This window comes from Streptomyces sp. NPDC002537 (assembly GCF_053594975.1).
Genome location: NZ_JBSFWT010000004.1, coordinates 1 through 57,671 on the forward strand (window position 1 = coordinate 1; position 57,671 = coordinate 57,671).

Here is a 57,671-nt window from a genome sequence, read left to right on the forward strand (position 1 = left end):
CACCAGTCGGCAGTCGCGCATGTTGCTGGCGCAGGGCCGTGCCGGTGCGTCGTGACCACGGCTTTTGTGGCTTGGAACCCGACGTCGTTGGGGCCAGCCCGTCCGGCGATTGAGGACCGGGCGTCAGCGAACCGGTGCCTTCACCCGTTCCACCCGCTGGCTGCCGGACAGCGTCCGGTACGAACGTGCCCACGACGACGCCGACTTCGGGTCGCGCTTGTCGGAGAGGACGTAGTAGTCCATCTGGGCCCGCTCGGGGGTGACGTCCAGGACGCCGTAGCCGTGGGAGTCCATGTCCACCCACTTCACATGCCGGTTGGCGGCCTTGAGCGCTGTCGCCGCGGGGAGGGACACCGTGTGCGGCAGCACGTGCAGCGTCTCGTCGAAGTTGTCGGCGGTCACCGAGGTCACCACGAACTCGGTGGCCAGGGACGGGGAGAGGGGATACGTCGCCGCCTGCTTGGGCACATCGTTGGCCCACGCCATGTGGATGTCACCGGTCAGGAAGACGGTGTTGCGGACGGCGCGGTCGGAGAGGTGCGCCAGCAGCTCCCGCCGGTCGTCCGTGTAGCCGTCCCACTGGTCGGTGTTGACGGCGATGCCGCCCGTGGGCAGGCCCAGCAGTTTGGCGAGCGGCTCCATGAGATGGGCCGGCAGGGCCCCGAAGGCGACCGGGGACATCATCACGGGGTTGCCGATGAGCCGCCACGTGGTGTCGGAGGACGCCAGCCCCGCCTTGAGCCAGTCGAGCTGGGCGCGGCCGGTGATCGTGCGCTCCGGGTCGTCGACCTTGCCGCTGCCCTTCCGTACCTGCTGCGAGCGGAACGACCGCAGGTCCAGCAGGTGCAGATCGGCGAGCTTGCCGAAGCGCAGCCTGCGGTAGGTGGTGCCCTCGACCGAGGGCCGTACGGGCATCCACTCGAAGTACGCCCGCTTCGCGGCGGTCATCCGCTCCGACCAGTCGCCCTCCGCGCCCGGGGTGTGGTTCACGGCGCCGCCCGACCAGGCGTCGTCGGCGAACTCGTGGTCGTCCCAGATGGCGACGACCGGGTGCGCGTGGTGCAGCGCCTGGAGGTCGGCGTCGGTCTTGTAGTGGCCGTGGCGGGTGCGGTAGTCGGCGAGTGTGACGATCTCGTGCGCCGGCCTGTGCGGACGCACGACGTACTTCGCGGCCGGATACTCGCCGGACCCGTACTCGTAGATGTAGTCACCGAGGTGCAGCACCGCGTCCAGGTCGCGGCGGGCGGCGAGGTGGCGGTATGCCGAGAAGTACCCCGACTCCCAGTTCGCGCAGGACACCACGCCGAAGCGGATGCCCGGGGCGGCCTCGTCCCGGCCGGGGGCCGTACGCGTACGGGCGGCGGGGGAGCGCACGCCGTCCGCGTGGAAGCGGAACCAGTACGCGGTGGCCGGACGCAGGCCGCGCACATCGGCCTTGACGGTGTGGTCGTTGTCGGCCGTCGCCGTGACGGTGCCCCGGGCGACGACCCTGCCGAACGACTCGTCCTCGGCGACCTCCCAGCCGACCTCGACGGCGGGCCCGAGGCCGGAGCCGGGGACGGCGTCCGGTGTGGGCGAGACACGCGTCCACAGCAAGATGCCGTCGGGGAGCGGGTCGCCCGAGGCGACGCCGTGCAGGAAGGCGGGGCCGCTGCCCGCGGCCCGTGCGGAGGGGCCCGTGGCGAAGGGGAGCAGGGCGGCGGTGGCGGCGACGGCCGTGACGGCGGTGCGGCGCGATATCCGGTCGTTATCGGTCACGGGCCATCACCTTACCTCCGGGTAACGGGAGGTGCGGACGAAAGCTGACGCTTCGTCCGCTTGCTGGGGCTCTGGACTGTTGGCGCCCGGTCCGCTACGACCATGGTGCGGGGCACCGTCCGGACCGCCCCGCGGAGGGAGGGCTCATGTCGAAGCGCACCCGCAAGCGCCGCTGGCGCCTCAAGAAGAACCGCGCCAACCACGGCCGCCGGCCCGCGTAGCGGTCCCGCCTTCCCCGGCCCCCGCCGCTGCGGCGGTGTCACCGAGCGGGGCCGGGGACACCCCCGCTATCCCTCCGGGGTCGGCCAGTGCGGCTCGGGCTCCGGGTCGCGGGGCCCGAACGCCGCCGTGAGACAGAGGTGCACCGCCATCGCGGCGAGGGGCCAGGCCAGCAGGACGCCCTTCGCCGCCAGCTTCAGCGGCGCGTCGAAGACCACGCCCTTGCCCACCGCCTTCGCGGACGCCACGACGTCGGAGCTCGGACCGAGCCAGGCCCCCAGCCGCCAGCCGACCAGCGTCGCGAGCAGCGAGCCCAGCGCCAGCCCCGCCACCAGCGGGATGCCGCCGCGGCGGCGGAACCAGAAGACCACCGCCGAGCTCACCGCGCCGAAGCCCAGCCCGAGCAGCGCGAACGTGCCGTCCGCGCCGATCGCCTGCTCGCCCTCGGAATTCTTCAGGTAGACGGCCCTGCCGTCCGAGACCAGCGGCACCCGCGGCGCCAGCCACAGCCACAGCAGCCCCAGCAGCACCCCGGACACCGTCACCGCGGCGGCGACGACCGCCGCCTGCCGCAGCTCGGCTCTCAGCCCGGGATCCGGCTCGCCGGCGGGCTCGGGCGGGGGCGGGGCGTCCGGCGTCAGGGGTGCGGTCACACCGCCATCGTGCCAGGTGGACGGCGTGCCCTCGGCCGCAGGACGGTCGTCGCGGCGCGTCATCGGACGGCCGCCCTGCGGTACGCCCACGTCGCGGCCGCCAGCGACACCACGCCCACCGCCGCGCACACGCCCAGGTCGGCGGCGACCGCCGGCCAGTCGGGCCGCGCGTCGAAGGTCCGCGCCAGCGCCTCCACCCCGTACGTGGACGGCAGCAGATCCCGCGCCCAGACGATCAGGGTGGGCATGTGCGTCGTCGGCAGCACCCCCAGCAGCAGCGCCGCCGACATGCCCAACTGCCCGCACAGCGTCGCCAGTTCCTGCCGGGGCGCGAGCAGCCCCAGCGCCGCGCCCAGCCCGGAGAGCGCCGCCCCGGACAGCGGCACCACGGCGGCGAGGATCCACAGATGCCCCAGCGGCAGCTTGAACAGCACGCTCCCCACCACGGCCGTCACGGCCGTACCGGGCACGGTGAACGACGCGTACGCGGCCGCCGCCCCCAGCACCACCGCGGCGGGCGGCACCGGCAGCGTCGCGTAGTGGTCGAGCCCGCCGCTCGCCCGCAGCTGCCCGAAGTACTGGGCGAGCAGGTTCAGCGCCACGAACGCGACGACCAGCACACTGGACCCGGCCACCACGGACCGCGCCTCGGCGCCCCCGTCCACCACCCCCCGCATCATGATCATGATGCCGACGGACTGGAACGTCGCCACGAACAGCAGCGGGATCCGCGCCACCCGGGCCCGCGACAGCTGCGCCCGGTAGACCGCGGCCAGCGACGGCAGCAGCCGCGCCCTCGGCGCGAGCGGCGCGGCCCCCTTGTCGTCCGGCTTGTCGTCCGACCGCGGCCGGACCAGCCCGCCGGTCCGGGCCTGTCCGGGTGCCGCCTCTGCGGATACAGCAGTCACGCCGCGATGCTCCTCTTCGGTACGGGCAGGCGCCGGGCCGCACGGGCGGTGCGGGCGCTCATGCCTTCACCAGCCCCTCCGCGCGGCCGCCGAGCGCCAGATAGACATCCTCCAGGCTCGGCGTGGCGAGGGTGAAGTCGTCCAGCGCGGCGAAGGCGGGGCCGCCGGTCACCGCGGCGACCGCCGCGCGCGCCTCGGCGGGGGCGAGCCGCAGCGACCAACGGCGGCCCGTGGCCGTGGCCGCACCGCGCAGCGCGGCCACCTCGGGGACGTGCAGCGGGGGCTCGGCGCGCCACACGAGCTCCACGCGCACCTCGTCCCCCACGAGTTCCTTGAGCCCGGTGGGCGTGTCGCAGGCGATGATCCGCCCCCGCTCCAGCACCGCCACCCGGTCGAGGACGGTCTCCGCCTCGATCACGTTGTGCGTCACGAGCAGGACGGTCGCGCCGCGTTCGGCGCGGCGGCGGTCCACGGCGGCCCACACGGCCCGGCGGGCCACGGGGTCCATGCCGGTGGTGGGCTCGTCCAGGACGAGCACCGGACGGTCGCCGACCAGCACCGCGGCGAAGCAGGCCAGCCTGCGCTGCCCGCCGGACAGCTTCTTCAACGGCCGCCCGGCGATGGGGCCGAGCCCGAGCTCCTCGATGACGGCGTCGCGCTCGGCACGCGCCTCGCGCAGCCCGAGGCCGCGCAGCCGGCCGGTGGTCTCGGCGGCGAGCGAGACCGTCAGCTCGTCCAGCGCCGACGACTCCTGGCCGAGGTAGCCGATGAGCCGGGAGGCGCGCTCGGGGTGCCGCACCAGGTCGTGGCCGAGGAGCTCGACGCTGCCCTCGTCGGGGCGGAGCAGCCCGGTGAGCTGGCGCACCAGCGTGGACTTCCCGGCGCCGTTGGGGCCGAGCAGCCCGAAGATCTCCCCGCGCAGGACGTCGAGGTCGATGCCGTCGCTGGCCCGCACGGCCGCCGTACCGGGCGCGCCGCGGCGGCCGCGCGCGGCGGGGTAGGTCTTCACCAGGCCGCGCACGGTGCACACCGCGCCGCCCGCCGCCTGTTCCACACCCGTCCTCACGAGCTATGAGGGTACGCGGTTGGCCGCACGGGCTCGCGCTTGGGGCGCCCGACCGCCCGGAGCGCCGTCCCCCGCCCCGGCGCCCCCTCAGTCGCCCGCGGGGGCGTGCTCCGCCGCCGTCCGCGCGTCGATCTCCCGCCAGAACCCGGCGCGGATCGCATAGCGGTCGTGCTCGTCGATCTGGTCGTCCTTGTGCGCCAGGAGCCCGAACCGCGCCGCGTACCGCAGCAGCTCGCCGTCGATGCGGTGCGGGATCCGCGGGTACTCGGTGGACAGCTGCTGGAGGTGGACCGCGTCCGTGAGGCGCTCGGTCCAGCGGCGGGCGAAGACCTGGCCCACCTCGAAGGGGTCGCCGCCGACCGTGGTGATGTCCTCCTCGCGGTCGGCCCAGCGCTGCTCGGCGCTGGTGAGCTGGGCGAGCATCGGCAGCGCGGCGGTTTCGGGCGGTTCGCCGATCCCGGCCGCGCCCCGGTCCACCCAGCCCTTGTCGGAGGACCAGCGCAGGGTCGCTCCCGCGGCGAGGCCGGATGGCGTCCCCTGGCCGGGCTGGGCCGCGCCGGAGGCGGCAGGCCCGGACCGGTCGGCGCCCCGGTCCTGGCCGGCCAGGCCGCCGCGGGCGAGGCCCGCGAGGTCCTTCGGGGTGGGCACGCCGCGGGACGCGGGGGGCTCGCCGTTCACCTGGCCGCGCTCGCCGGTGGTGCACGGCGCGGCGGTGGGAACGGGCCGGGAGCCGTTGCGCTCGGCGGGCCGCGGGTCCGCCGGGTGGCTCGCCGCCGCCGCGGCCGCCGCGGCGGCGGACTCCGGGAGCGGCGCGGAGAGGATCGCGGCGATCTCGGGGCGGGGCGCGGGGGTCGGCGCGCAGGCACCCGTGAGCTCCTTGGCCCGCACCGCCCGGGTGATCCAGGCACGGTCCAGGACGCGCCGCTCGTCCGCCTCGGCCACCAGGTCCTCGGACTGGTTGTAGTCGCCGTCGGCGGCCTGCACGGCCCAGAGGTGGACGGCGACGCCGTGTTCCTTGGCGGACATCAGACCGGGCAGCAGGTCGCCGTCGCCGGTCACGAGGACGATGTCCGAACAGGCGCGGTTGCGGGCGAGCTCGGTGAGCTCCGCGTGCATGGCGGCGTCCACGCCCTTCTGTGCCCAGCGGCCGTCGCTGCGGGTCAGGGCGCCGAGCCGGACGGTCACCCGGGGCATGACGCGCAGCCTCCGGTGCTCGGGCTGCGGCACCCGGTCCGGGGCCCCGTCGAACCAGTAGATCCGCAGCAGGGGCTGCTCCGTCTCCGCCTCGGCGCGCTCCCGGAGACCCTGGATCAGGATCGTGTGGTCCACGCTGATGCGGGACCGTGCGGGCTCCCCGGCCAGCAGGCTCGCGGCGGCGCCCAGCAGATAGCCGGCGTCCACCAGGACGACGCAGCGGTCCACGTTCCACCCTCTTTCTGTCAGTCCAGAAGTGCGGTCGCCCCCCGGCACGGTCGTGCCCTGGTCTTCGCTTGGCTTTCCTGGAGTCTGCCCGACCGTGCGGGGGTTATCAGTCCGAACTGGATCTTCGGCGTGGCGGATACGGGCTCACCTCGGTAAGTGCACCTATCACGCACGGTAATTACCCGAAATGCACGGTTCGCCGGTGCGTGCGAGTGTGTTCGGCGGGGGGTCACCCCGAGTGGAGGCACGAGCATGGCGAAGAACAAGAAGCAGGACCGGAGCCAGCAGCATGCCAGCCAGGCAGAGCGCGGTCAGCAGCAGGCGCAGAAGTCCTCGATCGAGTCCCTGGACGAGCAGCGGCAGTCCCAGGTGACGCCCGGAGACGTCGCCCGCAAGGGCAAGCAGAAGCGCTTCGGCCACAACTGAGGCCACGGCCGACCCGCAACCGACGGGCGCCGGGGTCGCGGAGGGCCCTGTGCCGGGCACGGTGTGGGCGCCTTGAAGTGCGCGTGGGGCGCGCCCTGTTGTTCCGGGCGCGCCCCACGTGGTGGCATGACGGGATTTGTCGGTCAGGCGAGGAATCAGCCCGCCAGGCAGGACGGGCCGAGCAGCACCTTCAGATCGCCGAAGAGCGCCGGGTCGGGGTTGACCCGGTGCCGGTCCAGCCGGAGCACGGTGGTCTTGCGCGGCCCCTGGAGCTTGATCCGCACCTCGGTGGCGCCCCGGTGGTGGGTGAGCACCTGACCGAGCCGCTCCACCAGCGGCGGGGTGACCTTCACCGTGGGGATGGTGATGATCACGGGGGCGTTGGTGCCCGCGTTGGAGAGGTCGGGGACCATCAGCTCCATGGCGACCAGGCGCGGGATGTCCTCGCGCTTGTCGAGGCGCCCCTTGACGAAGACGACCGCGTCCTCGACGAGCTGGGTGGACACCAACTGGTAGGTCGCCGGGAAGAACATGCAGTCGATGGAGCCCGCCAGGTCCTCCACGGTGGCGATGGCCCAGGCGTTGCCCTGCTTGGTCATCTTGCGCTGGAGGCCCGAGATGATGCCGCCGATGGTGACGATCGCGCCGTCCGCGTGCTCACCGCCGGTGAGCTGGGAGATGGCCGCGTCGGCCTTGTCGTTGAGAACGTGCTCGATGCCGAAGAGCGGGTGGTCGGACACATAGAGACCGAGCATCTCGCGCTCCTGCGCGAGCAGGTACGCCTTCTCCCACTCGACGTCGGAGAACTCCACGTCCAGCCCGAAGCCGGGCCCGTCGTCGGCGGTGTCGTCGCCCATCCCGCCGAAGAGGTCGAACTGCCCCTCCGCCTCCTTGCGCTTGACCGCCACCACGTTGTCGATCATCGGCTCGTAGTGCGCGGTGAGGCCCTTGCGGGTGTGGCCCATCTCGTCGAAGGCGCCGGCCTTGATCAGCGATTCGACGGTGCGCTTGTTGCAGACGACGGCCTCGACCTTGTCGAGGAAGTCGGGGAAGGAGCCGTACTTCCCCTTGGCCTTGCGGCTGCGGATGATCGAGTCCACCACGTTCTGGCCGACGTTGCGGACGGCGGTGAGGCCGAAGAGGATCACGTCGTCGCCCTGCGCCGCGAAGTTGGCCTCGGACTCGTTGACGTTCGGCGGGAGCACCTTGATGCCCATGCGGCGGCACTCGTTGAGGTAGATCGCCGACTTGTCCTTGTCGTCGCGCACGGAGGTGAGCAGCCCGGACATGTACTCGGCGGGGTAGTTGGCCTTGAGGTAGGCGGTCCAGTACGAGACCAGGCCGTACGCGGCGGAGTGGGCCTTGTTGAAGGCGTAGCCGGCGAAGGGGACCAGCACGTCCCACAGGGCCTGGATGGCCTCGTCGCTGTAGCCGTTCTTCCGGGCGCCGCCCTGGAAGATGGTGAAGTTCTTCGCCAGCTCGTCGGGCTTCTTCTTGCCCATCACGCGGCGGAGGATGTCGGCCTCGCCGAGCGAGTACCCGGCGATGATCTGGGCGGCCTTCTGCACCTGCTCCTGGTAGACGATCAGGCCGTAGGTGACCGCGAGGACCTCTTCGAGAGGCTCCTCCAGCTCCTTGTGGATCGGCGTGATGTCCTGCTGCTTGTTCTTGCGCAGCGCGTAGTTGGTGTGCGAGTTCATGCCCATCGGGCCCGGGCGGTAGAGCGCGGACACGGCGGAGATGTCTTCGAAGTTGTCGGGCTTCATCAGCCGCAGGAGCGAGCGCATGGGGCCGCCGTCGAACTGGAAGACACCGAGGGTGTCACCGCGCTGCAGCAGTTCGAAGGTCTTGGGGTCGTCGAGCGGCAGGGCCAGGAGATCGATGTCGATCCCCTTGTTGGCCTTCACCATCTTGACGGCGTCGTCCATGATCGTGAGGTTGCGCAGGCCCAGGAAGTCCATCTTCAGCAGGCCGAGCGACTCACAGCTCGGGTAGTCCCACTGCGTGATGGTGACGCCGTCGGAGTGCCGGACCCAGACGGGGACGTGGTCGGTGATGGTCTCGCTGGACATGATCACGCCGGCGGCGTGCACGCCCATCTGCCGCACCAGGCCCTCGACGCCCATCGCGGTGTCGATCACCTTCTTCACGTCCGGCTCGTTCTCGTACATCCCCCGGACCTCGCCCGCCTCGCTGTAGCGCGGGTGCTTGGGGTCGGTGATGCCGGAGAGCGGGATGCCCTTGCCGAGGACGTCGGCGGGCATGGCCTTGGTGATGCGGTCGCCCATGGCGTACGGATAGCCGAGGACGCGGGCGGAGTCCTTGATCGCGTTCTTGGCCTTGATGGTGCCGTAGGTGCCGATCATGGCGACCTTGTCGGCGCCGTACTTCTCGGTGACGTACCGGATCACCTCGGCGCGCCGGCGCTCGTCGAAGTCGATGTCGACATCGGGCATCGAGACGCGCTCGGGGTTGAGGAAGCGCTCGAAGATCAGGCCGTGCGGGATCGGGTCGAGGTCGGTGATGCCCATGGCGTACGCGACGATCGAACCGGCCGCGGAACCACGGCCGGGGCCGACCGCGATGCCGTTCTTCTTCGCCCACATGATGAAGTCGGCGACCACGAGGAAGTAGCCCGGGAACCCCATCTGGATGATGACGTCCATCTCGTACTCGGCCTGCTTCTGCCGGTCGTCCGGGACGCCGCCGGGGAAGCGGCGGGCCATGCCGAGCCTGACTTCCTCCTGGAACCAGGTGACCTCGGAGAAGCCCTCGGGGACCTCGAACTTCGGCATCAGGTCGCGCTTGTCGAACATCCCGGCGGGGTCGACCTGCTCGGCGACCAGGAGGGTGTTGCGGCAGCCCTCCTGCCAGGCGTCGGAGGAGTCGATGGCGTACATCTCGTCCGTCGACTTCAGGTAGTAGCCGGTGCCGTCGAACTTGAAGCGGTCCGGGTCGGAGAGGTTCTTGCCGGTCTGGATGCACAGCAGCGCGTCGTGCGCGGTCGCCTCGTGCGCGTAGGTGTAGTGCGAGTCGTTGGTGACCAGCGGCGGGATGCCGACCTTCTTGCCGATCTCCAGCAGGCCGTCGCGGACCCGGCGCTCGATCTCGATGCCGTGGTCCATCAGCTCCAGGAAGTACTTCCCCTCGCCGAAGATGTCCTTGTAGTCACTGGCGGCCTGCAGGGCCTCGTCGAACTGGCCGAGCCGCAGCCGGGTCTGCACCTCGCCGGACGGGCAGCCGGTGGAGGCGATCAGGCCCTCGGACCACTGGGCGATCGTCTCTTTGTCCATACGGGGCCACTTCGTCAGCCAGCCCTCGGCGTAGGCGTCGGAGGACAGCCGGAAGAGGTTGTGCAGACCGGTGCTGTTCGCCGCCCAGATCGTCTTGTGCGTATAACCACCGGAACCGGACACGTCGTCGCGCTTCTGGTGCGGCTGGCCCCACTGGATGCGCCGCTTGTTGCGCCGGGACTCCGGCGCGACATAGGCCTCGATGCCGATGATCGGCGTGACGCCCGCCTTCTTGGCCTGATGGAAGAAGTCGTACGCACCGTGCAGGTTGCCGTGGTCGGACATGGCGATGTGTGTCATGCCCATCTCATTGCAGGCATTGAACATGTCCTTGAGCCGCGCGGCACCGTCCAGCAGGGAGTACTGGGTGTGGACGTGCAGGTGCGTGAACGGCGGCTTGGACGAGGCTGACACGGTGAGAGACCTCCGGCGAACGGTCGGCGACAGCGGCCCCTCCCGGCCCTCGTGGCCCGGGAGGGAAGGGCAGCATCGAAGGTTACCGGGCGCCACTGACAGCCGGGCCCGGTTGCGGCCCGGCGCCGCCGGTTCGGGGGGCGTACGGCCGGATTCCCGGGGGCGTCCGCCGGGGTGGGGGCCGCGCTCGGTACGCGGCCGCGGGTCGTGTGCGGCTTGTCACGCTGTTCCCCGCGCCCCCATGGGGCCCGGTCCGCTTTAGTCGGTGTTTACCGCGGGTCATGACAGACTCGTTACTCGTGGATATTTCGGCGGCATGGTGGCGAGGGGGGCGCGCGGCGCTCTTCGCCGCGCTGTGCGTGCTGCTGTCCGCGGGCTCCCACGTGCTGCTCTCCGGCGCGCCGCTGCCCGTGACCACCGTCGCCGCGACCTCCGCCGCCGTCTTCGCCCTCGCCTACGCGCTCGCGGGCCGCGAGCGCCGCTTCGCGCACATCGCCGCGCTGCTCGTCCCCCTGGAGCTGGCCGCCGACGCGGTCTTCACCGTCGGCCAGCGCACCTGCTACGGCGCGGACGGCCACCCCGTGCCCGGCGCGCTCGCCGCCCTCTGCGGCGGGGGCGGCCTCGACGGCCCCTTCGGGCCCCTCACCGACCCCGGCACCGCCTGCTGGCTGCTGCTCGCCGCGCACCTCACGGTGGGCCTGCTGGCCGCCGCCTGGCTGCGCCGCGGCGAGGCCGCGTTCGTCCGGCTGCTCGCCGCCGCGGCGGCAGCAGCCCTCCGCCCCCTGCCCCCGGCCGCCGCACCCCCGGCCGTACGGCCCGACAGCGCGCCCGTACGGCCCGCGCGCCCCGTGCGCGCGCCCGCCCCGCCCCGGCTGACGCACTCCGTCGTCCGCCGCGGCCCGCCGCGCAGGCCCGCCCTCGCCTGAGCAGCACACACCACACGGCACCACGTACGGAGAAACCACCATGAGCAAGCGCAACAGCCAGCAGAACAAGCAGGCCGCCCGCGAGCGGCTGCGCGCCGAGCGGGAGCGGCAGGCCAAGAAGGACAGGACCCGCCGCCAGCTCGTCGTCGGCGGCTCGGTCGTCGCCATCCTCGCGGTCGCCGCGGGCATCGGCGTGGCCGTCAGCCAGATGGGCAAGAGCGGCGGCTCCGACGCGGCCTGGACGGCCGCCGCGAAGAAGGACCTCGTCAAGCCCGCCAACACCGCGGGTGACAAGGGCACCGAGATCGTCATCGGCGACAAGAACGCCAAGCACACCCTGGACCTCTTCCAGGACATGCGCTGCCCGATCTGCTCGGTCTTCGAGCAGAACGTCGGCGGGACGATCGACAAGGACGTCAAGGACGGCAAGTACAAGGTCTCGTACCACGTCGCGACCTTCATCGACCGCAACCTCCCCGGCACCGGCTCCAAGAACGCCCTCAGCGCCCTCGGCGCGGCCCTGAACGTCAGCCCCGAGGCCTTCAGCGCGTACAACAAGGCCCTCTACACCAAGGCCAACCACCCGCAGGAGACGAAGGACGACTACGCCAAGGACGACGTCCTGCTGAAGATCGCGAACGAGGTCCCCGCGCTCAAGGGCAACGCCGAGTTCGAGAAGAACGTCAAGGACGGCACCTTCGACAAGTGGGCGCTGGAGGTCTCCGACGCCTTCGACACCCACAAGGACATCACCGGCACCCCCACCGTCAAGCTCGACGGCAAGAAGCTGACCGCGGACGGCAAGAACACCCCGATCACCCCGGACCAGTTCACCAAGGCCGTCGACGAGCAGCTCAAGTCCTGACCCGCTGCCCGACCCCTCCGGTACACACCTGCCCCAGGCGTCCCGTCCCCGTCATCGATGCCGAATCTTGACACGACACTTAGCCCGTAGCGTGGCAAAATTCGGCCTCATGGAGGGGACGGGAGTTCGATTGAGAGCGCTGCGCGCGGCCCTCTTCACCGCGCTCTGCGTCACCCTCTCCGCCGCCTCCCACGTCCTGCTCTCCCGGGCCCCGCTGCCCGTGTCCACGGTCGCCGTGCTGTCCGCCGTGTTCTTCGCGATCGCGTACGCGCTGGCCGACCGCGAGCGGACCTACGGACGGATCGCGGCCCTCCTCATCCCGCTGGAGCTGACGGCCGACACCGTCTTCACCACCGGCCAGCACGCCTGTTACGGCCGGGCGGGCGGCCCGATAGCGGGCCCCCTCCGCTCGATCGGCGTCGATCTGGTCTGCGGCGGCGGCAACTTCGGCACCCCGCTGGCCCGGATGGCCGCCCAGGGCGGCCCCGGCCCGGCCACCGACTCCGCCGCCCTGCCCTGGCTGCTGCTCGCCTGCCACATCACCGTCGGCCTGCTGGCCGCGGCCTGGCTGCGGCGCGGCGAGGTGGCCCTCGCCCGGCTGCTCCGCGCGGTGGCCGCGTTCGCCTTCCGGCCGCTGCTGCTCGCCGTCGCCGCGCTCACCGCGGCCGTGGGACCCCGCCCCGCGCCCGTGCGGCCCACGCGCCGCGTCCTCCCGCCGCGCACCCTCCCGCTCCTCGTCCACTCCGTGGTACGGCGCGGACCGCCCCTCTGCTCCGCAGCTGCCTGACGCACTGCCCGAGCACAGCGGTCCCCGCACCCCCGTACACCACCGGAGAAGACATCATGAGCAATCGCAACAACCAGCAGAACAAGCAGGCCGCCCGCGAGCGGCTGCGCATCGAGCGCGAGCGCCAGGCCAAGAAGGACAAGACCCGCCGCCAGCTCGTCGTCGCCGGGTCGATCGTCGTCGTCCTCGCGATAGCGGGCGGCATCGGCTTCGCCGTGACCAAGGCGGGCGACAGCGGCTCCGGCAAGGGCGAGTGGGCGGCCGTGGCGAAGAAGGACCTCGTCAAGCCCGCCAACACCACCGGCGAGAACGGCAACGAGATCGTCGTCGGCGACCCGAAGGCCAAGGAGACCCTCACCGTCTACGAGGACGTGCGCTGCCCCGTGTGCGCCATGTTCGAGCAGAACTCCGGTGAGCAGCTGCGCAAGGACGTGAAGGACGGCCGCTACAAGGTCCGCTTCGTCATGGTCAACTTCATCGACGACTCGCCCGCCAAGGGCACCGGCTCGAAGAACGCCGTCAGCGCCCTCGGTGCCGCGCTGAACGTCAGCCCCGAGGCGTTCGTCGAGTACAAGGAAGCGCTCTACTCGAAGCAGAACCACCCCGACGAGCGGGACGACGCCTACGCCGACGACAAGAAGCTGATCGAGGTCGCGCAGCAGGTCCCGGCCCTCAAGGGCAACAAGGACTTCGAGAAGAACGTCACCGACCGCACCTACGCCAAGTGGGGTCTGGAGATGGGCAAGCTCTTCGGCAAGGACGGCATCAACGGCACGCCGACGCTGCTGCACGGCGACAAGAAGCTGACCACCCCCGGCACGCAGAACCCGCCGATCGCCAAGGAGGACTTCGTCTCGGTGATCGACAAGGAGTTCGGCCCGAAGAAGTAACCGGCGGAGCGACCGGCGCGGACCGCGGCCGCCGTACGGGCCGACACGGCCCGTACGGCGGCCGCGGTCCTAGCCCCGGGCGATCGGGGCGACGACCGCGTCCGTCAGGGCGGCCAGGTCCGCGGGGGCCAGCTCGACCTCCAGGCCGCGGCGCCCCGCCGAGACGCAGATGGTGGTGTGGTCGCGCGCCGAGACGTCCAGCGCCGTCGGCAGCCGCCTGCGCTGCCCGAGCGGCGAGATCCCGCCGCGCACATACCCCGTCGAGCGCTCGGCCGCCGCCGGATCGGCCATCGCCGCCCGCTTGCCGCCCACCGCAGCCGCCAGCGCCTTGAGGTCCAGCGAACCGGACACCGGGACGACGGCCACGGTCAGCGCCCCGTCCACCTCCGCCACCAGCGTCTTGAAAACCTGCCGGGGGTCGACGCCCAGCGCCTCGGCGGCCTCCTCGCCGTACGAGGCGGCGGCCGGATCGTGCTCGTACGCGTGCACCGAGAACGGCGTGCCCGCCTTCTCCAGGACGACGACCGCCGGGGTGGCGGCGGACTGCTGCGCCTTCTTCGTTCTCTTCACCGTGCCCTCCCGGGCGGGCTCAGTTGGGACTGGTCGGCTGCTGCGTGAAGTCCGCGGCGGGCAGCGACGGGAGCTTACTGATCAACGCGGTCTCGGCGCGCAGCATTTTCAGCTCCTCCGCCAGCCTGCTCGCCGTGTCGGGGGCCTGGAGCAGCCGCTGCTTCGCGGGAGTGTCCAGCATCGCCGTGGCCGCGACCAGGTAGGACAGCACGGACGGCTCCCCGGGCAGATCCGCCTGCCCGGCCAGGGACCGCTCCGTCGCGCCCGCCAGCCGCTTCTGGTACGCGCGGAACGCCCGGACCACCCCGGACGCCAGCGCGCCCGCACCCTCGCCCTGCTCCTCCTTCAGATACTCCACCTCGCCGACCAGGTACGGGCCCGAGGTGTCGACGGACAGCAGCCGGAAGCGGCTGGTCCCGGAGGAGAGGACCTCGTACGTGCCGTTCGCCCGCTCGCGGATCGTCGCGGCCTCCGCCGCGCAGCCCACCAGGTGGAACGCCCGCATCGGGTCGGCGCCGAAGCCCGACGCCGGGCCGGGCTCCGGGCGGGCCCCCTCGGGCAGGCCCGGGGCGGTGGGCGCGACCTCGTGGCCGTCGCGGATGGCGACGACGCCGAACCGGCGCGGCTCCTCCTCGGGCAGCGCCGACAGATCGCGCATCAAGGCGCGGTAGCGCTGCTCGAAGACGTTCAGCGGGAGCACGAGGCCGGGGAACAGCACCGAGTTGAGGGGGAAGAGGGGGAGGCGAGCGGTGGTCACAGCCGGTAAGCCTAATGGCCTGGGCGGCCGGCTGGTCGGGTTCTTCCTCAGCCCCCACTTTGTCTGCGGCACCTGCCGGGGCTGCGCCCCGGGCCCGCAACACGGCTTCGCCGCGTTGTCCTCAAACGCCGGACGGGCTGAATTTCATGGACCGTGGCACTTCGACCTGCGGCCCGCAGACTGCGGACTGAGCCCGTACAACCAGCCCGTTGCAGGTTGCAGACTGCAGCCGGCAAATCCAGCCCGTCCGGCGATTGAGGACGCGGCCGCAGGCCGCTCCCGCCGCAGGCGGCAGACGGCCCGCAGTCGGGATGCCGGGCGCAGCCCCCGCCGCCCCCGGCCGGCTACTGCCGGCTCAGCAGGCGGGTGGCCCCCGCCGCCACCGTGGTGGCCAGGATCCAGCCGAGGATTGTCAAGGCCGCCACCACCCACTGCGTCACCCCCGTGGGGCGCCACGCCTGGCCCTGGCCCAGGTCGACGAGCGGCACCAGGAGATCCAGCGAGTAGAGGGCCGGATTCCACGCCGGGCTCTCGTGTTCCTTCAGCGGCTCCAGCCGGTGGTGCGAGAAATAGACCGTCGCCGCCGCCCACAGCACCGCCATCCACACCGCCGCCCGCCCCGGCCGGTAGCCGTACGCCACCATCCAGTCCTGGAGGTAGCCCCACGACTTGCCCGCCAGCGGCAGCGTCTCCCGGCGGCGCCGCTGCTTGGCCAGCAGCACCTCGCGCGCCTCGGCGTCCTCGCCGCTCCCGCGCAGGGCGCCCGCCAGCCGCTCGTACGGCTCCGGCGCGTACTCCGGGGTCGCGGCCGCCACCCACTCCAGCCGTCTTTCCAGCGGGAAGTGGCCCATGGGTATCAGGTTCTCGTAGGAGAAACCGGCCATGACCAGGCCGCCGGGCCCCGGCCAACTGTCCGCGCGGTCGACCAGGTTGACGACCCGGGCCCCCGACAGGACGACCCGCCCGCGCTGCGCCCACTCCCCGAGGAACCGCAGCTCGGGCGTCTGGATCCGGCGCAGCGACAGCTCCTGGTCCGCCTCCATGACGAAGCGGGCCTGGCTGAGGTCCACCGCGTCACCGAACCGCCCGTCGTCCAGCCGCGCCCCGCCCTGGCACTCGAAGCGCTGCACGCGGGTGCCGCGCTCGGGGGTGGTGGCGATGCCGTACGGGGGAGTGAAGCCGCTGGCGAAGGCGGCGCTGGCATAGCCCGCCGACGTCAGATAGAGGGTGCGCTCGACCGTGAGCTGCGGGGCGTTGAGCGCGCGCCGCCCGTACGGATTGCTGAGGGTGCTGCCGCGCAGGCTGAACGAGACCCCTATGGTCGCGCCGCGCATGCTCAGCTCGCCGTACGAGCGCATCAGCTCCGCCTGCACGTCCTGGCCGACGGTCATCCCGTCGGCGGCGATCGACAGGCCGCGCCGGTCCCGCCGGACCACCAGCTGGTTGAGGAGCAGATCCGTCCCTATGTGGGCGTCGGTCAGCCGGATGCCGTTCTGCACGACACAGCGCGGCAGGTGCAGATCGCCCTCGGTCCGCAGCCGGGCCGCCTCCAGCCGGGGGAGGACGCAGCCGACCAGCCGCAGACTGGTGAAGTGGCTCTCCGGGAGCAGCACCTGATGGTCGAAGCGGCAGTTCTGCAGCTCCACATAGGGACCGACCTTCCCGCCCGACAGGTCGAGCGTGCCGGTGATCCGCGCGCCGTTGAGCTTGAGGGCGGACACCCGGCCCGGCTGCGCGGGCGGCCCGTCCAGCAGGAGCAGGGCGACGACCCGGGCGCGCACGCTGCGCTCCGGGCCCCAGGGGTGCGGGCCGCCGGGGTCGTTCCGATCGGGGTCGGCCGCCCGCAGATCGTGGGTGCCGCCCCTGCGGAACGCCTGCCACATCCCCCATTCGGCCGCCGTGAGATCCAGCCCGGCGGGCGGTCCCCCCTCGTGTACCTCGGTCACGGAACGTGCCCCCTCCCGTCACGCATACCTCGCGCTACCGTCCCCATTCCCGCCACGTGACCGATTGAACACTCATAGTGAGAACGTGCTGTCGGTCCGCGGCGCGTATCACCGGTTGGTACAGGGAGCCGTGTGCCGGGACGGGTCTGAGACAATTGACCCTGTGATCTCCCGAATCGATCTGCGTGGTGCCGTCGCCTCCGACGCCGGCATCGACCGCGACCTGCTGCCCCGAGCCGAACTCGACGTCGAGGCCGCCCTGGAGAAGGTGCGGCCCATCTGCGAGGACGTGCATCATCGCGGCACCGCGGCCCTGATCGACTACGCGGAGCGGTTCGACGGCGTCACGATCGACCGGGTGCGGGTCGCGCCCGAGGCGATCACCGCCGCGCTGGAGGCCCTGGACCCGGCCGTCCGGGCCGCGCTGGAGGAGTCCATCCGCCGCGCCCGCCTCGTCCACCGCGAGCAGCGCCGCACCGACAAGACTGTCAAGGTCGTGCCCGGCGGCACGGTCACCGAGCGCTGGGTCCCCGTCGAGCGCGTCGGGCTCTATGTGCCGGGCGGCCGCTCGGTCTACCCCTCGTCCGTGGTCATGAACGTGGTCCCCGCCCAGGAGGCGGGTGTCGCCTCCATGGCCGTCGCCTCCCCGCCGCAGGCCGACTTCGGCGGCCTGCCCCACCCCACGATCCTGGCCGCCTGCGCGCTGCTCGGCGTCGACGAGGTCTACGCCGCCGGCGGGGCACAGGCCATCGCCATGTTCGCCTACGGCACCGAGGAGTGCCGCCCGGTCAACATGGTCACCGGCCCCGGCAACATCTGGGTCGCCGCCGCCAAGCGGTTCCTCAAGGGCCGCATCGGCATCGACGCCGAGGCGGGCCCCACCGAGATCGCGATCCTCGCGGACCGCACCGCCGACCCGGTGCACGTCGCCGCCGACCTCATCAGCCAGGCGGAGCACGACCCGCTGGCCGCCGCGGTGCTCGTCACCGACTCCGAGGAACTGGCGAAGGCCGTCGAGAAGGAGCTCGAGACCCAGGTCGCCGCCACCAGGCACATCGAGGACCGGATCGTCCCCGCCCTCGCCGGCCGCCAGTCCGGCATCGTGCTCGTCGACGACCTCGAACAGGGCCTCGCCGTCGTGGACGCCTACGGCGCCGAACACCTGGAGATCCAGACCGAGAACGCCGCCGAGGTCGCCGCCCGCGTCCGCAACGCCGGAGCGATCTTCGTCGGCGCCTACGCCCCGGTCTCCCTCGGCGACTACTGCGCGGGCTCCAACCACGTGCTGCCCACCGGCGGCTGCGCCTGTCACTCCTCCGGTCTCTCGGTCCAGTCCTTCCTGCGCGGTATCCACGTCGTGGACTACACCCGCGACGCCCTCGCCGAGGTCGCCCACCACGTGGTCACCCTCGCCGAGGCGGAGGACCTGCCCGCACACGGCGCCGCAATCAAGGCGAGGTTCGATTGGAAGGTGCCGAAGTAAGTGACCGGCATCGACGATCTCCCCATCCGGGACGAGCTGCGCGGCAAGTCCCCGTACGGAGCGCCCCAGCTCGACGTGCCCGTACGCCTGAACACCAACGAGAACCCGTACCCGCTGCCCGAGCCCCTCGTCGCCCGCATCGCCGAGCGCGTCGCCGAGGCCGCCCGGCACCTCAACCGCTACCCCGACCGGGACGCGGTCGAGCTCCGCACCGAGCTCGCCCGCTACCTCACCCGCACCACGGGCCACGAGGTCACCGGGGCCGGCGTCTGGGCCGCCAACGGCTCCAACGAGGTCCTCCAGCAGCTGCTGCAGGCCTTCGGCGGACCGGGCCGCACCGCGATGGGCTTCGAGCCCTCGTACTCCATGCACGCCCTGATCTCCCGCGGCACCGGCACCGGCTGGCTGTCCGGCCCCCGCCGCGAGGACTTCACCATCGACGTCGACGCGGCCGTCGAGGCCATCGGCGAGCACCGGCCCCACGTGGTCTTCATCTGCTCCCCGAACAACCCCACCGGCACGGCCGTCGAGGCGGACACCGTCCTGCGGATCCACGAGGCCGCCCAGGCCGCCAGGCCGTCCCTGGTGGTCGTGGACGAGGCGTACGGCGAGTTCAGCCACCGCCCCTCGCTGCTGCCGCTCATCGAGGGCCGCGCCAACCTCGTGGTCTCCCGCACCATGTCCAAGGCGTTCGGCGCCGCCGGGCTGCGGCTGGGCTACCTGGCCGCGCACCCCGCCGTGGTCGACGCCGTGCAGCTCGTACGGCTGCCCTACCACCTGTCCTCCGTCACCCAGGCCACCGCCCTCGCGGCCCTGGAGCACACGGACACGCTCCTCGGCTACGTCGAACAGCTCAAGCAGGAGCGCGACCGCATCGTCACCGAGCTGCGCGCGATGGGCTGCGAGGTGACGGAGTCCGACGCCAACTTCGTCCAGTTCGGCCGGTTCGCGGACAGCCACGCCACCTGGCGGGCCATCCTCGACCACGGCGTCCTGGTCCGGGACAACGGCGTACCGGGACGGCTGCGCGTCACCGCGGGCACCCCGGCGGAGAACGACGCGTTCCTCGACGCGGTACGCGCAGTACTGAAGGAGAACCAATGAACCGCGTGGGCCGCATCGAGCGCACCACCAAGGAGACGTCCGTCCTGGTCGAGATAGACCTCGACGGCACCGGGCAGGTCGACGTGTCGACCGGCGTCGGCTTCTACGACCACATGCTCGACCAGCTCGGGCGCCACGGTCTCTTCGACCTCACCGTCAAGACCGACGGCGACCTGCACATCGACAGCCACCACACCATCGAGGACACCGCCCTCGCGCTCGGCGCCGCCTTCAAGCAGGCCCTCGGCGACAAGGTCGGCATCTACCGCTTCGGCAACTGCACCGTGCCCCTGGACGAGTCCCTCGCCCAGGTCACCGTCGACCTCTCCGGCCGCCCCTACCTCGTGCACACCGAGCCCGAGAACATGGCGCCCATGATCGGCGCCTACGACACGACGATGACCCGGCACATCCTGGAGTCCTTCGTCGCACAGGCGCAGATCGCCCTGCACGTCCACGTCCCGTACGGGCGCAACGCCCACCACATCGTCGAGTGCCAGTTCAAGGCCCTCGCCCGCGCGCTGCGCTACGCCTCGGAACGCGACCCGCGCGCCGCCGGGATCCTTCCCTCCACGAAGGGTGCGCTGTGAACAGCCTGTCCACCATCCTGATCGTCGTCGGCCTCTTCCTCCTCGGCGGCGTCATCTCCTTCGCCAAGCAGGGCTTCCCCAAGGGCGTGCTCGTCCTGCTCGGCATCGGCAGCGCGATGTGCCTCGTCGCCGGGATCATGCGCCTGGGGGTCTGGGCATGAGCGACCGCAAGAAGGTCGTCGTCTTCGACTACGGCTTCGGCAACGTGCGCTCCGCCGAGCGCGCCCTCGCCCACGTCGGCGCGGACGTCGAGATCACCGGCGACTACGACAAGGCCATGAACGCCGACGGACTCCTCGTCCCCGGCGTCGGCGCCTTCGCGGCCTGCATGAAGGGCCTGCGCGCCGCCCGCGGCGACTGGGTCGTCGGCCGCCGCCTCTCCGGCGGCCGCCCCGTCATGGGCATCTGCGTCGGCATGCAGATCCTCTTCGAGCGCGGCATCGAGCACGGCGTCGAGACCGAGGGCCTCGACGAGTGGCCCGGCACCGTCGAACCGCTCAAGGCGCCCGTCGTCCCGCACATGGGCTGGAACACCGTCACCCCCGCCGAGGGCTCCCGGCTCTTCGCGGGCCTCGACGCCGGCACCCGCTACTACTTCGTGCACTCCTACGCGGTGCGCGAGTGGGGCCTGGAGGTCGGCAACCCCAACATCCGCGCCCCCAAGGTCACCTGGGCCACCCACGGCGAGCCCTTCGTCGCCGCCGTGGAGAACGGCCCGCTGTCCGCCACCCAGTTCCACCCCGAGAAGTCCGGCGACGCCGGCGCCGTCCTGCTCCGCAACTGGCTCGGCACGCTGTGACCGGCCGCCCCGGCGCCACGCCCCCCGCCGCGCCGGGACCCGGCACCCTTCCTCACCTTAAGGTCCCCCTATGACCCACCGCCTCGAACTGCTCCCCGCCGTCGACGTCCGTTACGGCCAGGCCGTCCGGCTCGTCCACGGCGCGTCCGGCTCCGAGACGTCCTACGGCGACCCGCTCTCCGCCGCCCTCGCCTGGCAGCGCGCCGGTGCCGAATGGCTGCACCTCGTGGACCTCGACGCCGCCTTCGGCACCGGGGACAACCGCTCCCAGGTCGCCGAGGTCGTCCGCTCCATGGACATCAAGGTCGAGCTGTCCGGCGGCATCCGCGACGACGCCTCGCTCGCCGCCGCCCTCGCCACCGGCTGCACCCGCGTCAACCTCGGCACCGCCGCCCTGGAGACCCCCGAGTGGGTCGCCAAGGCCATCGCCGAGCACGGCGACCGCATCGCGGTCGGCCTGGACGTCCAGGGCACCACCCTCCGCGGCCGCGGCTGGACCCGCGACGGCGGCGACCTCTACGAGACCCTCGCCCGCCTGGACGCCGAGGGCTGCGCCCGCTACGTCGTCACCGACATCGCCAAGGACGGCACCCTCCAGGGCCCCAACCTGGAGCTGCTGAAGAACGTCTGCGCCGCCACCGACCGGCCGGTAGTCGCCTCCGGTGGCGTCTCCTCCCTTGACGATCTGCGGGCGATCGCCAACCTGGTACCGGAGGGTGTCGAAGGCGCCATCGTGGGCAAGGCCCTCTACGCCAAGGCGTTCACCCTGGAAGAAGCCCTGGAGGCTGTGTCCGTATGAGCGAAGCCGTGCAGCGGGTGCAGAGCGACAGTCCCTGGGAAGAGACGTTCGGTTGTGCGCGCGCTGTCGCGGCAGGGGACCGGGTGCTGGTGGCCGGAACCCTGCCGTTCAACGGCTCCGTGCTGCACGGCGAGGGCGATCCGTACGAACAGGCCAAAGCGGCCTTCGGGAACGCCCTCGCCGCCCTGGAGGAGTTCGGCCTCGGCCCCGAGTCCGTCCTCCGCACCCGGATGTACCTGACCCACGCGCGGGACGTCGACGCGGTCGGCCGCGCCCACAAGGAGTTCTTCGACGCCGTGCGGCCCGTGGCGACCCTGGTGGTCGTCTCCGGGTTCGCCGACTCGCGCGTGCTGGTCGAAGTAGAAGTAGAAGCGTACCGAGGAGCAACGAGCACATGACCCTGGCGGTCCGAGTCATCCCCTGCCTGGACGTCGACAACGGCCGGGTCGTCAAGGGCGTCAACTTCCAGAACCTGCGCGACGCCGGCGACCCCGTCGAAATGGCCAGGATCTATGGCCAGGAGGGCGCCGACGAGCTGACGTTCCTCGACATCACCGCCTCCTCCGGCGACCGCGAGACCACCTACGACGTGGTGCGCCGCACCGCCGAGCAGGTCTTCATCCCGCTGACCGTGGGCGGCGGCGTCCGCACCGCGGGCGACGTCGACAAGCTGCTGCGCGCCGGCGCCGACAAGGTCGGCGTCAACACCGCGGCCATCGCCCGGCCCGAGCTCATCCAGGAGATCGCCGAGCGCTTCGGCCGCCAGGTGCTCGTCCTGTCCGTCGACGCCCGGCGCACCCCGGGCGGCTCCTTCGAGGTCACCACGCACGGCGGCCGCCGCGGCACCGGCATCGACGCCGTCGAGTGGGCCCATCGCGCGGCGGAACTGGGCGCGGGCGAGATCCTCCTGAACTCCATGGACGCGGACGGCACCAAGGACGGCTACGACACGGAGATGATCGCCGCGGTGCGCGAGCACGTCTCCGTGCCGGTGATCGCGAGCGGCGGCGCGGGCCGCCTGGAGCACTTCGCCCCGGCGGTGGCCGCGGGCGCCGACGCCGTGCTCGCCGCCTCCGTCTTCCACTTCGGCGACCTGAAGATCGCCGAAGTGAAGCGCACGCTGCGCGACGCGGGCCACCCCGTCCGCTGACCTCCGGCCCCGGCCCTCCGGGGCCGGGGCCGCAGTACTAGAGCCCGAGCTCCGCCTGCCGGGCCTTCGCGACGGCGTTCTCGTCGCCCTCCAGCTCCACCCGTGCCGCCGTCTGCCGCCCGAACGCGAACAGCGTCAGCTCTCCGGGCCCACCCGTCACGGTCACCACGGGCGCGCCCCGGCGCGCCACCGCCGTACGACCGTCGGGCCGCCGCAGCACCAGGCCCACCGGGGACTTCCGGCCGAGCATCCGGGCCACCCGCTCCAGCCGCGCCCACAGCGCGTCCGCGAACACCGGGTCCAGCTCGCGGGGCGTCCAGTCCGGCTGGGCACGCCGCACGTCCTCCGTGTGCACGAAGAACTCGACGGTGTTGGCGGCCTCGTCGACCTGCTTGAGGGCGTACGGCGACAGCCGCGGCGGCCCCGTGCGGATGAGCTGGAGCAGCTCCTCGTACGGCTTGGCGGCGAACTCCGCCTGCACCCGCTCCAGCCGCGGGGCCAGGGCCTTGATCAGCAGCCCGGCCGCCGCGTCGGAGCGCCGCTCCCGCACGACGACGTGGGCCGCGAGATCACGGGCCTGCCAGCCGCCGCAGAGCGTCGGGGCGCCGGGGCCCACGGTCTCCAACAGGTCGGCGAGGAGCAGACGTTCGCGCTGCGCATGGGTCGACATACGGCAACCCTACGTCCGCGGCCCCGGCGCCGGAGGCGGAAACCCCCTAGTCCGGCAGCGCCTCCGACAGCTTCGCCCCTCCGGGCGTGATGCTGCGCGTGATGCTGCAGGTGATCTGGTCCTGCCCGCGGTCGTACGTCCGCTTGGCCGGATACAGCACGTACGAGTAGTAGGTACGGCCGTCGGATATGGAGCCCACGCGCTTCTGCGCAGCGGGCTCGCACAGGCCCTTCGCCTTGTCCTGGATCGCCTGCTCGGTGTCGAAGGAGCCCGACAGGGTCGCGTTGGATATCACCTCGCCGTCGTGCGTGCCGCCGCACGACCGCTTGGTCACCACCGAGATGCCGCTGCTCAGGCTCGGGTGGTCGAAGCACTCGCCGGGCTTGAGCACCACGTACGGCACCTGCTGCGGGTCACCGGGCGACGGCTCGTCCGCGTCGGAGGGCGTCGCGGCCGGGTCGTCACCGGGCTCGGTGGCCTCCACGGTCGGTGTCGCCGACGGGCTCGGCGAGCCCTTCCGCGCGGTCGACTTGTGGTCGCCCTTGGCGGTGAGGACGAGACCGCCGACGACCAGGCCCGCCACCAGCACGGCGGCGACCACGATCGCGGCCACCTTCGCGCCGTTGCCCCCCGACGGCGGGGGAGGCGGCGGCATCGGCGGCGCGAACTGCTGCCCGTACTGCTGCCCGTACTGCTGTCCGTGCTGGCCGAAACCCTGCTGCTGCCCGTACCCCTGGGCGCCCTGCGGCAGACCGTAGGGCTGCTGCCCGAAAGGCTGCCCGTAAGGCTGCGCGGGCGGCTGGGCCGGCGGCTGGGCAGGGGGCCCGGCCGGCGGGCCGAACGCCTGGGGCGGGCCGAACCCACCGCTGTCGCTGGGCGGTTCCGGGGAGTTCGGCGGCGGAGTGGTCATGGTCGAAGCATGCCGTACGCCACTGACAGCCCGACCGCCGGGATCCTGATCGGGTCATGACCAGCCGCCCCGGCCGTCACCCCACCGGTCACCCCACCCGTCCCCCCGGCCACCACCCGCACCGCCCGGCCCCGGCACCCCGCCCGTGGCGGCAGAATGGACACCATGACCGGCACCACTCGCCCCGCCCCCGGGACCACCGACCTCGACCCCGCCATCGCCGCCCGCCTCAAGCGCAGCGCCGACGGACTGGTCCCCGCCATCGCCCAGCAGTACGACACCGGCGAGGTCCTCATGCTCGGCTGGATGGACGACGAGGCCCTCCACCGCACCCTCACCACCGGCCGCTGCACCTACTGGAGCCGCAGCCGCCACGAGTACTGGGTCAAGGGCGACACTTCCGGCCACGTGCAGCACGTCAAGTCCGTGGCCCTGGACTGCGACGGCGACACCCTGCTCGTCAAGGTCGACCAGACCGGCGCCGCCTGCCACACGGGCGACCGCACCTGCTTCGATGCGGATGTCCTGCCCCTGGGCCAGTAGGCTCCGCTGCCATGGCTGCCACCACCATGAGTGACATCGCGCCCGACGCCGACACGTTCCGCACGCTCGCGAAGGACCGCAGGGTCATCCCGGTCACCAGGCGGTTCCTCGCCGACGGGGACACCCCCGTCGGCCTGTACCGCAAACTCGCCGCCGAGCGCCCCGGCACCTTCCTGCTGGAGTCCGCCGAGAACGGCCGCACCTGGTCCCGCTACTCCTTCGTCGGCGTCCGCAGCGCCGCCACCCTCACCGTCCGCGACGGGCGGACCCACTGGCTCGGCACCCCGCCCGTGGGCGTCCCCACCGACGGCGACCCGCTGGAGGCGCTGCGCGCCACCGTGGCCGCCCTGCACACCCCGCGCGACCTCATAGAGGGCACCGGGCTGCCGCCCTTCACCGGCGGCATGGTGGGCTACCTCGGCTACGACATCGTCCGCCGCCTGGAGCGGATCGGCGAGCACGGCGACGACACCCTGGGCCTGCCCGAGCTGACCATGCTCCTCACCTCGGACCTCGCCGTCCTCGACCACTGGAACGGCACGGTCCTGCTGATCGCCAACGCGATCAACCACAACGACCTCGACACCGGCATCGACGAGGCCTACGCCGACGCCGTCGCCCGCCTCGACGCGATGGCCGCCGACCTCCGCCGCCCGGTCCCCACCGACCCCACCGCCCTGCCGCCCTCCGAACTCCCCGAGTACACCGCGCGCTGGGGCGGCCCCGACTACATGGCGGCCGTCGACGACATCAAGGAGCGCATCCGCGCGGGCGAGGCCTTCCAGGTCGTGCCCTCCCAGCGGTTCGAGACCCCCTGCACCGCCTCCGCGCTCGACGTCTACCGCGTGCTGCGGGCCACCAACCCCAGCCCGTACATGTACCTGATGCGGTTCCCCCACGGGGAGGGCGGCGCCTTCGACGTCGTCGGCTCCAGCCCCGAGGCCCTCGTCAAGGTCGAGGACGGGCGGGCCATGGTGCACCCGATCGCCGGGACGCGCCCGCGCGGCGCCACGCCGCAGGCCGACGCCGCCCTCGCCGAGGAACTGCTGGCCGACCCCAAGGAGCGCGCCGAGCACCTCATGCTCGTCGACCTCGGGCGCAACGACCTCGGCAGGGTCTGCGAGCCCGGCAGCGTGGAGGTCGTCGACTTCATGTCGGTCGAGCGCTACAGCCACGTGATGCACATCGTCTCCACCGTCACCGGCCGCCTCGCCCCCGGCCGCACCGCCTTCGACGTGCTCACCGCCTGCTTCCCCGCGGGCACCCTCTCCGGCGCGCCCAAGCCCCGCGCCATGCAGATCATCGAGGAACTGGAGCCCGCCCGCCGGGGCCTGTACGGCGGCTGCGTCGGCTACCTCGACTTCGCGGGGGACTCCGACACCGCCATCGCCATCCGCACCGCGGTGCTCCGGGACGACACCGCGTACATCCAGGCGGGCGCCGGCGTCGTCGCCGACTCCGACCCCGCCGCCGAGGACGCGGAGTGCCGCAACAAGGCCGCCGCCGTACTCCGCGCGGTGCACTCCGCCAACCGGCTCGCACCCCGGCCCTGACACCGGGTCCGGGCACCCGGGGAGCCCCTGGAGGGGACCCCCGGGCGCCCGGCCGGGCAACACACGAGATAGTGGTAACCGTGAGCGCAGCCGTACCCCACCCCCGTCCCCACGCCGAGCCCGCCCCCCGCGCCGGTGGCGCCCGGCGGCGCAGCGTCGGCGCCGCCCTGCTGTCCGGCGCGGCCGGAGCCGCGCTCGTCCTCCTCGCCGGGGGCCGCACCTGGGCGGAGGGCACGGCCGCGGCCGACATCGCCCAGAGCGCCGTCTCGAAGACCGTCAGCGGCCAGGACGTCAGCGGCCTGCCCGGCGCGCTGGCCGTCGTCGGCCTCGCCACGCTCGTCGCCGTCTTCGCCGTCCGCGGCGTCTGGCGCACCGTGGTCGCCGCCGTCCTCGCCCTCTGCGGCGCGGGCGTCGTGGCCGGTGCCCTCGCCGGCGCCGACGACACCTCCGCACTGGAGGAGAAGGCCGCCAAGGCACAGGGCCTCACCAGCGCCGCCGTCGGCCACGTCACCCACACCCCCTGGCCGTGGGTCGCCCTCGCGGGCGGTGTGCTGCTGTTCCTCGCCGGGCTGCTCGCCCTGCGCTACGGCAAGCACTGGCCCGCGATGTCCGGCCGGTACGAGCGCGACGGCACCCCCCGCCCGCGCCGCCCCCGCACGGCCACCGACCCCGAGCGCCCCGAGGAGCTGTGGAAGGCCCTCGACCGGGGCGAGGACCCCACCGGCGGACCCGACGGGCAGCACGGTGGCACATCCCGGTGACCGACCGGGAGACCGGGCCCGGCGGACGGCCGGGAACACGCCCCACCCCCAACTCAAGGCACCCCCGGGCGTCGGGGACAATGACCATGAGCGTTCTCCGCGCCCGCGGGCGCGCCACAGCAACGAGGAGTCATAGTCATGGCGGGTAGCAGCCACGGACACACCCCGGCCGCCTGGACCGGTGTCATCATTTCCTTCATCGGCTTCTGCGTCGGCGGCGCGTTCATGGTGGCGGCCAAGCCGGTCGGCTTCTGGGCCGGCATCGTCATCATCCTGCTGGGCGGCGTCGTCGGCGGCATCATGCGCCTGATGGGCCTGGGCTCGGAGCCCAAGCGCGGCGCCAAGGCCCGGCCGCAGACCCAGAGCTGAGCCACCCGCTCGCCGCAAAGACGCGGCCCCGGGCCCGTACGGACGCAACACGTCGGCCCTGAGCTGCGCCTTCACGCTCTCCGGCGGACACTTCGAGGTGTGCAGAACAACCTCGCGCGCCGCCTCGCCGCTCCCCTCGGTGTCGCCGCCGGGGTCGGGGCGGCTTTCGCGTACGTCGGGGCCGTCGACCCCAACCGGCCCGGCCACTATCCCGCCTGCCCGCTGCTGCGCTGGACGGGGATCTACTGCCCGGGGTGCGGAGGGCTGCGGGGCACGCACGCGCTGGCGCACGGCGACCTCGGCGCGGCGCTGGGGGCCAACGCGCTCGCCGTCGCCGGCTACGCGGGGTTCCTCGTCCTGTGGATCGCGTGGGTGAGCGGGGCCTTCCGGGGCCGGAGCGGCCTGCGGCTCGCCCTGCGGGCGGGGCACTGGTGGGCGCTGGGGGCACTGATCCTGGTGTTCACCGTGGTACGGAACCTGCAGTGCGGTTCGCTGCTGGTGCCCTAGGCGGCTCCGGGGGAAGGTGGGGTTGATCACGGTTCGGAGCGGGGCCGGGCGGGGGAATGTTCTCCGGGGGCGCCGCTCGCATGACGGGACCGGCGTCAACCGGATGCGAGACCTTCGCCCTCCGGCAAGTACCATCACCATGCCTGGTGAAGCACTTTTTGATGGACCGGCCCGACGCGTCAGCCTGTTGCGCCGGCCTGCAGCACCAGCCCAGACCATCCGAGTCCGGAAGGGGGCCGCTCGCGTGAGTGTGCTCGACGAGATCATCGACGGAGTCCGTGCCGACCTCGCGGAGCGGCAGGCGCGCGTCGGCCTCGACGAGCTCAAGGAGCGCGCCGCGAAGGCCCCGCAGGCCAAGGACGGGGTCGCCGCCCTCCGTGGCGAGAACGTCAGCGTGATCTGCGAGGTCAAGCGCTCCAGCCCCTCCAAGGGCGCGCTCGCCGCGATCGCCGACCCCGCCGGGCTCGCCGCGGACTACGAGGCGGGCGGCGCCGCCGTCATCAGCGTGCTCACCGAGCAGCGCCGCTTCGGCGGCTCCCTCGCCGACCTGGAGGCCGTCCGGGCCAAGGTCGACATCCCGGTGCTCCGCAAGGACTTCATCGTCACCGCCTACCAGCTGTGGGAGGCCCGCGCCTACGGCGCCGACCTGGCCCTGCTGATCGTCGCCGCCCTGGAGCAGGAGGCCCTGGTCTCCCTCATCGAGCGCGCCGAGTCCATCGGCCTCACCCCCCTCGTCGAGGTGCACGACGAGGAGGAGGTGCAGCGCGCGGTCGACGCCGGGGCCCGGATCATCGGCGTCAACGCCCGCAACCTCAAGACCCTCGAGGTGGACCGGGGCAACTTCGCCCGGGTCGCGCCCGAGATCCCGGACCACATCATCAAGATTGCCGAGTCCGGTGTCCGCGGCCCGCACGACCTCATCGCCTACGCGAACGACGGCGCCGACGCCGTGCTCGTCGGCGAGTCCCTGGTGACCGGCCGCGACCCCAAGGGCGCGGTGGCCGACCTGGTGGCGGCGGGCGCCCACCCGGCCCTGCGGCACGGACGGGGCTGACGCCCCGGATGACCACCCGCCGCAGCCGCCGCACGGGGCCGGGCCGCAGCCCGGCCGTCGTCGGCGTGCCCGCGGCCGGGTCGTCCGCCCAGGATCCTTACGCGCGCCTGGCCCGGGGCTGCCGTCCCCGCGGCTGCCGCGCGCCGGCCCGCCGGGTCCGGGGCCGCAGAGTGAGGTACCACATCGGCTGCGAGCCGGGTCAGGTCAACGGGCGCCGATGGCGTGGCTGAGCGTCAGCTCAGCGATCACGTCAACTCACTCATCTCCTGAGGAGACCGGCATGCCCAGCGAATTCTTCATCCCGGACCCGGAGGGTCGGATTCCCAACGCCGAAGGCTACTTCGGCGCGTTCGGTGGCAAGTTCATCCCCGAGGCCCTCGTCGCCGCCGTCGACGAGGTCGCCGTCGAGTACGAGAAGGCCAAGGCGGACCCCGCGTTCGCCGCCGAGCTCAACGACCTGATGGTCAACTACACCGGGCGTCCCAGCGCCCTCACCGAGGTGCCGCGCTTCGCCGAACACGCGGGCGGCGCCCGGGTGTTCCTCAAGCGCGAGGACCTCAACCACACCGGCTCACACAAGATCAACAACGTGCTGGGCCAGGCGCTCCTCACCAAGCGCATGGGCAAGACCCGCGTCATCGCCGAGACCGGCGCGGGCCAGCACGGCGTCGCCACCGCCACCGCCTGCGCGCTCTTCGGCCTGGAGTGCACCGTCTACATGGGCGAGATCGACACCGAGCGCCAGGCGCTCAACGTCGCCCGGATGCGGATGCTCGGCGCCGAGGTCATCGCCGTGAAGTCCGGCAGCCGCACCCTCAAGGACGCCATCAACGAGGCGTTCCGCGACTGGGTCGCCAACGTCGACCGCACCCACTACCTCTTCGGCACGGTCGCGGGCCCGCACCCCTTCCCGACGCTCGTCCGCGACTTCCACCGGGTGATCGGCGTCGAGGCGCGCCGGCAGATCCTGGAGCGCGCCGGCCGGCTCCCGGACGCCGCGCTGGCCTGCGTCGGCGGCGGCTCCAACGCCATCGGCCTCTTCCACGCCTTCCTGCCCGACACCGGCGTCCGCCTCATCGGCTGCGAGCCCGGCGGCCACGGCGTCGAGACCGGCGAGCACGCGGCCACCCTCACCCAGGGCACGCCCGGCATCCTGCACGGCTCCCGCTCCTACGTCCTCCAGGACGAGGACGGCCAGATCACCGAGCCGTACTCGATCTCCGCCGGGCTCGACTACCCCGGCATCGGCCCGGAGCACTCCTACCTCAAGGACGTCGGCCGCGCCGAGTACCGCGCCGTCACCGACGACGAGGCCATGCAGGCGCTGCGGCTGCTCTCCCGCACCGAGGGCATCATCCCGGCCATCGAGAGCGCCCACGCGCTCGCCGGCGCCCTGGAGGTCGGCAAGGAGCTGGGCCCGGACGGGCTGCTCCTCATCAACCTCTCCGGGCGCGGCGACAAGGACATGGACACGGCGGCCCGCTACTTCGGGCTGTACGACGGCGAGCAGGGCGAGGGGGCCAAGTGATGGCGGGCAACATCGAATTGCTGAGCTCCGTGCTGGCGACGGCCGGGGCGGAGAACCGCGCGGCCCTCGTCGGCTACCTCCCCGCCGGCTTCCCGACCGTCGACGACGGCGTCCGGGCCGTCACCGCGATGCTGGAGGGCGGCTGCGACATCGTCGAGGTCGGACTGCCGCACAGCGACCCGGTCCTGGACGGCCCGGTCATCCAGACCGCCGACGACATCGCCCTGCGCGGCGGCATCAAGATCGTCGACGTGATCCGTACGGTCGCCGAGGCGCACGCCGCGACGGGCGCGCCCGTGCTGTGCATGACCTACTGGAACCCGGTGGACGCCTACGGGGTCGAGCGGTTCGCCGCCGACCTCGCCGCCGCCGGGGGAGCGGGCTGCATCCTCCCCGACCTGCCGGTCGAGGAGTCCGAGGTCTGGCGCAAGGCCGCCGAGCAGCACGGCCTGGCCACCGTCTTCGTGGTCGCGCCGAGCAGCCGCGACGAACGCCTCGCCAAGATCACGGCCGCGGGCAGCGGCTTCGTGTACGCGGCGTCCCTGATGGGTGTCACCGGCACCCGCGAGTCCGTCGGGCGCGAGGCGCAGGAGCTGGTGCGGCGCACCCGGGCCGTGACCGAGCTGCCGGTCTGCGTCGGCCTCGGCGTCTCCAACGCCGAACAGGCCGAGGAGGTCGCGCAGTTCGCCGACGGCGTCATCGTCGGCTCGGCGTTCGTGAAGCGCCTGCTGGACGCCCCCGACCTGGAGTCGGGCCTCGCCGCGGTGCGCACCCTCGCGGGTGAGCTGGCCGCGGGAGTCCGCAAGCGCGCGTAACTCTTTCGACGGAACCGACGACCGGGGGCGCGCAAGCCGCGCCCCCGGTTCGTTGTACGGGGACGTGAGCCAGAAGAACTCTGATGGGAAGCGCAGCGCCCGTGAGCGCCTGCAGGAACAGCGCCAGAAGGAAGAGGCCCGCGCCAAGCGGAAGCGGACGCTGACCGCCGGCGTGATCGTGGCCGTCGTCCTCGGCGCGGGGGCCGGGATCGGCGCGCTGGTGGCCAACTCCGGCAAGGGCGGCAAGAAGGAGACGGCGGGCCCGCTGGTCGCCCCCCAGGGCGCCTCCGGCAAGGACACCATGACCATCCCGGTCGGCAGGACCACGGCGAAGTCCACCCTCACCGTCTACGAGGACTTCCGCTGTCCCGGCTGCGGCCAGTTCGAGAACGGCTTCCGCGACACGATCCACGACCTGGAGGGCAAGGGGCAGCTCAAGGCCGAGTACCACCTGGTCACTCTGATCGACAAGAACCTCGGCGGCACCGGATCGATCAACGCGGCCAACGCGGCGGCCTGTGCCCAGGACGTGGGCAAGTTCGCCGAGTACCACGACGTGCTCTACAAGAACCAGCCCCAGGAGACCGACGACGCGTACGGCAGGAAGCCGCGCCTGATCGAGCTGGCCGGGCAGGTCCAGGGGCTGCACACCCCCGCCTTCCAGAAGTGCGTCGACGACGGCACCCACAACAGCTGGGTGAAGAAGTCCCACGAGGCCTTCGGCAAGTCCTCCTACCGCGGGACGCCGACGGTCCTCCTCAACGGCAAGAGCATCTACGGCGACCAGGCCAACCCGCTGACCCCCGAGAAGCTCCGGCAGCTGGTCGCGGCCGCGGACCAGGGCTGAGGGCGTTACGCAGCTGTTGTGCCGGGCGGGTTGCCGTTCGCGTGGTCCGGCAGGGTAGCGTCGGTGCTGCCATGGACATCGCTTACATTCCCAGCCCGTCGACCGGAGTGATCCATCTCGGACCCATTCCGCTGCGCGGCTATGCCTTCTGCATCATCATCGGCGTCTTCGTCGCCGTCTGGCTCGGCAACCGGCGCTGGATCGCACGGGGCGGACGGGCGGGGACGGTCGCCGACATCGCCGTGTGGGCGGTGCCGTTCGGACTCGTCGGCGGCCGGCTCTACCACGTGATCACCGACTACGAGCTGTACTTCGGCAAGGGCCGCGACTGGGTCAACGCCTTCAAGATCTGGGAAGGCGGGCTCGGCATCTGGGGCGCGGTCGCGCTCGGCGCGGTCGGCGCCTGGATCGGCTGCCGCCGCCGTGGCATCCCCCTCCCCGCCTGGGCGGACGCGCTCGCCCCCGGGCTCGCCGTGGCCCAGGCCATCGGGCGCTGGGGCAACTGGTTCAACCAGGAGCTCTACGGCAAGCCGACGGACCTGCCGTGGGCCCTCAAGATCGACGCGGACCCCGCGATCGGGCGGCTCGCCGGCACGTACCACCCGACGTTCCTCTACGAGTCCCTGTGGTGCCTGCTCATCGCGGGCCTGGTGATCTGGGCGGACCGGCGCTTCACGCTGGGGCACGGGCGGGCGTTCGCCCTCTACGTGGCGGCGTACACGGTGGGGCGCTTCTGGTTCGAGTACCTCCGCGTCGACGACGCGCACCACTTCCTCGGGCTGCGGCTCAACGGCTGGACGTCGATCGTGGTCTTCATCGGGGCCGTCGTCTACATGGTCGTCTCCGCGAAGCGGTGCCCTGGGCGGGAGCAGGTCGTGGAACCGGCCGTTGTCGAAGAGGGCTCCGAGCCCTCGGAGGAGTCGGCGAAGAAGGGCTGATCTTCCTGGGTGCGCCGCTGTTTCCTCCCCCAGACTCCGTCCGGGGGGACCCCCAGCGGCGGGAGCGGCCTGCGGCCGCGTCCTCAAACGCCGGACGGGCTGGATTTCGCGGACCGTGGCCTTGAGTCTGCGGGCCCGACCGCACAGTTCAGCCCGTCCGGCGATTGAGGACCGCCCCCTGAGGCAGGGCTTAGTCGGGCCACCGGCAGTGCCGGGGTCGGTACACAATTTCTGGGGCCGTATCGCAAAACCCCAGGTCAGAGAGGTAAGTTCGGCCTTCCTTGCTAGCGCTGGGCGCGTGTTCGTGCGTACCTTCGGCTCAGGGGGCGAGCGACAAGGGACCCGCCCCGTGGGGAAGGGAGCACCCGGAGCAATGTCTGTCCTCGATGCGGTTGAGGCACCTCATGTGGCCCATCGCGACAATCACACGCACCGCGATGTGAACGGCGGCTGGCTGCGCCCCGCCGTCTTCGGTGCCATGGACGGACTCGTCTCCAACGTCGCCCTGATGACGGGCGTCGCGGGCGGGTCCGCCTCCTCCCAGACCATTGTGATCACCGGCCTCGCCGGTCTCGCGGCGGGCGCGTTCTCCATGGCCGCCGGTGAGTACACCTCCGTCGCCTCGCAGCGCGAACTCGTCCTCGCGGAGCTGGACATCGAGCGCCGCGAGCTGCGCAAGCACCCCGCCGACGAGGAGGAGGAGCTCGCCGCGCTCTACGTCTCGCGCGGCGTCGAGCCGAAGCTGGCCCGCGAGGTCGCCCGCCAGCTGTCGAGCGATCCCGAGCAGGCGCTGGAGATCCACGCGCGCGAGGAGCTCGGCATCGACCCGTCCGACCTGCCCTCGCCCATGGTCGCCGCGCTGTCCTCCTTCGGCTCCTTCGCGCTGGGCGCCCTGCTGCCCGTGCTGCCCTACCTGCTGGGCGCCACCCAGTTGTGGCCCGCGGTCCTGCTGGCGCTGGCCGGGCTCTTCGGCTGCGGCGCCGTCGTGGCCCGGGTGACGGCCCGCAGCTGGTGGTTCAGCGGACTGCGCCAGCTACTGCTGGGCGGAGCCGCCGCGGGTGTGACATACCTCCTCGGTATTGCCTTCGACACCGCCTTGGGGTGATGATCCATGCGGGCCACCGCATAACGTACGGGTTTCCTCGCGGTTTCAAGCCCTTGACGATCGGGCACAATCCGGAAGCGCAGCGGGGCAACGCCGCCCGTGCTGCGCTGTGTCCGGCGCGGCCGGGCCGGGTGATCCCACGGCTCCCGGAGCTGCCCCCTCGTCTGCAGCGTCCACATGCTGGACCGGAGCTTCCGCTTTTCGAGAAGCGGGCCATCATGTAATCTGCGTCAAATTTTCATCGCAGAGGGCCAACGTCGTCCCTCGGCACATGCACCCGCCATGACTGCCATGACGACGACGGGAGAGCCGATGCGTCCCTTGTCTGCCGCATCCCACCCCGCCCAGCAGGGGATGTACGACCCGCGCAACGAGCACGACGCCTGTGGCGTGGGCTTTGTCGCGACCCTCACCGGCGAGGCGAGCCACGCGCTCGTGGAGCAGGCGCTCACCGTCCTGCGGAATCTGGAGCACCGCGGCGCCACCGGCTCCGAGCCCGACTCGGGCGACGGGGCAGGCATCCTGCTCCAGGTCCCGGACGCCTTCCTCCGGGAACACGTCTCCTTCGAGCTCCCCGAGGCCGGGGCGTACGCCGTCGGCATCGCCTTCCTCCCCGCCGAGGAGGACGCCGCCGGAACGGCCGTCTCACACATCGAGACGATCGCCGCCGAGGAGGGCCTCACGGCCCTCGGCTGGCGCGCCGTCCCCGTCGCCCCCGACCTGCTCGGCAACGGCGCCCGCGCCACCATGCCCGCCTTCCGGCAGCTGTTCGTCACGGACCACGAGCACAGCGGACTCGCCCTGGACCGCAAGGCGTTCGTCCTGCGCAAGCGCGCCGAGCGCGAGGCCGGCGTCTACTTCCCCTCGCTGTCCGCGCGGACCCTCGTCTACAAGGGCATGCTCACCACCGGGCAGCTGGAGCCGTTCTTCCCGGACCTCTCCGACCGCCGCTTCGCCACGGCCATCGCCCTGGTCCACTCCCGCTTCTCCACCAACACCTTCCCCAGCTGGCCGCTCGCGCACCCGTACCGCTTCGTCGCCCACAACGGAGAGATCAACACCGTCCAGGGCAACCGCAACTGGATGCGCGCCCGCGAATCCCAGCTGGCCAGCGGCCTGTTCGGGAGTGAGGAGAGTCTGGAGCGGACCTTCCCCGTCTGCACCCCCGACGCCTCCGACTCCGCCTCCTTCGACGAGGTCCTGGAACTGCTCCACCTCGGCGGCCGCTCGCTCCCGCACAGCGTGCTGATGATGATCCCCGAGGCCTGGGAGAACCACGCCTCCATGGACCCGGCCCGGCGCGCCTTCTACCGGTACCACTCCACCCTGATGGAGCCCTGGGACGGACCCGCCTGCGTCACCTTTACCGACGGCACCCTCGTCGGCGCCGTTCTCGACCGCAACGGCCTGCGCCCCGGCCGCTACTGGGTCACCGACGACGGCCTCGTGGTCCTCTCCTCCGAGGTCGGCGTCCTCGACATCGACCCCGCCAGGGTCGTCCGCAAGGGCCGCCTCCAGCCCGGCAGGATGTTCCTCGTCGACACCGCGGAGCACCGCATCATCGAGGACGACGAGATCAAGGCCGGGCTCGCCGCCGAACAGCCCTACCAGGACTGGCTGTCCGCCGGGCTCATCGAGCTCGGCAAGCTCCCCGAGCGCGAGCACATCGTGCACACCCACGCCTCGGTCACCCGCCGCCAGCAGACCTTCGGCTACACCGAGGAAGAGCTCCGCGTCATCCTCGCCCCCATGGCCAAGTCCGGCGCGGAGCCCATCGGTTCCATGGGCACCGACTCCCCGATCGCGGCCCTCTCCCAGCGCCCCCGGCTGCTCTTCGACTACTTCACCCAGCTCTTCGCGCAGGTCACCAACCCGCCGCTGGACGCCATCCGCGAGGAGCTCGTCACCTCCCTGGTCTCCTCCCTCGGCCCGCAGGGCAACCTCCTGGAGCCCACCGCCGCCTCCTGCCGCAGCGTCACCCTGCCGTTCCCCGTCATCGACAACGACGAGCTCGCCAAGCTCATACACATCAACGCCGACGGCGACCTCCCCGGCCTCAAGGCCGCCACCCTCTCCGGCCTCTACCGCGTCGCGGGCGGCGGCGAGGCGCTCGCCGCCCGGCTGGCGGAGATCTGTGCCGAGGCCGACGCCGCCATCGCGGGCGGCGCCCGGCTGATCGTCCTCTCCGACCGCCACTCGGACGCCGAGCACGCCCCCGTCCCCTCCCTGCTGCTCACCTCCGCCGTCCACCACCACCTCATCCGCACCAAGCAGCGCACCCAGGTGGGCCTGCTCGTCGAGGCCGGTGACGTCCGCGAGGTCCACCATGTCGCGCTCCTCATCGGCTACGGAGCCGCGGCCGTCAACCCGTACCTGGCCATGGAGTCCGTCGAGGACCTCGTCCGCGCGGGCACGTTCCTGCCGGACATCGAGGCCGAGGACGCCATCCGCAACCTCATCAAGGCCCTCGGCAAGGGTGTGCTCAAGGTGATGTCCAAGATGGGCATCTCCACCGTCGCCTCCTACCGGGGCGCCCAGGTCTTCGAAGCCATCGGCCTGGCAGAGGAGTTCGTCGCCGCCTACTTCCACGGCACCGCCACCAAGATCGGCGGCGCCGGTCTGGACGTCGTCGCCCAGGAGGTCGCCGCCCGGCACGCCAAGGCGTACCCCGCCACCGGCATCGCCGCCAGCCACCGCCGCCTGGACATCGGCGGCGAGTACCAGTGGCGCCGTGAGGGCGAGCCGCACCTCTTCGACCCCGACACCGTCTTCCGGCTCCAGCACTCCACCCGCGCCCGCCGCTACGACATCTTCAAGCAGTACACCCAGCGGGTGAACGAGCAGGCGGAGCGGCTGATGACGCTGCGCGGCCTGTTCTCCCTCGCCGGCGACCGCACCCCCGTGCCGCTCGACGAGGTCGAGCCCGTCAGCGAGATCGTCAAGCGCTTCTCCACCGGCGCCATGTCCTACGGCTCCATCTCCCGCGAGGCCCACGAGACCCTCGCCATCGCCATGAACCGGCTCGGCGCCAAGTCCAACACCGGCGAGGGCGGCGAGGACCCGGACCGGCTCCACGACCCCGCCCGCCGCTCCAGCATCAAGCAGGTCGCCTCCGGCCGCTTCGGCGTCACCAGCGAATACCTGGTCAACGCCGACGACATCCAGATCAAGATGGCCCAGGGCGCCAAGCCCGGCGAGGGCGGCCAGCTGCCCGGCCACAAGGTGTACCCGTGGGTGGCGAGGACCCGGCACTCGACGCCGGGCGTCGGCCTCATCTCCCCGCCGCCGCACCACGACATCTACTCCATCGAGGACCTCGCCCAGCTCATCCACGACCTCAAGAACGCCAACCCCGAGGCCCGCATCCATGTGAAGCTGGTCTCCGAGGTCGGCGTCGGCACCGTCGCCGCGGGCGTCTCCAAGGCCCACGCCGACGTCGTGCTGATCTCCGGCCACGACGGCGGCACCGGCGCCTCCCCGCTCACCAGCCTCAAGCACGCGGGCGGCCCCTGGGAGCTCGGCCTCGCCGAGACCCAGCAGACCCTGCTGCTCAACGGCCTGCGCGACCGCATCGTCGTGCAGACCGACGGCCAGCTCAAGACCGGCCGCGACGTGATCATCGCCGCGCTGCTCGGCGCCGAGGAGTTCGGCTTCGCCACCGCGCCCCTCGTCGTCTCCGGCTGCGTCATGATGCGCGTCTGCCACCTCGACACCTGCCCCGTCGGCATCGCCACCCAGAACCCGGTGCTCCGCGAGCGGTTCGCCGGCAAGGCCGAATTCGTCGTCAACTTCTTCGAGTTCATCGCCGAGGAGGTCCGCGAACTCCTCGCCGAGCTGGGCTTCCGCACCCTGGAGGAGGCCGTCGGCCGCGCCGAACTCCTCGACACCGAGCGGGCCGTGGGCCACTGGAAGGCACAGGGCCTGGACCTCGCCCCGCTGCTGCACGTGCCGGAGCTGCCGTCCGGCGCCGTCCGGCACCGCGTCACCGAGCAGGACCACGGCCTGGCCAAGGCCCTCGACAACGAGCTCATCGAGCTCGCCGCCGACGCCCTCGCCGCCCACAGCGCCGAGGACGCCCGGCCCGTCCGCGCCCAGGTGCCCATCCGCAACATCAACCGCACCGTCGGCACCATGCTCGGGCACCGCGTCACCAAGAGGTTCGGCGGCGCCGGACTCCCCGACGACACCGTCGACATCACCTTCACCGGCTCCGCGGGCCAGTCCTTCGGCGCGTTCCTGCCGCGCGGCATCACCCTCCGCCTGGAGGGCGACGCCAACGACTACGTCGGCAAGGGCCTCTCCGGCGGCCGGATCGTCGTCCGCCCCGACCGCGGCGCCGACCACCTCGCCGAGTACTCGGTCATCGCCGGGAACACCCTCGCCTACGGCGCCACCGGCGGCGAGATGTTCCTCCGCGGCCGCGTCGGTGAGCGGTTCTGCGTCCGCAACTCCGGTGCCACCGTGGTCTCCGAGGGCGTCGGCGACCACGGCTGCGAGTACATGACCGGCGGCCGCGCCGTCGTCCTCGGCGAGACCGGCCGCAACTTCGCGGCGGGCATGTCCGGCGGCGTCGCCTACGTCGTCGACCTCGACCCCGACAACGTCAACAGGGAACTGGCCGGCGCCGTCGAGCCCCTCGACGCCGACGACCGGCAGTGGCTGCACGACGTCGTGCGCCGCCACCACGAGGAGACCGCCTCCACCGTCGCGGCCGGACTCCTCGCCGACTGGGACACGGCCGTGACCCGCTTCCGCAAGGTCGTCCCGGCCACCTACAAGGCAGTGCTCGCCGCCAAGGACGCCGCCGAGCGAGCGGGGCTCTCCGAGAACGAGACCCACGAGAAGATGATGGAGGCGGCGACTCATGGCTGACCCCAAGGGCTTCCTGACCACCGGCCGCGAGGTCGCGCGGACCCGCCCCGCCGGCGAGCGCGTCAAGGACTGGAACGAGGTCCACGTCCCCGGCTCCCTGCTGCCCGTCATCGGCAAGCAGGCCGGACGCTGCATGGACTGCGGCATCCCCTTCTGCCACAACGGCTGCCCCCTGGGGAACCTCATCCCCGAGTGGAACGACTACGCCTACCGCGACGACTGGCAGGCGGCCAGCGAGCGCCTGCACGCGACCAACAACTTCCCCGAGTTCACCGGTCGCCTCTGCCCCGCGCCCTGCGAATCCGCCTGCGTCCTCGGCATCAACCAGCCCCCCGTCACCATCAAGAACGTCGAAGTCACCATCATCGACAAGGCGTGGGACAACGGCGACGTCACCCCGCAGCCCCCGGACCGGCTCTCCGGCAGGACCGTCGCCGTCATCGGCTCCGGCCCCGCGGGCCTGGCCGCCGCCCAGCAGCTCACCCGGGCCGGCCACACCGTCGCCGTCTACGAGCGCGCCGACCGCATCGGCGGCCTGCTCCGCTACGGCATCCCCGAGTTCAAGATGGAGAAGCGGCACATCAACCGCCGCATCGAGCAGATGCGCGCGGAAGGCACCAAGTTCCGCACCGAGGTGGAGATCGGCCGCGACATCGACGCCGCCGAACTGCGCAGGCGCTACGACGCCGTCGTCGTCGCCGCGGGCGCCACCACCTCCCGCGACCTGCCCGTGCCCGGCCGCGAACTGCGCGGCATCCACTTCGCCATGGAGTACCTGCCCGTCTCCAACAAGGTGCAGGAGGGCGACTTCGTCACCCCGCCCATCACCGCCGAGGGCAAGCACGTCGTCGTCATCGGCGGCGGCGACACCGGCGCCGACTGCGTCGGCACCGCCCACCGCCAGGGCGCCGCCTCCGTCACCCAGCTGGAGATCATGCCCAGGCCGGGCGAGGAACGGGCACCGCACCAGCCCTGGCCGACCTTCCCCATGCTCTACAAGGTCACCTCCGCGCACGAGGAGGGCGGCGAACGGGTCTACTCCGTCTCCACCACCCACTTCGAGGGCGACGAGGACGGCAACGTCCAGTGGCTCCACCTCGTCGAGGTCGAGTTCACGGACGGAAAGCTCGTCCAGCTGCCCGGCACCGAGCGCCGCATCCCGGCCCAACTGGTCACCCTCGCCATGGGGTTCACCGGCACCGACGTCAGGAACGGGCTCGTCGAGCAGTTCGGCCTGGAACTCGACGCGCGGGGCAACATCGCGCGGGACGCCGACTACGCGACGAACGTCCCCGGCGTGTTCGTCGCCGGGGACGCCGGACGCGGCCAGTCCCTCATCGTCTGGGCCATCGCCGAGGGCCGCTCCGCCGCGCGCGGGGTCGACCGCCACCTCACCGGCACCAGCACCCTGCCCGCCCCCGTCCGCCCGACGGACCGGTCCCTCACGGTCTGATCAGGGCACGGCCCGGCCAGGGCCCACGAACACGCGGTGCCCGCCTTCACCCCGACCGGTGGCGGGCACCGCGGCACCACCCCTCACTCGCCCGGCGCGTGGGCCACCAGATTCGTGAACTCCACCCGCGCGTCCTCCGTGTACACCCCCACGCTCCCCGACGTGTACGGATGCTCCCGGTCCTCGTAGGCGATCAGGCCCTTCCCGTCCACGCTCGCCTCCATCCGCGCCCCCTGCTGCGCGATCCGGACGTCCGACCAGGTGCCGATCGGGAACGAGCCCTGCCCGGTCGCCAGGAACCGCTGGCCACCGGCGTACGCGGGGTCCCGCTTGCCCAGCTCCCAGCCGTTCGGCTTCAGCGTGAGGTAGTAGAAGTGCTCGGGATCGGTGTACGCCCAGACCAGCCACGGCACTTCCCAGGGATTCGGCTTCGGCGTCCGCAACTGCTCCACCGTCCGTATCCGCGCCTGGAAGTCCACCGAGCCGTACACCGCCGTGGAGACCACCAGCCCCGCGTGCGTCACGTCCGGCGTCCGCGCCGGCTCGGGGGACAGCTCCAGACCGTCGTGACGGCCGATGTTCTCCCCGTGCCCGTCGAACACGGAACGCCACGGGCCGTGGACGGAACCCTCCGCCCACGGCCGCTCGGGCTTGCCGTCACCGGCCCCCCAGATGCCGCTCACCGCCAGTGCGATGCCCGCCGCCACCGCGGCGGCGAGCAGAGCGAGGCCGAGCAGCCGGTGAACTCTCGTCATGCCGTCGAGTATGACCCCGGACCCTCGGGACGGGAGGCGACCAGTGGGACGACGCCCCGATCGGGTCCGGCGTCCGCGCCGAAGTCCTCCGCGAGCTGCGCGACGATGCGGTCCGTGGCGTGCCCGTCCCCGAAGGGATTGCCCGCCGTCGCCATCCGCTCGTACGCCACCGGGTCGTCCAGCAGCCGCATCGCCGCGTCCAGGATGGCCTCCGGCTCCGTACCCACCAGCCGCGCCGCGCCCGCCTCCACCGCCTCGGGCCGCTCGGTCGTCGTCCGCAGCACCAGCGCGGGCTTCCCCAGGGTCGGCGCCTCCTCCTGGATGCCGCCCGAGTCGGTCAGCACGAGGTCGCAGGAGGCCAGCGTCGCCGAGAAGTCCAGGTAGCCGAGCGGCTCCACCACCCGGATGTCCGGATGCCCGGACAGCTCGGGAAGCAGCGCCTCCCGCACGGCCGGGCTCTTGTGCAGCGGGAGGACCATCTCCACGTCGCCCCGGTCGGCCAGCCGGCACAGGGCCTTGCCCATCGCGCGCATGGTGTCGCCCTGGTTCTCGCGCCGGTGCAGCGTGACCAGCACGCGCCGCCGCCCGCTCTCGAAGCGGCTGTGGCCGGTGCCCTCTTCGAGGACCCACAGCAGGTTGTCGATGACGGTGTTGCCGGTGGTGAACACCTCGGCTTCCGGGACGCCTTCGGCGGTCAGATGGGCGGCGGCGCGGGGCGTGGGGGCGAAGTGCCAGCGCGCCATCCGGCCTATGAGACGGCGGTTGAGTTCCTCGGGGAAGGGGTTGTCGAGGACACCGGTGCGCAGGCCGGCCTCGACGTGGGCGACGGGGAGGTGTTCGTAGAACGCGGCGAGCGCGCCGGTCAGGGCGGTGGTGGTGTCGCCCTGGACCACGACCAGGTCGGGCCGCTCGGCGCGGACCACCTCGCCCAGCCCGTCCACCAGCCGCGCGGTCAGGGTGGAGAGCTGCTGCCGCTCGCGCATCACGTCGAGCTCGGTGTGGACGGGCACTTGGAGGAGGTCCAGCATCTGGTGGAGCATCTCGCGGTGCTGGCCGGTGGTGACGACGACGGGCTCGAAGAGCGGCGAGCGGCCCATGGCGCGGGCCACGGGCGCCAGTTTGATGGCCTCCGGGCGGGTGCCGAGGACGAGCATGGCGCGTACGGGCGCGGTGACGAGTTCGGGGGATGCCGAGGACGCGGGGGATGCCGAGGATTCCGAGGACATGGTTCTCCCTAGGAAGGGCGTTGCCGATGGGCGGAGGAGAGCGGTTCAGGTGCGCGCGGTCTTCAGCCAGGTCTGCTTGCCGGTGAGCATCCGCCACAGGCCCCACCATCCGGCGGCGAACCAGATGTAGCCGTAGAGGACGAAGGCGTGGGAGAGCAGGATCGCGCGCAGCAGCCCGAGACCCTTTTCGCGCCGGGTGTAGACGAAGGCGTAGACGTAGGCCGCGGTGAAGGACAGGACGTACGGGCCGAGCACCCACCACGGGGAGATCAGCGCGCGCCCGGCCTCGAAGGAGCCGACGGCCGTGCCGCCGAGGGCGACGAGGAAGGAGAGCGGGAGCAGCGAGGTGAGCAGGATCAGCACCGGGCTGGACAGGTGGTAGAGCAGGTCGAGGGCGGCCCGGGTGGGGACCTCGCGCAGGATCAGCGGCACCAGCCCCGCCGACTGGAGATGGCCCTGGAACCAGCGGGAGCGCTGCCGCACCAGCCGCTTGACGTCGAGCACGGCCTGCTGGGAGACCGCGGCGTGGGTGCAGTGCTGGTTGACCCAGCCGCGGGCGATCAGCCGGACGCCCAGGTCGAGATCCTCGGTGAGGGAGTCGCTCCAGGGGCCGCCGCCCTCGGGCCCGGCCAGCGAGTCGAGGGCCGAGAGCCGCATGAACTGGCCGTTGCCGCCCATGCCGACGCTGCCGATATAGCGCCGGGCGCTCTGGAAGATGTCGCCGTAGATGACGAACTCCATGTCCTGGAGCCGGGCCAGCAGGCCCTTGTCGCGGTTGTACATCCGCACGCCGATCTGGGTGCCGCCGGTGCGCGGGTCGTCGAAGTAGGGGTCGACGGCCTGGACGACGTGCTGGTCGAGGCGGCCGTCGGCGTCCACGACGCAGACGATGACCTCGCTCGGGTCGTAGCCGTCGAGCAGGCCGGAGGTCCGCAGGTGGCGGATGCCGGCGTTGAGGGCGGCGCCCTTGCCCTTGCGGGCGTTCGGCAGGTGCCGCTGGAGGAGCTGTACCTTGCCCGGCGTGGCGCGTTCGGCCGCGGCGCGCGCGATGGCCGCGGTGCCGTCGTCGGACGCGTCGTCGATGACCAGGGCCATGAAATTGCCCGCGGGCAGAGCGGTGATCCGGGCCAGGCTCTCGCCGAGGACCCGTTCCTCGTTGAGGCAGGCGAGCAGAAAGATGTAGAGACGCGGCCGCCGCGGTCCGCGGCCGCGGCGCATGCGGCGCCGGGAAAGGGCGAAGAGCGTGGTGTTGTAGCAGCCCGCCATCACGATGATGGCGATGGCGGACCACGCCAGAATTTCGGTGATCAAGGCTGGTCACCGGCGTTTCGCAGCTGGAGCCAGAACTTGATCGAGAGCATGGCTATCGCGGTCGCGCAGTACAGCAGAAATCCCGCGCCCGCGACTTCCTGGAGCCCCTTCGCGAAGGGAAGTCCAGGAATTACCTGTGGAGCGGCTGTCAGTCCGGCCATGGGCAGGATGGTGCCCGGGGCTGGTTTTCCGTACATGAGTTCCCCCCGATTTCGCCTCGCAATGAGGCGGTGCGCTCGGAAGGTATCAGATGCAACGGGTAATACAGTCGGACTTGGTGAGACTTGTTTGATCGGAATCCCAAATTCACTGGACCTACCGTTTGTTAGGGCCGGTCGGCGGCCATTGTTGCGTATGTGGTCAATGGTCTGCACCAACGGGGTTGCTCGGAATTGCCAGGTCGGGATCGAAACTGTCTATTGACATGGGTTGTTGCGCACCAGAAGAATCGGCCAACCGTCGGGCCCCTGTTATTCGTGTGGGGCGACGGCCAAGAAAGCATTATCCAGGGGGAAACACAATGCAAAATAGGAGAAGGAGGCCCAGGGTATTCCGGGTCTCCTCCGTCGTCCTGGCGGTGGCCGCGCTGGCGGGCGGCGTGGGGCTGTCCCCGGCGGCCGAGGCCGCGCTTTTCCCGGCCACCGAGGCCGCGAAGACCCCGATACCCCAGCCCTCCGGAAGAGCGGGAATCCACCCGGTCTCGCTCTCCCCGGCGACCGAGAAGGACGTGGCCGGCTGGGCCAGGTCCCGACTGGCACTCGAGAAGCAGCGCAAGGCGCACACGCTCGTCGTCCGCCCCGCGGTACCGGAATCCGCTCCCGCGGGGGCCGCTGCGAAGTCCGCTCCCGCGCGGGCCGCCGCTGCGAAGTCCGCACCGGCGGGGGCGACTTCGGCGCAGACCGCTGTCGCGAAGAGCGCGACCGGAACGGCCGCCACTGCCGAGTCCGCTTCCGCGCAGTCGGCCACGGCGAGGTCCGCGTCGGCGCGGGCTGCCGCCGCCGAGTCCGCACCTGCGGGGGCGACTTCGGCGCAGGCTGCCGTCGCGAAGAGTGCGACCGGGACGGCCGCCACTGCCGAGTCCGCTTCCGCGCAGTCGGCCACGGCGAGGTCCATATCGGCGCGGGCCGCCGCTGCGAAGTCCGCACCTGCGGGGGCGACTTCGGCGCAGACCGCTGTCGCGAAGAGTGCGACCGGGACGGCCGCCACTGCCGAGTCCGCTTCCGCGCAGTCGGCCACGGCGAGGTCCACGTCGGCGCGACCCGCGGCCGCGCAGGCCGTCTCCGCCAAGTCCGCACCGGCGCAGGCCGTCTCCGCCAAGTCCGCACCGGCGCAGGCCGTCTCCGCCGAGCACGCCGCCGCGCAGGCCCGCGCAGCGGAACTCGCCCCGGCGCAGCCGAAGGGCGTGCTCGCCACCCCGGCCGGTACCTCCGCGCTCGTCCTCTACGACACCACCGGCCCGTACGGGCAGCTGGGCGAGCTCTACGCCATGGCCGTCTCCAATCTCGCCGGTCACTTCGGCACCGTCACCGCCAAGCCCGTCTCCGCCTACACCGCGGGCATGACCGAGCAGTACACCGCCACGTTCTACCTCGGCTCGACCTACTACGGGGGCTCCGTCCCCGACGCCGTGCCCGCCGCGTTCTACCAGGACGCGCTGGCCACCGCCCACCCCGTGACCTGGCTGGGCGACAACATCTGGAACATGGCCAACGCGGTCGGCGTCACCCAGTTCGAGCAGCACTACGGCTGGGACCCGACCAACTCGTACTTCGCGCCCAACGGCAGCGTCGGGAACATCAACCAGGTCAGCTACAAGGGACAGCAGCTGACCCGGAACATCCCGGCCGGCCAGGACGGCGGCGTCCTGCACCCCGCCCTGCTCACCGGCCCCGGCTATCCGCAGGTCAACCAGCTCGCGCAGGCCACGGACGCCAGCACCGGCACCACCAGCCCCTGGGCGATCCGTTCGGGCAACCTCACCTATGTCGGTGAGATCCCCTTCGCCTATGTCTCCGAGAGCGACCGCGTCGTCGCCTTCGAGGACCTGCTCTTCGACTCGCTGGCCCCCGCGACCGCCGACCGGCACCGGGCATTCGTCCGCCTGGAGGACATCAGCCCCCAGTCGGACCCGGCGCAACTGCGCTCCATGGCCGACTACCTGGCCTCGCAGAACATCCCCTACGGGATCAATGTCATCCCCGTCTACACCGACCCCAAGGGCGTCTACAACAACGGCGTCCCGCAGACCGTCACCCTGGCTCAGGCTCCTCAGGTCGTCGCCGCGCTCAAATACATGCTCGCCCACGGCGCCGTCCTGATGAACCACGGCTTCACCCACCAGTACAGCAACGTCAACAACCCCTACACCGGGGTCACCGGCGACGACTTCGAGTTCTTCAAGGCGCACGTCGACGCGTCCAACAACGTCGTCCTCGACGGCCCGCCGCCGGAGGACTCCACCGCCTGGGCGCAGACCCGGGTCACCTCGGCGCTCGCCGGCTTCGCCGCCGCCGGGCTGCCCAAACCCACGCTGTGGACCACCCCGCACTACGCCGCGTCCGCCGCGGACTACCGCGTCCTCGGCCAGAACTACACGGCCCGGCTGGAGCGTTCGCTGTACTTCGCCGGAACGCTCAGTGGCGGAACAGTGGATTCCAGCCGCTATATCGGCCAGTTCTTCCCGTACGCGGTGAAGGACGTCTACGGTACGACCGTGCTGCCCGAGAACATCGGCAACTACGAGCCGCTGCCGTACAACAACCACCCGGCCCGGCTCCCTGCCGACCTGATCGCCTCCGCCAAGGCCAATCTGGCCGTGCGCGACGGTGTGGCGAGCTTCTTCTACCACCCGTACTACCCCGTGGCCCCGCTGCAGCAGACGATCGACGGCATCAGGGCCCTCGGCTACACCTTCGTCGGTCCCACGGAACTCGGCCAGTGAACGCGACGAGGAGGGCGGCCGCCGCACTGGCGGTGGCGGCCGCCCTCTTCCTCGCGGGCTGTTCCTCCACCTCCGGCTCCCCGGACGGTTCCACGACGCCGAGCGGCCGGCCCGACGACAGGAAGGTGAGCGGATTGCGAGGCATCACGCTCCCCTCGTGGAACACCGACGACTACAGCAGGCCCGAGGCCGCGACGTACCTCCGGCAGATCGCCGGCACCGGGGCCCGCTGGGTGACCTTCACCCCCACCTGGTACCAGGACGGTGTCACCGACCCCGCGATGCACACCACCGAGGAGACGGCGAGCGACGACAGCCTCCGGCACATCATCGGCCTCGCGCACTCCGCCGGGCTCAAGGTCATGGTCAAGCCGCATGTCGACCTGGCGAACGGCGAGGACCGCGCCGGCATCAGACCCGCCGATCCGGACGCCTGGTTCGGCGCGTACGAACGCCTGATGACCCACTACGCCGGGCTCGCCGCCGACACCCGGACCGAACAGCTCGCCGTCGGCACCGAACTCGCCGGGACCTCACGGGACGGCGGGCGCTGGAGCAAGGTCGTCGCGGCGGTCCGCAAGGTCTACGGGGGGCCGCTCACCTACGCCGCCAACTACGACGAGTACCGGAACATCCCGTTCTGGGGGGATCTCGACGTCATCGGCGTCGACGCCTACTGGCCGCTGGCGCGGAAGGCCACCACGGACGCCAGCGGCCTGCGGCAGGCGTGGAAGCCGATCGGCGACGAGCTGGCGGCCTTCTCCGCGCGGGAGCACCGCCGGATCCTCTTCACCGAGGCGGGCTACGTCAGCCAGCGCGGCACCACCACCGCCCCGTACTCCTGGACCGTCAGCAAGTCCAGCGGCGACGACGAACAGGCCGCCGCCTACGAGGCGTTGCTCGCCGCCTTCGACGGAAAGCCGTGGTGGGCGGGGGTCTGCTGGTGGATGTGGGACGACTGGCCGGGCAGCGGCGAGACCGCCAAGCGGCTCGCCTACACCCCGCACGGCAAACCGGCGGAGCGGGTGCTGCGGCAGTGGTGGGGCGCCCGCTGAAGCCCGTCCGGCGGATCCTCGCGGTCTCCCGCTGTGCGGGCTCGTGGAAGTCCGGTGCCGCGCCCGTAAGGGGCGCGGGGCAGCGTCGATCTGCGGCTCCGCCGCGTGGGCGCGACCAGCAACGACGCACCCGCAGCCGACGGACCGCACACCCGGCGGAGCGCTCAGGTGTCGCAGTCGAGGACCGTCCCGCACAGGCCGCACCGCGCCCGCAGTCTGCCCTGCACCGGCACCCGCAGCCGCTGGTGGCAGGTCGGGCAGGGGAAGCTGACCCGCAGCGGGTCGCGCCCCTCGAAGGCGTAGCCGCCGGTGGGGGAGGAGTGGGCGGTGCGGCGGTCGCGGGCGTAGCGGTGGCGGCCCAGCAGGCCCGCCGCGGCGAGCGGGGGCCGCTGTTCGTCCCGGCGGGCGCGGGCCATGCCCTTGACGTACGCGTCGTACGCCTGCGGGCTGGTGAACCAGGGCGCGGGGTCCTCGCGGAAGGCCAGCGCCCGCTTGGCGAGGACGTAGCCGAACTCCTCGGGCGTGAGGTAGCCCAGCTTCTGGGTGGAGACCGACGACTCGCGGTACGCGTCCAGCAGCAGCCAGCCGGAGCCCAGGTAGGCCGCCGCGGTGTCGGTGAGGATCTCGTTGTCCCGCGTGCCGGGGAAGCCCAGGTCGAGCCGGTGCAGATAGACGTGCATGACCTCGTGGGCGAGGGCCGCGCCGATGTCCCTGCGGTGGGTCTTGAAGCGGGAGTTGAGCTCGACGAAGTACTCGGGACCCGCGGCGAGTTCGACGCTCCCGGCGTGCCGCATCTCGCGGAAGCTGACGATCATCCGCGCGTCGGGCAGCCGGAGGTGCCGGACCATCACCCCGGCGACCCGCTGGACGCCCAGATAGGGGTTCTCGTCGTCGGAGAAGGCCACGTCCACGGGGAGCACGCTCGCCCCGAAGGAGTGCACCGTGTCGTGGGAGAGCCTCTTGTACAGCGCGGTGATCGCGGCCCGCACGGTGTCCAGGTGCGGAAACCCGTGCACGATCCCGAGGTCCGAGCCCACGCGACCACCCCCTTGGTCCGTCCCTGCCCTGCCTCCACTGTAAGCGCGGGCCGGTGGTGTGCGGGCGGAGCCCGGGGGCGGCCGTGGCTGGCCGAAACGGAAGGCTTGTCGCTCCTTTCGGGCGTCCCCATAATCACAGCGCGCCGCAAGGACTCATGTTCGAATATCGGATTGACATGATCCTGACATGTACGGCTCACCCTCCACGAAGGGAAGTCCGTTGCGCACCTACCTCACAGCACTCAGGAGAACCGTGGCCGTCCTCGCCGTGGTGGCCGCCGCGTTCACCCTCCAGCCCGCCGTCGCCCAGGCCCACGACCCCGGTCCGGGCCGCACCGTCGTCGGCGGCGACCGCGCCCAGCAGGGCGAATTCCCGTGGATGGTGCGGCTGTCCATGGGCTGCGGCGGCGCCCTCTACACCCGGCAGATCGTCCTCACCGCCGCCCACTGCGTCGACGGCAGCGGCCCCAACACCTCGATCACCGCCACCACCGGCGTCGTCGACCTCGACTCCGCCCAGGCCGTCAAGACCAACTCCACCCAGGTGCTCCAGGCCCCCGGCTACAACGGCACCGGCAAGGACTGGGCACTCATCAAGCTCGCCCGCCCCGTCGACCGGCCCACCCTCAAGATCGCCGACACCCCCGCCTACAACAACGGCACCTTCACCATCGTCGGCTGGGGCGCCGCCACCGAGGGCGGCCCCCAGGAGCGCTACCTCCTCAAGGCCACCGTCCCCTACGTCGACGACGCCGCCTGCCAGAAGGCCTACGGCGGAGCCCTCACCCCCGGCGACGAGATCTGCGCCGGGTACCTCGAACAGGGCGGCGTCGACACCTGCCAGGGCGACTCCGGCGGCCCCATGTTCCGTCAGGACAACGCCGGCGAGTGGATCCAGGTCGGCATCGTCAGCTGGGGCCAGGGCTGCGCGCGCCCCGGCTACCCCGGCGTCTACAGCGAGGTGAGCACCTTCGCCGCGAACATCAGGAGCGCGGCGGCGAGCCTCGGCGGCTGACCCCGCCCGCCCGGCCGCCACGGCCCCGCCGTCAATGGGCCGTCCGGCGGTTCACCCGACCCGTACGGCGCAGCGGACCTGCCCCTTTCCCCGGGCCGGGAACCCGCCCCGACGGCCCCGCGGGCCCCGGGACCCGTCTCCCGGCACGGGACGGAACAGCCCGCGCGGCACCCCGCCGGACCCACCCCGCCCCCAGGACCGCGGTATGACGCACGGCACCCACCGTCATCCTTTCGGCCGATGCGGGAATGGTCGGACAGTCGAAGTGTGGAGCCCATAAAGGTCCGTAACGTGTGAGACACGGCCCACGCGGCCCCGGAGGCAGAGGCGATCCGGACCCCGTGGGCCGTGGACCGAACCGTACGCACGGAAAGGGACCTCCGTGTCCGCCAAGCACCGCATCGCCACCGTCACCCTTCTCACCGCCGCCGTCGGCGCGGTGGTCTGGCCGACGGCGAGCGCCTTCGCCGCGGGCACCGGGGGCACCGGGGACGCCGCGGGCAGGGACGGACACCCCGGCCGCCCGGCCACCGTGCGCCAGGTCCAGCTCCCCGACGGCAGCCACGCCCGCCTCACCTCCGGCGACGGCGGCACCCGGGCCACCGTCACCCACGGCAAACAGCAGCGCACCATCGACACCACCCGGCCCACCGCCGACCTCGACCGGCTGCACCTGCGCATCATCGGCGGCGACACCGCCCGCCCCACCCTGCGCGCCGACCTCGACGGCACCGAGCAGCCCGCCTACTACGACTTCTCCTCCGGCGCCCTCCGCCACACCCCGGACGCCCCCGCGGGCGACACGCCGAAGGACCACCAGCGCGGCACCAAGGCCGCCCAGGGCCACGGCACCAAGCCCGCCCACGACGGCCGCTCCCCGCACGGCGCCACCCGCACCCGCACCGCGACGGGCACCGACGACGGCCGCCACAAGGTCCGCGCCGTCTCCAGCAACCCCGTCAAACGCGTCGTCGAGGCCAGCGAGGCCATCAAGGGCCGCCACGACATCGGCACCCCGGCCCTCGCCGGAGCGGCCCTGCTCCTCGCGGGCGGCGGCGCCTACGGCGTCCGGGTCGCGCTGCGCCGCTCCGCCCGCACGGGGACGGACGCTTGACCGTTGCGGTCGCGGCCGCCCGTCACCCCCGGTGACATGGAGGGACGCGAAGAGGGCAGAAGAGGGCAGAGGACACCCCGGGCACACCCGGGCACCGGCGAGGAACAGTGCGAGGGAACAGCATGGCGACCACCGTGGTCATCGCGGACGACCAGGAGATGGTCCGCACCGGCTTCCGGATGATCCTGGAGAGCCAGCCCGACATCGAGGTCGTCGCCGACGTCGTGGACGGCGAGGCGGCCCTCGCGGCCGTCGAGGAGCACCGGCCCGACGTCCTCCTCCTCGACATCCGCATGCCCAAGCTCGACGGGCTCGAGGTCACCCGCCGCCTGTCCGAGCTCGCCGCCGCCCACCCCGAGCGCGGCCCCCGGCCCCGCATCGTCATTGTCACCACCTTCGACCTCGACGAATACGTGCACACCGCGCTCCGCAACGGCGCCTCCGGCTTCCTCCTCAAGGACGCCAGCCCCGCCATGCTCGTCGAGGCCGTGCACGCCGCCGCCGTCGGCGACTCCCTCATCTCGCCCGCCATCACCGTCCGCCTGCTGCGCGACATGGCCCCGGCGGGCGCCGGCGCCGGCCCCGTCCGCACCCCGTCCGAGCCCCTCACCGACCGCGAGGCCGACGTCGTGCGCTGCCTGGCCCGCGGCGCCACCAACGCCGAGATCGCCGCCGAACTGTTCGTCTCCCTGTCCACGGTCAAGACCCACCTGGCCAACGTGCAGCTGAAGCTCGACGCCCGGAACCGCGTCGAGATCGCCGCCTGGGCCTGGGAGAGCGGGCTGGCCTCGGGCGGAGCGTGACCAGACGCGCCGGGTGGGCGGCCCGGCACCCCCGGCGGGCCGTCGCGGCCAAGGCCGCGCTCGGCGCCGTCCTCCTCACCCTGGTCGGCTTCGAGGGATTCGTCCTCGCCCGGCAGCCCAGCCAGCCGCACGCCATGGTCCTCGCCTCCGGCGTCACCGTCTGCCTCTGCGCCGTCCCCTACGGCTGGATCCCGCTCGCCGTACGGGGCGCCGTCGCTGCCACCGTCTCCCTGACGACCTCGGCCGTCCTCATGATCAGCAACCACCCCTCCACCGTCTGGGGCATGGGGGAGGACATCGCCCTCCTCGTCCTGCTGACCGCCGTCCTCCAGCACCCCGCCACCCGCGTCGCCGTCACCCTCGGCCCCCTGATCGGTATCGCCTGCATCGCCGCCCCCATGCGCGACCTCAGCCCCGGACCCTTCACCGCCGTCTTCGGCACCCTCACCGTCGTCGTCACCGCCTACTCCCTGCTGCTGCGCAACCAATCCGGCCAGCGCGTACGGGACATGGCGGCCGTACGGACCGCCGAGCGGCTCGAACTCGCCCGCGAACTCCACGACCTCGTCGCCCACCACGTCACCGGCATCGTCGTCCAGGCACAGGCCGCCCGGTTCACCGCCCTCGAAGGAAGGCCCGCCGCGGCGGCCTTCGAGCGCATCGAGACCTCCGCGAGCGAATCCCTCAACGCGATGCGCCGCCTCGTCGGCGTCCTGCGCGAGGGCGACGCCGAGACCGCGCCGGTCGCCGGCCTCCCCGAGGTCCGCGCCCTCACCGAGGCCTTCGCCCGCACCGGCCCGCCGGTCGTCCTCTACATCGAACAGGGCCTGGAGGACTGGATCCCCGGCGACGTCGCCGCGGGCGTCCACCGCGTCGTCCGCGAGGCCCTCACCAACATCCGCAAGCACGCCGCCGACGCCACGGCCGTACGCATCGGCGTACGGGGAGTCGCCGCCGGCGTCGAACTGCGGATCGCCGACGACGGCAAGCACGCGGCACCGCTCTCCGAACAGGCCAGAGGAGGCGGCTTCGGCCTCGTCGGCCTGGCCGAACGCGCCAAGGCGATGGGCGGCGCGCTGTCGGCGGGCCCCGCCCCCGAGGGCGGCTGGCAGGTGACGGCCCTCTTCCCGGTGGACCGGAGGAGGGGACGGGCGGGCGCCGCCGGATGAGGCTGGGGCCCGGCCCGGCCGTCCGCCGGGATGTCAGCGGACGGCGACCCGCGGCCTCTCACCACTCGGCGCGGCGGCCGTCTTCTTCAGCTGGCGGACGAGCATGAAGAGCGTGAAGCTCACGCACAGCGCCAGTACCGGGGCACCGATGATGTACGCCCAGACGTACCGGATGCCGAGCCGCCGCGCCTCCGCGATCATGAACCCCGCCAGGGCGATCCAGACGAGCGTCAGGTCCGCGTAGACGAACTGGGACGCCAGATTCGTCGTGGCGTCGTGCAGGAAGTCCCGGACGACGCCGACCGGACCACCGTCATGGGGTTCCAGCACATACGCGACGGCCATCCAGCCCATGACGACGAAGCCGGCGACGGTGAACAGCCCGTAGAAGACGCACAGCGAGCGGTCCCTTCCCCGTACATCAGCGAATCGCACCACAGCGGCCTCCAGGGTCGGTTCTCCGGCCGTCAGCCGGCATGGCCGGACCGGGCTCGGTCGTAGCGGTAGTCGTCGAGGTCGAAATGCCTGGCCCGCCAGGCCGACTCGTACGTCGTGGCCGGGCGGACGGCCGGGGCGTCACCGTGCCCGTCGAAGTAGTAGCTGTTCGCCCCTCCGCACCTGTCGTTCGCGAAGATGGTGTTCCGCTGCCGGCGCAGCATCGTCCGGAACGACTCGTCGTGCTTCTCCGGCCGGATCACCGCCTCCGTGGCCCGCCGCCGCCGGGCCTCCTTGATGACCCGCAGGGCGTGGGTGACCTGGTAGTCGATGGCGCCGAACCAGGAGCCGCCGGTGAAGGAGTACGGCCCCACGATGAACCACAGGTTCGGGAAGCCCTTGACCGAACTGCCCTCGTAGGCCTGGAACCGTTCGGTCCGCCAGAACTCCCGGAGTTCACGGCCGCCGCTCCCGTGCATCGGGAAGGGAGGCAGGTTCTCCAGGACGTGGAATCCGGTGGCCAGCACCAGCACATCGAGCTCGTGCTCCGCGCCGTCCGCCGTGCGGATACCGGTCTCGGTGATCTCCTCGATGCCCTCGGTGACGAGCTCGACGTTGTCGCGGGTGAAGGAACGCCAGTAGTCCTTGGCCAGCGACGGGCGCTTGCAGCCCAGCGCGTACGTGGGGGTGAGCTTCTCCATCAGCGCGCGGTCGCCCCCGACCTGGCTGCGCAGATAGAGCCGGGACAGCGCCTCGCCGCCCTTCACCAGGAAGGGGAACTGGCGGTTGTGCGTCATGGCGATCACGAAGCTGATCTCCGTCATCGCGTCCGTGAGCAGCCGGATCGTCCGCTGCGTCCACGGAGCGGCCCTGAACAGCCGCCGGGCCGCGTCGGGGATCGCGAAATCCAGCTTCGGCAGCAGCCATATCGGGGTGCGCTGGTAGACATGGAGCCGCTTCACCTCGGCGGCGATCGCCGGAACGACCTGCACCGCCGACGCGCCGGTGCCGATCAGCCCCACGCGCCGGCCGGCCAGGTCCATGGACGGGTCCCAGGCCGCGGTGTGCACGACCTCGCCCTCGAACCGGTCGAGTCCCTTGATGTCGGGCGTCTTCGGCTTGGTGAGCCAGCCGGTGGCACAGATGACGAACCGCGCCGTCGTCGACGTGCCGTCGCCCAGGAAGATCCGCCACAGGTGCTCCGACGTGTCGTACTCGGTCCGCAGGACTTTCGCGTTCAGCCGCAGGTGGGGCCGGATGCCGTACTTGTCGACGCAGTGGTCCGCGTACGCCTTCAGCTCCGCTCCGGGCGGGAAGACCCGGGACCACGACGCGACCGGTTCGGAGGCGAACGAGTAGTTGAACGCGGAGATGTCCACGGCGATGCCGGGATACTTGTTGGTGTGCCAGGTGCCGCCGACGTCGTCCTGCTGGTCCAGGACCACGAAGTCGTCGATGCCGGCCCGGAGCAGACCGATCGCCGAGCCGATGCCGGCGAACCCGGCGCCGATGACGGCGACTTCGTGATCGGGCGTCATGGGTGCCCTCCCCTCGGGGGTCATACGGCCAGGCCGATCGCGAGCAGGGTCCCGAAGGCGAACAGCAGCAGGCAGGTGTGTTCCAGGGCCGGGATCAGGTCGGTTCCGCGGGCCCTGCCCAGCACGCGGCGCAGCGGTGCGACGGCGAACGGGAGGGCGGCGAGCACGAGGAGCGCCCAGGGGCGGGCCGGGGCCAGGGCCAGGGCGGAGGCGAAGGCGACGCCGACGACGCACGCGTAGAGGGCGCGGGTGCGCGGCTCGCCCAGCCGCACCGCCAGGGTGATCTTCCCGGCCGCGGCGTCGGTCTCGATGTCCCGGAGGTTGTTGGTCACCAGCAGCGCGCAGCAGAGCAGACCCGCGGGGACCGAGGCCGCGAGCGCGAGCCAGGGCACGCGGCCGAGCTGGACGCCGGCCGTGACGCACACGAAGATCGGGCCGTGGTGGACGAAGACGCTGACCTCGCCGAGCCCCCGGTAGCCGTAGGGCTTGGAGCCGCCGGTGTAGTACCAGCCGCCCAGCCCGCAGAACACCGTGACCGCGAGCATCCACCACGAGACCGTCGCGGCCAGGATCACCCCGGCCGCGGCCATGACCGCGTAGCAGACCATGCCGACGCGCAGGACCTGCCGGGGCGACACCTGCCCGGAGCCGACGAGGCGGACGGGCCCGACCCGGTTGCTGTCGGTTCCCCGGATGCCGTCGCTGTAGTCGTTGCAGAAGTTCGTGCCGATGACGAAGCCGAGGAGGAACAGCACGGTCAGTACGGCGCGCCACCAGTCGACCGGGCCGAGCGAGTGGGCGATCGCCAGTCCCATCACGAGCGGTGCCCAGGTCGCGGGCATGGTCTTCGGCCGGGCACCGACCCACAGGTCCCGCAAGGTGATCCGGACCGGCGGCTGTTGAGCGGTCGTCACCATTTCGTCCCCACCCCCAGGTAGAGCAGGTCGGTGGACTTGACGGGCACCATGCGGACCTCGTCGAGACGCCGGGCGAAGAAGCGCAGCATGTCGCCGAAATGCGGGCGCAGACCGAGCAGATCGAGCTCCACACCATGCGACCGCGCGGTCCGGACCAGCCGCTCCCGGTTGACGAAGAGACGGTGGTCGTGCGTGCCGCGGGGCGGATGGCCCGGGAAGGGGATGTTCTCCGCGAGCGTGATGGACACCACCCTGGCCAGCGTGGTGTCGGCGATGGTGTCGACGACCAGGGTGCCCCCGGGGCGCAGGACCCGGCACAGCTCCTTCACCACCGCGAAGGGGTCCGGTACGTGTTCGAGGCACTGCCCCGCCGTGACGACGTCGAACGACTCGTCCTCGAAGGGGAGATCGGTGATATCGGCCTGGACGACCTCGTCGAAGCCGTGGCGGAGAGCCTCGCGGAGCGACATGGCCGACAGGTCCACGCCGACCAGGCGGTAGCCCTTGCCGGACAGGTGCGGGCCGAACAGGCCGCCCCCGCAGGCGACATCCAGCAGACTCGCCTGTTCGTTCCGGGGCGCGGGGATGAATTCGGCGCGGGCCCGCGCGATCCAGCCCAGCGGGGCGAGCGGTCCTCGTGGATCCCACCATTGATCGGCAAGACTGTCGTAATCGGTGATGAAGTCACTTCGGATTTCTGACACGACCACCCTCCCAAAAGGTCGCAGGCTAGGCCTGCTTGATCCTTGGCATGACCTGCGTCGCGAACAGTTCGAGCGAGCTGCGCGCGAGCCCGGGATCGATGTCCGAGAAGTAGAACTGAACGCTGGCCGCTTCGAACCCCCCGCACGTCGCGTGGTAGTCGAGCAGCATCTCGGTGATCTCGTCGGGGGAGCCGACGAGCGCGGAGCCGCGCTCGCGGAGCCGGTCGAAATCGTCCTGGCGCAGCTTTTCGATCATCTTCTCGTAGCCGGGATAATCGGCACTGCGCACACCGTCGGTCCATTCGCCCGCGGCTTCCGCCAGCATCCGGAGATAGCGGTCGACCGGCTCGCGGGCGATGGCGCGCGCCTCTTCCCCGTCCGGCGCGCACAGCATGTGGAACGCGAGCATGACGCGGCCGTCGCCGGGGTGCCCGGCCTCCTTCCACGCGCTCCGGTAGACGTCGAGGTTCGTGCGGAGCGCGTCGGGGACCACCGGCTGGGCCATGATGCCGAAGCCCAGCTCACCGGCGAGCCGGAAGCTCTCCGCCGAGGACAGCGCGGCGATCCAGAACGGCGGGTGGGGGCGCTGCGTGGGCCGGGGAAGGGACGTGGTCGGCGGGAAGCGGTGGAAGCGGCCGTGGTGGGCCACGTCCTCGTGGGCCAGGAGATCCCGGACGACCTTCACGCCCTCGTCGAAACGGGCCCGGCTCTCGTCCATGTCGACGCCGAACCGCTGGAACTCGTGCGGGAGGAAGGCCCGCGCGAACCCTATCTCGGCGCGCCCGCCCGAGAGGGCGTCGAGCATCCCGATCTCACCGGCCAGTTTGAGCGGATGATTGAAGGCGGGCAGCACCGCACCCGTGATCAGCTTCATCCGGCGGCTCCGCTGGGCGGCCGCCGA

At 72.0% G+C, this 57,671-nt stretch carries 53 protein-coding genes (1 of these 53 running past the window's edge); 33 read left to right on the forward strand and 20 right to left on the reverse strand.

From position 1 onward, the window contains the following. Positions 1-123: 123 nt before the first annotated feature. From ACWD4A_RS02760 to ACWD4A_RS02780, 5 genes are all read right to left on the reverse strand, one after another. Entirely contained in the window at positions 124-1,758 is a 1,635-nt protein-coding gene (locus ACWD4A_RS02760) for an alkaline phosphatase D family protein (RefSeq protein ID WP_451188485.1), read from the reverse strand. A 287-nt stretch (positions 1,759-2,045) separates the two neighbouring features. Next, positions 2,046-2,630 (reverse strand): ABC transporter permease, encoded by a 585-nt coding sequence (locus tag ACWD4A_RS02765; protein WP_451188488.1) that lies wholly within the window; start codon positions 2,628-2,630, stop codon positions 2,046-2,048. A 59-nt stretch (positions 2,631-2,689) separates the two neighbouring features. Further along, positions 2,690-3,538: an ABC transporter permease gene (locus ACWD4A_RS02770; protein WP_451188491.1), complete on the reverse strand. Its 849-nt coding sequence runs from the start codon at positions 3,536-3,538 to the stop codon at positions 2,690-2,692. Between the two features lie 58 nt (positions 3,539-3,596). Next, complete coding sequence (locus ACWD4A_RS02775; RefSeq protein WP_451188922.1) at positions 3,597-4,568, reverse strand: ABC transporter ATP-binding protein; 972 nt, start codon at positions 4,566-4,568, stop codon at positions 3,597-3,599. A gap of 123 nt (positions 4,569-4,691) precedes the next feature. Beyond that, on the reverse strand, positions 4,692-6,026 hold the full coding sequence (locus ACWD4A_RS02780) for an NYN domain-containing protein (RefSeq protein ID WP_451188494.1): 1,335 nt from the start codon (positions 6,024-6,026) through the stop codon (positions 4,692-4,694). A 252-nt stretch (positions 6,027-6,278) separates the two neighbouring features. Here ACWD4A_RS02780 and ACWD4A_RS02785 point away from each other — a divergent pair, with 252 nt between their 5' ends. Further along, positions 6,279-6,452 (forward strand): hypothetical protein, encoded by a 174-nt coding sequence (locus ACWD4A_RS02785; RefSeq protein WP_451188497.1) that lies wholly within the window; start codon positions 6,279-6,281, stop codon positions 6,450-6,452. A 155-nt stretch (positions 6,453-6,607) separates the two neighbouring features. Here the strand turns inward: ACWD4A_RS02785 and dnaE are convergent, their stop codons facing one another. Next, positions 6,608-10,159, reverse strand: a complete 3,552-nt coding sequence (gene dnaE / locus ACWD4A_RS02790; protein ID WP_451188499.1) for a DNA polymerase III subunit alpha — start codon at positions 10,157-10,159, stop codon at positions 6,608-6,610. Positions 10,160-10,440: 281 nt separating this feature from the next. Here dnaE and ACWD4A_RS02795 point away from each other — a divergent pair, with 281 nt between their 5' ends. From ACWD4A_RS02795 to ACWD4A_RS02810, 4 genes are all read left to right on the forward strand, one after another. Beyond that, complete coding sequence (locus tag ACWD4A_RS02795) at positions 10,441-11,085, forward strand: hypothetical protein (RefSeq protein ID WP_451188502.1); 645 nt, start codon at positions 10,441-10,443, stop codon at positions 11,083-11,085. 40 nt (positions 11,086-11,125) lie between these two features. After that, the gene (locus tag ACWD4A_RS02800) at positions 11,126-11,950 is read left to right on the forward strand and encodes a thioredoxin domain-containing protein (protein WP_451188505.1); all 825 of its coding nucleotides are present in this window, start codon (positions 11,126-11,128) and stop codon (positions 11,948-11,950) included. Positions 11,951-12,059: 109 nt separating this feature from the next. Continuing rightward, complete coding sequence (locus ACWD4A_RS02805) at positions 12,060-12,737, forward strand: hypothetical protein (protein WP_451188508.1); 678 nt, start codon at positions 12,060-12,062, stop codon at positions 12,735-12,737. A gap of 56 nt (positions 12,738-12,793) precedes the next feature. Then, positions 12,794-13,627 carry a thioredoxin domain-containing protein gene (locus ACWD4A_RS02810; RefSeq protein ID WP_451188511.1) on the forward strand — a complete coding sequence of 278 codons (834 nt, stop codon included), beginning with the start codon at positions 12,794-12,796 and terminating at the stop codon, positions 13,625-13,627. Positions 13,628-13,696: 69 nt separating this feature from the next. Here ACWD4A_RS02810 and ybaK read toward each other — a convergent pair whose 3' ends face one another. The 3 genes from ybaK to ACWD4A_RS02825 form a co-directional block, all read right to left on the reverse strand. Next, positions 13,697-14,197: a Cys-tRNA(Pro) deacylase gene (gene ybaK / locus ACWD4A_RS02815; RefSeq protein ID WP_451188514.1), complete on the reverse strand. Its 501-nt coding sequence runs from the start codon at positions 14,195-14,197 to the stop codon at positions 13,697-13,699. A gap of 19 nt (positions 14,198-14,216) precedes the next feature. Beyond that, entirely contained in the window at positions 14,217-14,954 is a 738-nt protein-coding gene (locus tag ACWD4A_RS02820) for an LON peptidase substrate-binding domain-containing protein (protein WP_451188517.1), read from the reverse strand. Positions 14,955-15,298: 344 nt separating this feature from the next. After that, positions 15,299-16,900: an oxidoreductase gene (locus tag ACWD4A_RS02825; RefSeq protein WP_451188519.1), complete on the reverse strand. Its 1,602-nt coding sequence runs from the start codon at positions 16,898-16,900 to the stop codon at positions 15,299-15,301. A 163-nt stretch (positions 16,901-17,063) separates the two neighbouring features. Here ACWD4A_RS02825 and hisD point away from each other — a divergent pair, with 163 nt between their 5' ends. From hisD to hisF, 8 genes are all read left to right on the forward strand, one after another. Further along, positions 17,064-18,383: a histidinol dehydrogenase gene (gene hisD, locus ACWD4A_RS02830; protein ID WP_451188522.1), complete on the forward strand. Its 1,320-nt coding sequence runs from the start codon at positions 17,064-17,066 to the stop codon at positions 18,381-18,383. Next, positions 18,384-19,487, forward strand: a complete 1,104-nt coding sequence (locus ACWD4A_RS02835; RefSeq protein ID WP_451188525.1) for a histidinol-phosphate transaminase — start codon at positions 18,384-18,386, stop codon at positions 19,485-19,487. Then, positions 19,484-20,077: an imidazoleglycerol-phosphate dehydratase HisB gene (hisB, locus tag ACWD4A_RS02840; RefSeq protein ID WP_451188528.1), complete on the forward strand. Its 594-nt coding sequence runs from the start codon at positions 19,484-19,486 to the stop codon at positions 20,075-20,077. The genes ACWD4A_RS02835 and hisB overlap by 4 nt, the downstream gene beginning before the upstream one ends. After that, positions 20,074-20,238: a hypothetical protein gene (locus ACWD4A_RS02845; RefSeq protein ID WP_451188532.1), complete on the forward strand. Its 165-nt coding sequence runs from the start codon at positions 20,074-20,076 to the stop codon at positions 20,236-20,238. Before hisB ends, ACWD4A_RS02845 begins: the two co-directional genes overlap by 4 nt. Then, a complete protein-coding gene (hisH, locus tag ACWD4A_RS02850; RefSeq protein ID WP_451188534.1) occupies positions 20,235-20,876 on the forward strand; it encodes an imidazole glycerol phosphate synthase subunit HisH in 642 nt (213 codons plus the stop codon). The genes ACWD4A_RS02845 and hisH overlap by 4 nt, the downstream gene beginning before the upstream one ends. 70 nt (positions 20,877-20,946) lie before the next feature. Beyond that, positions 20,947-21,675 carry a bifunctional 1-(5-phosphoribosyl)-5-((5-phosphoribosylamino)methylideneamino)imidazole-4-carboxamide isomerase/phosphoribosylanthranilate isomerase PriA gene (priA, locus tag ACWD4A_RS02855; protein WP_451188536.1) on the forward strand — a complete coding sequence of 243 codons (729 nt, stop codon included), beginning with the start codon at positions 20,947-20,949 and terminating at the stop codon, positions 21,673-21,675. Beyond that, complete coding sequence (locus ACWD4A_RS02860; RefSeq protein WP_451188538.1) at positions 21,672-22,073, forward strand: RidA family protein; 402 nt, start codon at positions 21,672-21,674, stop codon at positions 22,071-22,073. The genes priA and ACWD4A_RS02860 overlap by 4 nt, the downstream gene beginning before the upstream one ends. After that, a complete protein-coding gene (gene hisF / locus ACWD4A_RS02865; protein ID WP_451188540.1) occupies positions 22,070-22,825 on the forward strand; it encodes an imidazole glycerol phosphate synthase subunit HisF in 756 nt (251 codons plus the stop codon). Before ACWD4A_RS02860 ends, hisF begins: the two co-directional genes overlap by 4 nt. Before the next feature lie 37 nt (positions 22,826-22,862). Here hisF and ACWD4A_RS02870 read toward each other — a convergent pair whose 3' ends face one another. Both ACWD4A_RS02870 and ACWD4A_RS02875 read right to left on the reverse strand, forming a co-directional pair. Continuing rightward, entirely contained in the window at positions 22,863-23,495 is a 633-nt protein-coding gene (locus ACWD4A_RS02870) for a TIGR03085 family metal-binding protein (RefSeq protein ID WP_451188543.1), read from the reverse strand. A 46-nt stretch (positions 23,496-23,541) separates the two neighbouring features. Continuing rightward, positions 23,542-24,405 carry a hypothetical protein gene (locus ACWD4A_RS02875; protein ID WP_451188546.1) on the reverse strand — a complete coding sequence of 288 codons (864 nt, stop codon included), beginning with the start codon at positions 24,403-24,405 and terminating at the stop codon, positions 23,542-23,544. Between the two features lie 165 nt (positions 24,406-24,570). On the opposite strand from ACWD4A_RS02875, the gene hisI reads away from it, so the two are divergent. From hisI to ACWD4A_RS02945, 14 genes are all read left to right on the forward strand, one after another. Then, positions 24,571-24,948, forward strand: coding sequence for a phosphoribosyl-AMP cyclohydrolase (gene hisI / locus ACWD4A_RS02880; protein ID WP_451188549.1), 378 nt, complete (start codon positions 24,571-24,573; stop codon positions 24,946-24,948). 11 nt (positions 24,949-24,959) lie between these two features. Further along, positions 24,960-26,501 carry an anthranilate synthase component I gene (locus tag ACWD4A_RS02885; RefSeq protein WP_451188552.1) on the forward strand — a complete coding sequence of 514 codons (1,542 nt, stop codon included), beginning with the start codon at positions 24,960-24,962 and terminating at the stop codon, positions 26,499-26,501. Between the two features lie 80 nt (positions 26,502-26,581). Further along, complete coding sequence (locus ACWD4A_RS02890; RefSeq protein WP_451188554.1) at positions 26,582-27,262, forward strand: TIGR02234 family membrane protein; 681 nt, start codon at positions 26,582-26,584, stop codon at positions 27,260-27,262. A 138-nt stretch (positions 27,263-27,400) separates the two neighbouring features. Then, positions 27,401-27,631, forward strand: a complete 231-nt coding sequence (locus ACWD4A_RS02895; RefSeq protein ID WP_451188557.1) for an HGxxPAAW family protein — start codon at positions 27,401-27,403, stop codon at positions 27,629-27,631. A 99-nt stretch (positions 27,632-27,730) separates the two neighbouring features. Further along, the gene (locus ACWD4A_RS02900; RefSeq protein WP_451188560.1) at positions 27,731-28,138 is read left to right on the forward strand and encodes a DUF2752 domain-containing protein; all 408 of its coding nucleotides are present in this window, start codon (positions 27,731-27,733) and stop codon (positions 28,136-28,138) included. Positions 28,139-28,382: 244 nt separating this feature from the next. Beyond that, entirely contained in the window at positions 28,383-29,192 is an 810-nt protein-coding gene (gene trpC, locus ACWD4A_RS02905; RefSeq protein ID WP_451188563.1) for an indole-3-glycerol phosphate synthase TrpC, read from the forward strand. An 8-nt stretch (positions 29,193-29,200) separates the two neighbouring features. Next, positions 29,201-29,422 (forward strand): tryptophan biosynthesis modulator TrpM, encoded by a 222-nt coding sequence (gene trpM / locus ACWD4A_RS02910; RefSeq protein WP_451188566.1) that lies wholly within the window; start codon positions 29,201-29,203, stop codon positions 29,420-29,422. 50 nt (positions 29,423-29,472) lie between these two features. After that, positions 29,473-30,720, forward strand: a complete 1,248-nt coding sequence (gene trpB, locus ACWD4A_RS02915) for a tryptophan synthase subunit beta (RefSeq protein WP_451188569.1) — start codon at positions 29,473-29,475, stop codon at positions 30,718-30,720. Continuing rightward, positions 30,720-31,535, forward strand: coding sequence for a tryptophan synthase subunit alpha (trpA, locus tag ACWD4A_RS02920; RefSeq protein WP_451188572.1), 816 nt, complete (start codon positions 30,720-30,722; stop codon positions 31,533-31,535). Before trpB ends, trpA begins: the two co-directional genes overlap by 1 nt. 64 nt (positions 31,536-31,599) lie before the next feature. Next, positions 31,600-32,382 carry a DsbA family protein gene (locus tag ACWD4A_RS02925; protein ID WP_451188575.1) on the forward strand — a complete coding sequence of 261 codons (783 nt, stop codon included), beginning with the start codon at positions 31,600-31,602 and terminating at the stop codon, positions 32,380-32,382. 71 nt (positions 32,383-32,453) lie between these two features. Further along, a complete protein-coding gene (lgt, locus tag ACWD4A_RS02930; RefSeq protein ID WP_451188578.1) occupies positions 32,454-33,320 on the forward strand; it encodes a prolipoprotein diacylglyceryl transferase in 867 nt (288 codons plus the stop codon). Between the two features lie 373 nt (positions 33,321-33,693). Next, positions 33,694-34,425 (forward strand): VIT1/CCC1 transporter family protein, encoded by a 732-nt coding sequence (locus ACWD4A_RS02935; RefSeq protein WP_451188581.1) that lies wholly within the window; start codon positions 33,694-33,696, stop codon positions 34,423-34,425. A gap of 312 nt (positions 34,426-34,737) precedes the next feature. Beyond that, complete coding sequence (gltB, locus tag ACWD4A_RS02940) at positions 34,738-39,297, forward strand: glutamate synthase large subunit (protein WP_451188584.1); 4,560 nt, start codon at positions 34,738-34,740, stop codon at positions 39,295-39,297. Beyond that, positions 39,290-40,750: a glutamate synthase subunit beta gene (locus ACWD4A_RS02945; RefSeq protein WP_451188587.1), complete on the forward strand. Its 1,461-nt coding sequence runs from the start codon at positions 39,290-39,292 to the stop codon at positions 40,748-40,750. The genes gltB and ACWD4A_RS02945 overlap by 8 nt, the downstream gene beginning before the upstream one ends. Positions 40,751-40,833: 83 nt before the next feature. Here ACWD4A_RS02945 and ACWD4A_RS02950 read toward each other — a convergent pair whose 3' ends face one another. Genes ACWD4A_RS02950 through ACWD4A_RS02960 form a run of 3 tightly spaced genes read right to left on the reverse strand, consistent with a single transcriptional unit; the run spans position 40,834 to position 44,042 of the window. Next, positions 40,834-41,505 (reverse strand): calcium-binding protein, encoded by a 672-nt coding sequence (locus ACWD4A_RS02950; protein ID WP_451188590.1) that lies wholly within the window; start codon positions 41,503-41,505, stop codon positions 40,834-40,836. Further along, on the reverse strand, positions 41,502-42,731 hold the full coding sequence (wecB, locus tag ACWD4A_RS02955; protein WP_451188593.1) for a non-hydrolyzing UDP-N-acetylglucosamine 2-epimerase: 1,230 nt from the start codon (positions 42,729-42,731) through the stop codon (positions 41,502-41,504). The genes ACWD4A_RS02950 and wecB overlap by 4 nt, the downstream gene beginning before the upstream one ends. A gap of 45 nt (positions 42,732-42,776) precedes the next feature. Beyond that, a complete protein-coding gene (locus ACWD4A_RS02960) occupies positions 42,777-44,042 on the reverse strand; it encodes a glycosyltransferase family 2 protein (protein WP_451188596.1) in 1,266 nt (421 codons plus the stop codon). Between the two features lie 577 nt (positions 44,043-44,619). Between ACWD4A_RS02960 and ACWD4A_RS02965 the strand changes: the two genes are divergently transcribed. Both ACWD4A_RS02965 and ACWD4A_RS02970 read left to right on the forward strand, forming a co-directional pair. Continuing rightward, entirely contained in the window at positions 44,620-46,983 is a 2,364-nt protein-coding gene (locus tag ACWD4A_RS02965; RefSeq protein ID WP_451188599.1) for a DUF2334 domain-containing protein, read from the forward strand. Then, a complete protein-coding gene (locus ACWD4A_RS02970; RefSeq protein WP_451188602.1) occupies positions 46,980-48,038 on the forward strand; it encodes a glycoside hydrolase family 113 in 1,059 nt (352 codons plus the stop codon). Before ACWD4A_RS02965 ends, ACWD4A_RS02970 begins: the two co-directional genes overlap by 4 nt. Before the next feature lie 164 nt (positions 48,039-48,202). On the opposite strand, the gene ACWD4A_RS02975 is transcribed toward ACWD4A_RS02970, so the two are convergent. Continuing rightward, positions 48,203-49,075 carry a hypothetical protein gene (locus ACWD4A_RS02975; RefSeq protein WP_451188605.1) on the reverse strand — a complete coding sequence of 291 codons (873 nt, stop codon included), beginning with the start codon at positions 49,073-49,075 and terminating at the stop codon, positions 48,203-48,205. A gap of 187 nt (positions 49,076-49,262) precedes the next feature. Between ACWD4A_RS02975 and ACWD4A_RS02980 the strand changes: the two genes are divergently transcribed. From ACWD4A_RS02980 to ACWD4A_RS02995, 4 genes are all read left to right on the forward strand, one after another. Continuing rightward, on the forward strand, positions 49,263-50,090 hold the full coding sequence (locus ACWD4A_RS02980; protein WP_451188608.1) for a S1 family peptidase: 828 nt from the start codon (positions 49,263-49,265) through the stop codon (positions 50,088-50,090). A 382-nt stretch (positions 50,091-50,472) separates the two neighbouring features. Further along, positions 50,473-51,204, forward strand: coding sequence for a hypothetical protein (locus ACWD4A_RS02985; RefSeq protein ID WP_451188611.1), 732 nt, complete (start codon positions 50,473-50,475; stop codon positions 51,202-51,204). A 122-nt stretch (positions 51,205-51,326) separates the two neighbouring features. Continuing rightward, a complete protein-coding gene (locus ACWD4A_RS02990; RefSeq protein ID WP_451188614.1) occupies positions 51,327-52,007 on the forward strand; it encodes a response regulator in 681 nt (226 codons plus the stop codon). After that, entirely contained in the window at positions 52,004-53,176 is a 1,173-nt protein-coding gene (locus ACWD4A_RS02995; RefSeq protein ID WP_451188617.1) for a sensor histidine kinase, read from the forward strand. The genes ACWD4A_RS02990 and ACWD4A_RS02995 overlap by 4 nt, the downstream gene beginning before the upstream one ends. A gap of 33 nt (positions 53,177-53,209) precedes the next feature. On the opposite strand, the gene ACWD4A_RS03000 is transcribed toward ACWD4A_RS02995, so the two are convergent. The 5 genes in view from ACWD4A_RS03000 to ACWD4A_RS03020 are tightly spaced (at most 32 nt apart) and all read right to left on the reverse strand, a layout consistent with a single transcriptional unit that may run on beyond the window. Then, positions 53,210-53,611, reverse strand: coding sequence for a DUF2834 domain-containing protein (locus tag ACWD4A_RS03000; RefSeq protein ID WP_451188620.1), 402 nt, complete (start codon positions 53,609-53,611; stop codon positions 53,210-53,212). A 32-nt stretch (positions 53,612-53,643) separates the two neighbouring features. Beyond that, a complete protein-coding gene (locus ACWD4A_RS03005) occupies positions 53,644-55,149 on the reverse strand; it encodes a flavin-containing monooxygenase (RefSeq protein ID WP_451188623.1) in 1,506 nt (501 codons plus the stop codon). Positions 55,150-55,169: 20 nt separating this feature from the next. After that, positions 55,170-56,066, reverse strand: coding sequence for a 1,4-dihydroxy-2-naphthoate polyprenyltransferase (locus ACWD4A_RS03010; protein WP_451188626.1), 897 nt, complete (start codon positions 56,064-56,066; stop codon positions 55,170-55,172). Beyond that, entirely contained in the window at positions 56,060-56,770 is a 711-nt protein-coding gene (ubiG, locus tag ACWD4A_RS03015) for a bifunctional 2-polyprenyl-6-hydroxyphenol methylase/3-demethylubiquinol 3-O-methyltransferase UbiG (protein ID WP_451188629.1), read from the reverse strand. Before ubiG ends, ACWD4A_RS03010 begins: the two co-directional genes overlap by 7 nt. A 25-nt stretch (positions 56,771-56,795) precedes the next feature. Next, on the reverse strand, positions 56,796-57,671 hold the 3' portion of the coding sequence (locus tag ACWD4A_RS03020) for an LLM class flavin-dependent oxidoreductase (RefSeq protein ID WP_451188632.1). 186 nt of this gene lie beyond the right edge of the window; 876 of the gene's 1,062 nt are visible here — the last part of the coding sequence; its start codon lies beyond the right edge, outside the window; it ends in the stop codon at positions 56,796-56,798.

Coding starts and splice junctions, on each gene's coding strand:
- ACWD4A_RS03010 (WP_451188626.1), bottom strand. CDS start 56,066: ATGGTGACGACCGCTCAACAGCCGCCGGTCCGGATCACCTTGCGGGAC.
- hisH (WP_451188534.1), top strand. CDS start 20,235: ATGAGCGACCGCAAGAAGGTCGTCGTCTTCGACTACGGCTTCGGCAAC.
- lgt (WP_451188578.1), top strand. CDS start 32,454: ATGGACATCGCTTACATTCCCAGCCCGTCGACCGGAGTGATCCATCTC.
- wecB (WP_451188593.1), bottom strand. CDS start 42,731: ATGTCCTCGGAATCCTCGGCATCCCCCGCGTCCTCGGCATCCCCCGAA.
- hisF (WP_451188540.1), top strand. CDS start 22,070: ATGACCCTGGCGGTCCGAGTCATCCCCTGCCTGGACGTCGACAACGGC.
- ACWD4A_RS02810 (WP_451188511.1), top strand. CDS start 12,794: ATGAGCAATCGCAACAACCAGCAGAACAAGCAGGCCGCCCGCGAGCGG.
- ACWD4A_RS02950 (WP_451188590.1), bottom strand. CDS start 41,505: ATGACGAGAGTTCACCGGCTGCTCGGCCTCGCTCTGCTCGCCGCCGCG.
- ACWD4A_RS02935 (WP_451188581.1), top strand. CDS start 33,694: ATGTCTGTCCTCGATGCGGTTGAGGCACCTCATGTGGCCCATCGCGAC.
- ACWD4A_RS02875 (WP_451188546.1), bottom strand. CDS start 24,405: ATGACCACTCCGCCGCCGAACTCCCCGGAACCGCCCAGCGACAGCGGT.
- ACWD4A_RS02885 (WP_451188552.1), top strand. CDS start 24,960: ATGGCTGCCACCACCATGAGTGACATCGCGCCCGACGCCGACACGTTC.
- ACWD4A_RS02870 (WP_451188543.1), bottom strand. CDS start 23,495: ATGTCGACCCATGCGCAGCGCGAACGTCTGCTCCTCGCCGACCTGTTG.
- hisB (WP_451188528.1), top strand. CDS start 19,484: ATGAACCGCGTGGGCCGCATCGAGCGCACCACCAAGGAGACGTCCGTC.
- ACWD4A_RS02990 (WP_451188614.1), top strand. CDS start 51,327: ATGGCGACCACCGTGGTCATCGCGGACGACCAGGAGATGGTCCGCACC.
- trpM (WP_451188566.1), top strand. CDS start 29,201: ATGACCACCCGCCGCAGCCGCCGCACGGGGCCGGGCCGCAGCCCGGCC.
- trpA (WP_451188572.1), top strand. CDS start 30,720: ATGGCGGGCAACATCGAATTGCTGAGCTCCGTGCTGGCGACGGCCGGG.
- gltB (WP_451188584.1), top strand. CDS start 34,738: ATGCGTCCCTTGTCTGCCGCATCCCACCCCGCCCAGCAGGGGATGTAC.
- trpB (WP_451188569.1), top strand. CDS start 29,473: ATGCCCAGCGAATTCTTCATCCCGGACCCGGAGGGTCGGATTCCCAAC.
- hisI (WP_451188549.1), top strand. CDS start 24,571: ATGACCGGCACCACTCGCCCCGCCCCCGGGACCACCGACCTCGACCCC.
- ACWD4A_RS02785 (WP_451188497.1), top strand. CDS start 6,279: ATGGCGAAGAACAAGAAGCAGGACCGGAGCCAGCAGCATGCCAGCCAG.
- priA (WP_451188536.1), top strand. CDS start 20,947: ATGACCCACCGCCTCGAACTGCTCCCCGCCGTCGACGTCCGTTACGGC.
- ACWD4A_RS02945 (WP_451188587.1), top strand. CDS start 39,290: ATGGCTGACCCCAAGGGCTTCCTGACCACCGGCCGCGAGGTCGCGCGG.
- ACWD4A_RS03005 (WP_451188623.1), bottom strand. CDS start 55,149: ATGACGCCCGATCACGAAGTCGCCGTCATCGGCGCCGGGTTCGCCGGC.
- ACWD4A_RS02800 (WP_451188505.1), top strand. CDS start 11,126: ATGAGCAAGCGCAACAGCCAGCAGAACAAGCAGGCCGCCCGCGAGCGG.
- ACWD4A_RS02860 (WP_451188538.1), top strand. CDS start 21,672: ATGAGCGAAGCCGTGCAGCGGGTGCAGAGCGACAGTCCCTGGGAAGAG.
- ACWD4A_RS02895 (WP_451188557.1), top strand. CDS start 27,401: ATGGCGGGTAGCAGCCACGGACACACCCCGGCCGCCTGGACCGGTGTC.
- ACWD4A_RS02980 (WP_451188608.1), top strand. CDS start 49,263: ATGTACGGCTCACCCTCCACGAAGGGAAGTCCGTTGCGCACCTACCTC.
- ACWD4A_RS02795 (WP_451188502.1), top strand. CDS start 10,441: ATGACAGACTCGTTACTCGTGGATATTTCGGCGGCATGGTGGCGAGGG.
- ACWD4A_RS02805 (WP_451188508.1), top strand. CDS start 12,060: ATGGAGGGGACGGGAGTTCGATTGAGAGCGCTGCGCGCGGCCCTCTTC.